The sequence below is a fragment of the Streptomyces sp. NPDC051677 genome (assembly GCF_044453465.1).
Classification (GTDB): domain Bacteria; phylum Actinomycetota; class Actinomycetes; order Streptomycetales; family Streptomycetaceae; genus Streptomyces.
Window position 1 is genome coordinate 167,911 of sequence record NZ_JBITCT010000010.1, and the last position, 55,668, is coordinate 223,578.

At 71.5% G+C, this 55,668-nt stretch carries 54 protein-coding genes (2 of these 54 cut by a window edge); 18 read left to right on the forward strand and 36 right to left on the reverse strand.

Annotated features, from left to right (window positions below; translation table 11 throughout):
- Positions 1-634: the 3' portion of an amidohydrolase family protein gene (locus tag ACIBAF_RS14520; protein ID WP_399463525.1), read on the forward strand. 548 nt of this gene lie to the left of the window's left edge; the window shows 634 of its 1,182 coding nt (coding positions 549-1,182); its start codon lies beyond the left edge, outside the window; the stop codon is at positions 632-634.
- Here the strand turns inward: ACIBAF_RS14520 and ACIBAF_RS14525 are convergent.
- Genes ACIBAF_RS14525 through ACIBAF_RS14550 form a run of 6 tightly spaced genes read right to left on the reverse strand, consistent with a single transcriptional unit; the run spans position 624 to position 5,513 of the window.
- Positions 624-1,766 carry a serine hydrolase domain-containing protein gene (locus tag ACIBAF_RS14525; RefSeq protein WP_399463526.1) on the reverse strand — a complete coding sequence of 381 codons (1,143 nt, stop codon included), beginning with the start codon at positions 1,764-1,766 and terminating at the stop codon, positions 624-626. The two genes, ACIBAF_RS14520 and ACIBAF_RS14525, sit on opposite strands and share 11 nt — an antisense overlap.
- A complete protein-coding gene (locus tag ACIBAF_RS14530) occupies positions 1,759-3,222 on the reverse strand; it encodes a class I adenylate-forming enzyme family protein (protein ID WP_399463527.1) in 1,464 nt (487 codons plus the stop codon). Before ACIBAF_RS14530 ends, ACIBAF_RS14525 begins: the two co-directional genes overlap by 8 nt.
- A 4-nt stretch (positions 3,223-3,226) precedes the next feature.
- Positions 3,227-3,649 carry a MaoC family dehydratase gene (locus tag ACIBAF_RS14535; RefSeq protein ID WP_399463528.1) on the reverse strand — a complete coding sequence of 141 codons (423 nt, stop codon included), beginning with the start codon at positions 3,647-3,649 and terminating at the stop codon, positions 3,227-3,229.
- Positions 3,646-4,098, reverse strand: a complete 453-nt coding sequence (locus ACIBAF_RS14540) for a MaoC family dehydratase N-terminal domain-containing protein (RefSeq protein ID WP_399463529.1) — start codon at positions 4,096-4,098, stop codon at positions 3,646-3,648. The genes ACIBAF_RS14535 and ACIBAF_RS14540 overlap by 4 nt, the downstream gene beginning before the upstream one ends.
- Before the next feature lie 18 nt (positions 4,099-4,116).
- Positions 4,117-4,965, reverse strand: a complete 849-nt coding sequence (locus ACIBAF_RS14545; RefSeq protein WP_399463531.1) for an enoyl-CoA hydratase-related protein — start codon at positions 4,963-4,965, stop codon at positions 4,117-4,119.
- Positions 4,966-4,970: 5 nt separating this feature from the next.
- The gene (locus ACIBAF_RS14550) at positions 4,971-5,513 is read right to left on the reverse strand and encodes a PaaI family thioesterase (RefSeq protein WP_399463532.1); all 543 of its coding nucleotides are present in this window, start codon (positions 5,511-5,513) and stop codon (positions 4,971-4,973) included.
- Between the two features lie 146 nt (positions 5,514-5,659).
- On the opposite strand from ACIBAF_RS14550, the gene ACIBAF_RS14555 reads away from it, so the two are divergent.
- Complete coding sequence (locus ACIBAF_RS14555; RefSeq protein ID WP_399463533.1) at positions 5,660-6,856, forward strand: CaiB/BaiF CoA transferase family protein; 1,197 nt, start codon at positions 5,660-5,662, stop codon at positions 6,854-6,856.
- A 12-nt stretch (positions 6,857-6,868) separates the two neighbouring features.
- On the opposite strand, the gene ACIBAF_RS14560 is transcribed toward ACIBAF_RS14555, so the two are convergent.
- From ACIBAF_RS14560 to ACIBAF_RS14575, 4 genes are read right to left on the reverse strand one after another with little or no spacing between them, the layout of a single operon-like run.
- On the reverse strand, positions 6,869-7,624 hold the full coding sequence (locus tag ACIBAF_RS14560; RefSeq protein ID WP_399463534.1) for an SDR family NAD(P)-dependent oxidoreductase: 756 nt from the start codon (positions 7,622-7,624) through the stop codon (positions 6,869-6,871).
- Positions 7,624-8,136 carry a nuclear transport factor 2 family protein gene (locus ACIBAF_RS14565; RefSeq protein WP_399463535.1) on the reverse strand — a complete coding sequence of 171 codons (513 nt, stop codon included), beginning with the start codon at positions 8,134-8,136 and terminating at the stop codon, positions 7,624-7,626. The genes ACIBAF_RS14560 and ACIBAF_RS14565 overlap by 1 nt, the downstream gene beginning before the upstream one ends.
- Positions 8,133-9,347 carry an acyl-CoA dehydrogenase family protein gene (locus ACIBAF_RS14570; RefSeq protein ID WP_399463536.1) on the reverse strand — a complete coding sequence of 405 codons (1,215 nt, stop codon included), beginning with the start codon at positions 9,345-9,347 and terminating at the stop codon, positions 8,133-8,135. The genes ACIBAF_RS14565 and ACIBAF_RS14570 overlap by 4 nt, the downstream gene beginning before the upstream one ends.
- Before the next feature lie 20 nt (positions 9,348-9,367).
- The gene (locus tag ACIBAF_RS14575; protein WP_399463537.1) at positions 9,368-10,486 is read right to left on the reverse strand and encodes an acyl-CoA dehydrogenase family protein; all 1,119 of its coding nucleotides are present in this window, start codon (positions 10,484-10,486) and stop codon (positions 9,368-9,370) included.
- A gap of 108 nt (positions 10,487-10,594) precedes the next feature.
- Between ACIBAF_RS14575 and ACIBAF_RS14580 the strand changes: the two genes are divergently transcribed.
- Together ACIBAF_RS14580 and ACIBAF_RS14585 are read left to right on the forward strand one after the other, a co-directional pair.
- Complete coding sequence (locus ACIBAF_RS14580; protein WP_399463538.1) at positions 10,595-11,416, forward strand: enoyl-CoA hydratase/isomerase family protein; 822 nt, start codon at positions 10,595-10,597, stop codon at positions 11,414-11,416.
- Positions 11,417-11,448: 32 nt separating this feature from the next.
- Positions 11,449-11,949 carry a MaoC family dehydratase gene (locus ACIBAF_RS14585; RefSeq protein WP_399463539.1) on the forward strand — a complete coding sequence of 167 codons (501 nt, stop codon included), beginning with the start codon at positions 11,449-11,451 and terminating at the stop codon, positions 11,947-11,949.
- Here ACIBAF_RS14585 and ACIBAF_RS14590 read toward each other — a convergent pair.
- Both ACIBAF_RS14590 and ACIBAF_RS14595 read right to left on the reverse strand, forming a co-directional pair.
- Positions 11,928-13,328 (reverse strand): family 1 glycosylhydrolase, encoded by a 1,401-nt coding sequence (locus ACIBAF_RS14590; protein ID WP_399463540.1) that lies wholly within the window; start codon positions 13,326-13,328, stop codon positions 11,928-11,930. The genes ACIBAF_RS14585 and ACIBAF_RS14590 overlap by 22 nt on opposite strands.
- A 131-nt stretch (positions 13,329-13,459) precedes the next feature.
- Positions 13,460-14,326, reverse strand: a complete 867-nt coding sequence (locus tag ACIBAF_RS14595; protein WP_399463541.1) for a crotonase/enoyl-CoA hydratase family protein — start codon at positions 14,324-14,326, stop codon at positions 13,460-13,462.
- Positions 14,327-14,421: 95 nt separating this feature from the next.
- On the opposite strand from ACIBAF_RS14595, the gene ACIBAF_RS14600 reads away from it, so the two are divergent.
- The 3 genes from ACIBAF_RS14600 to ACIBAF_RS14610 are packed head-to-tail and all read left to right on the forward strand — an operon-like array spanning position 14,422 to position 17,364.
- Positions 14,422-15,189: an enoyl-CoA hydratase/isomerase family protein gene (locus ACIBAF_RS14600; protein ID WP_399463542.1), complete on the forward strand. Its 768-nt coding sequence runs from the start codon at positions 14,422-14,424 to the stop codon at positions 15,187-15,189.
- Between the two features lie 19 nt (positions 15,190-15,208).
- The gene (locus tag ACIBAF_RS14605) at positions 15,209-16,345 is read left to right on the forward strand and encodes an acyl-CoA dehydrogenase family protein (RefSeq protein ID WP_399463543.1); all 1,137 of its coding nucleotides are present in this window, start codon (positions 15,209-15,211) and stop codon (positions 16,343-16,345) included.
- A complete protein-coding gene (locus ACIBAF_RS14610) occupies positions 16,342-17,364 on the forward strand; it encodes an LLM class F420-dependent oxidoreductase (protein ID WP_399463544.1) in 1,023 nt (340 codons plus the stop codon). The genes ACIBAF_RS14605 and ACIBAF_RS14610 overlap by 4 nt, the downstream gene beginning before the upstream one ends.
- Positions 17,365-17,368: 4 nt before the next feature.
- On the opposite strand, the gene ACIBAF_RS14615 is transcribed toward ACIBAF_RS14610, so the two are convergent.
- The 6 genes from ACIBAF_RS14615 to ACIBAF_RS14640 form a co-directional block, all read right to left on the reverse strand.
- Positions 17,369-18,118 (reverse strand): FadR/GntR family transcriptional regulator, encoded by a 750-nt coding sequence (locus ACIBAF_RS14615; RefSeq protein WP_399463545.1) that lies wholly within the window; start codon positions 18,116-18,118, stop codon positions 17,369-17,371.
- A 17-nt stretch (positions 18,119-18,135) separates the two neighbouring features.
- Positions 18,136-18,537, reverse strand: coding sequence for a Zn-ribbon domain-containing OB-fold protein (locus ACIBAF_RS14620; protein WP_399463546.1), 402 nt, complete (start codon positions 18,535-18,537; stop codon positions 18,136-18,138).
- Positions 18,534-19,685: a thiolase family protein gene (locus tag ACIBAF_RS14625; RefSeq protein WP_399463547.1), complete on the reverse strand. Its 1,152-nt coding sequence runs from the start codon at positions 19,683-19,685 to the stop codon at positions 18,534-18,536. The genes ACIBAF_RS14620 and ACIBAF_RS14625 overlap by 4 nt, the downstream gene beginning before the upstream one ends.
- A 7-nt stretch (positions 19,686-19,692) precedes the next feature.
- Positions 19,693-21,267, reverse strand: coding sequence for an AMP-binding protein (locus tag ACIBAF_RS14630; RefSeq protein ID WP_399463549.1), 1,575 nt, complete (start codon positions 21,265-21,267; stop codon positions 19,693-19,695).
- A 24-nt stretch (positions 21,268-21,291) separates the two neighbouring features.
- Positions 21,292-22,782, reverse strand: coding sequence for an aldehyde dehydrogenase family protein (locus ACIBAF_RS14635; RefSeq protein ID WP_399463550.1), 1,491 nt, complete (start codon positions 22,780-22,782; stop codon positions 21,292-21,294).
- Between the two features lie 100 nt (positions 22,783-22,882).
- On the reverse strand, positions 22,883-24,025 hold the full coding sequence (locus tag ACIBAF_RS14640) for an acyl-CoA dehydrogenase family protein (RefSeq protein ID WP_399463551.1): 1,143 nt from the start codon (positions 24,023-24,025) through the stop codon (positions 22,883-22,885).
- Positions 24,026-24,126: 101 nt separating this feature from the next.
- Between ACIBAF_RS14640 and ACIBAF_RS14645 the strand changes: the two genes are divergently transcribed.
- The 6 genes from ACIBAF_RS14645 to ACIBAF_RS14670 are packed head-to-tail and all read left to right on the forward strand — an operon-like array spanning position 24,127 to position 29,486.
- Positions 24,127-24,882 carry an SDR family NAD(P)-dependent oxidoreductase gene (locus ACIBAF_RS14645; RefSeq protein WP_399463552.1) on the forward strand — a complete coding sequence of 252 codons (756 nt, stop codon included), beginning with the start codon at positions 24,127-24,129 and terminating at the stop codon, positions 24,880-24,882.
- 10 nt (positions 24,883-24,892) lie between these two features.
- A complete protein-coding gene (locus ACIBAF_RS14650; RefSeq protein WP_399463553.1) occupies positions 24,893-25,663 on the forward strand; it encodes an enoyl-CoA hydratase/isomerase family protein in 771 nt (256 codons plus the stop codon).
- A gap of 32 nt (positions 25,664-25,695) precedes the next feature.
- A complete protein-coding gene (locus ACIBAF_RS14655) occupies positions 25,696-26,850 on the forward strand; it encodes a CaiB/BaiF CoA transferase family protein (RefSeq protein ID WP_399463554.1) in 1,155 nt (384 codons plus the stop codon).
- A gap of 31 nt (positions 26,851-26,881) precedes the next feature.
- Complete coding sequence (locus ACIBAF_RS14660) at positions 26,882-27,793, forward strand: SDR family NAD(P)-dependent oxidoreductase (protein ID WP_399463555.1); 912 nt, start codon at positions 26,882-26,884, stop codon at positions 27,791-27,793.
- Positions 27,790-28,314, forward strand: a complete 525-nt coding sequence (locus ACIBAF_RS14665) for a DoxX family protein (RefSeq protein WP_399463557.1) — start codon at positions 27,790-27,792, stop codon at positions 28,312-28,314. Before ACIBAF_RS14660 ends, ACIBAF_RS14665 begins: the two co-directional genes overlap by 4 nt.
- A 14-nt stretch (positions 28,315-28,328) precedes the next feature.
- Entirely contained in the window at positions 28,329-29,486 is a 1,158-nt protein-coding gene (locus ACIBAF_RS14670) for an acyl-CoA dehydrogenase family protein (RefSeq protein ID WP_399463558.1), read from the forward strand.
- 68 nt (positions 29,487-29,554) lie between these two features.
- On the opposite strand, the gene ACIBAF_RS14675 is transcribed toward ACIBAF_RS14670, so the two are convergent.
- From ACIBAF_RS14675 to ACIBAF_RS14705, 7 genes are read right to left on the reverse strand one after another with little or no spacing between them, the layout of a single operon-like run.
- A complete protein-coding gene (locus tag ACIBAF_RS14675; RefSeq protein WP_399463559.1) occupies positions 29,555-30,670 on the reverse strand; it encodes an acyl-CoA dehydrogenase family protein in 1,116 nt (371 codons plus the stop codon).
- Entirely contained in the window at positions 30,667-31,887 is a 1,221-nt protein-coding gene (locus ACIBAF_RS14680) for an acyl-CoA dehydrogenase family protein (protein WP_399463560.1), read from the reverse strand. The genes ACIBAF_RS14675 and ACIBAF_RS14680 overlap by 4 nt, the downstream gene beginning before the upstream one ends.
- A gap of 17 nt (positions 31,888-31,904) precedes the next feature.
- Complete coding sequence (locus tag ACIBAF_RS14685; protein ID WP_399463561.1) at positions 31,905-33,053, reverse strand: thiolase family protein; 1,149 nt, start codon at positions 33,051-33,053, stop codon at positions 31,905-31,907.
- Complete coding sequence (locus ACIBAF_RS14690) at positions 33,050-33,508, reverse strand: Zn-ribbon domain-containing OB-fold protein (RefSeq protein WP_399463562.1); 459 nt, start codon at positions 33,506-33,508, stop codon at positions 33,050-33,052. Before ACIBAF_RS14690 ends, ACIBAF_RS14685 begins: the two co-directional genes overlap by 4 nt.
- A gap of 19 nt (positions 33,509-33,527) precedes the next feature.
- Positions 33,528-34,439 carry an SDR family oxidoreductase gene (locus tag ACIBAF_RS14695; RefSeq protein ID WP_399463564.1) on the reverse strand — a complete coding sequence of 304 codons (912 nt, stop codon included), beginning with the start codon at positions 34,437-34,439 and terminating at the stop codon, positions 33,528-33,530.
- A gap of 2 nt (positions 34,440-34,441) precedes the next feature.
- The gene (locus ACIBAF_RS14700) at positions 34,442-35,173 is read right to left on the reverse strand and encodes a hypothetical protein (protein ID WP_399463565.1); all 732 of its coding nucleotides are present in this window, start codon (positions 35,171-35,173) and stop codon (positions 34,442-34,444) included.
- Entirely contained in the window at positions 35,173-36,495 is a 1,323-nt protein-coding gene (locus ACIBAF_RS14705; protein WP_399463566.1) for a phenylacetate--CoA ligase family protein, read from the reverse strand. Before ACIBAF_RS14705 ends, ACIBAF_RS14700 begins: the two co-directional genes overlap by 1 nt.
- 148 nt (positions 36,496-36,643) lie before the next feature.
- Here ACIBAF_RS14705 and ACIBAF_RS14710 point away from each other — a divergent pair, with 148 nt between their 5' ends.
- From ACIBAF_RS14710 to ACIBAF_RS14725, 4 genes are read left to right on the forward strand one after another with little or no spacing between them, the layout of a single operon-like run.
- On the forward strand, positions 36,644-37,723 hold the full coding sequence (locus ACIBAF_RS14710) for an amidohydrolase family protein (RefSeq protein WP_399463567.1): 1,080 nt from the start codon (positions 36,644-36,646) through the stop codon (positions 37,721-37,723).
- A 16-nt stretch (positions 37,724-37,739) separates the two neighbouring features.
- On the forward strand, positions 37,740-40,160 hold the full coding sequence (locus ACIBAF_RS14715; protein WP_399463568.1) for a GNAT family N-acetyltransferase: 2,421 nt from the start codon (positions 37,740-37,742) through the stop codon (positions 40,158-40,160).
- Positions 40,157-41,131 (forward strand): LLM class flavin-dependent oxidoreductase, encoded by a 975-nt coding sequence (locus ACIBAF_RS14720; protein ID WP_399463570.1) that lies wholly within the window; start codon positions 40,157-40,159, stop codon positions 41,129-41,131. The genes ACIBAF_RS14715 and ACIBAF_RS14720 overlap by 4 nt, the downstream gene beginning before the upstream one ends.
- Positions 41,132-41,164: 33 nt before the next feature.
- Positions 41,165-41,719 (forward strand): PaaI family thioesterase, encoded by a 555-nt coding sequence (locus ACIBAF_RS14725; protein ID WP_399463571.1) that lies wholly within the window; start codon positions 41,165-41,167, stop codon positions 41,717-41,719.
- Here ACIBAF_RS14725 and ACIBAF_RS14730 read toward each other — a convergent pair.
- The 5 genes from ACIBAF_RS14730 to ACIBAF_RS14750 form a co-directional block, all read right to left on the reverse strand.
- Positions 41,713-42,864 carry an acyl-CoA dehydrogenase family protein gene (locus ACIBAF_RS14730; RefSeq protein ID WP_399463572.1) on the reverse strand — a complete coding sequence of 384 codons (1,152 nt, stop codon included), beginning with the start codon at positions 42,862-42,864 and terminating at the stop codon, positions 41,713-41,715. The two genes, ACIBAF_RS14725 and ACIBAF_RS14730, sit on opposite strands and share 7 nt — an antisense overlap.
- A 231-nt stretch (positions 42,865-43,095) precedes the next feature.
- Complete coding sequence (infA, locus tag ACIBAF_RS14735) at positions 43,096-43,320, reverse strand: translation initiation factor IF-1 (RefSeq protein WP_399463573.1); 225 nt, start codon at positions 43,318-43,320, stop codon at positions 43,096-43,098.
- Positions 43,317-44,108 (reverse strand): GNAT family N-acetyltransferase, encoded by a 792-nt coding sequence (locus ACIBAF_RS14740; protein WP_399463574.1) that lies wholly within the window; start codon positions 44,106-44,108, stop codon positions 43,317-43,319. Before ACIBAF_RS14740 ends, infA begins: the two co-directional genes overlap by 4 nt.
- A 283-nt stretch (positions 44,109-44,391) precedes the next feature.
- Positions 44,392-45,225: a PIG-L family deacetylase gene (locus ACIBAF_RS14745; RefSeq protein WP_399463575.1), complete on the reverse strand. Its 834-nt coding sequence runs from the start codon at positions 45,223-45,225 to the stop codon at positions 44,392-44,394.
- 230 nt (positions 45,226-45,455) lie between these two features.
- A complete protein-coding gene (locus ACIBAF_RS14750; RefSeq protein ID WP_399463576.1) occupies positions 45,456-46,055 on the reverse strand; it encodes a YdcF family protein in 600 nt (199 codons plus the stop codon).
- A gap of 489 nt (positions 46,056-46,544) precedes the next feature.
- Between ACIBAF_RS14750 and ACIBAF_RS14755 the strand changes: the two genes are divergently transcribed.
- The gene (locus ACIBAF_RS14755; protein WP_399463577.1) at positions 46,545-49,298 is read left to right on the forward strand and encodes a BTAD domain-containing putative transcriptional regulator; all 2,754 of its coding nucleotides are present in this window, start codon (positions 46,545-46,547) and stop codon (positions 49,296-49,298) included.
- Between the two features lie 106 nt (positions 49,299-49,404).
- Here the strand turns inward: ACIBAF_RS14755 and ACIBAF_RS14760 are convergent, their stop codons facing one another.
- The 6 genes from ACIBAF_RS14760 to ACIBAF_RS14785 form a co-directional block, all read right to left on the reverse strand.
- Complete coding sequence (locus tag ACIBAF_RS14760; RefSeq protein WP_399463578.1) at positions 49,405-50,655, reverse strand: NADase-type glycan-binding domain-containing protein; 1,251 nt, start codon at positions 50,653-50,655, stop codon at positions 49,405-49,407.
- Complete coding sequence (locus tag ACIBAF_RS14765) at positions 50,652-51,209, reverse strand: phage tail protein (RefSeq protein ID WP_399463579.1); 558 nt, start codon at positions 51,207-51,209, stop codon at positions 50,652-50,654. Before ACIBAF_RS14765 ends, ACIBAF_RS14760 begins: the two co-directional genes overlap by 4 nt.
- Positions 51,210-53,156 carry a putative baseplate assembly protein gene (locus ACIBAF_RS14770; protein WP_399463580.1) on the reverse strand — a complete coding sequence of 649 codons (1,947 nt, stop codon included), beginning with the start codon at positions 53,154-53,156 and terminating at the stop codon, positions 51,210-51,212.
- Positions 53,153-53,566, reverse strand: coding sequence for a GPW/gp25 family protein (locus tag ACIBAF_RS14775; protein WP_079658064.1), 414 nt, complete (start codon positions 53,564-53,566; stop codon positions 53,153-53,155). Before ACIBAF_RS14775 ends, ACIBAF_RS14770 begins: the two co-directional genes overlap by 4 nt.
- Before the next feature lie 7 nt (positions 53,567-53,573).
- On the reverse strand, positions 53,574-53,855 hold the full coding sequence (locus ACIBAF_RS14780) for a PAAR domain-containing protein (RefSeq protein WP_399463581.1): 282 nt from the start codon (positions 53,853-53,855) through the stop codon (positions 53,574-53,576).
- Positions 53,856-53,922: 67 nt separating this feature from the next.
- Positions 53,923-55,668: the 3' portion of a VgrG-related protein gene (locus ACIBAF_RS14785; protein WP_399463582.1), read on the reverse strand. Its footprint extends 126 nt past the window's final position; 1,746 of the gene's 1,872 nt are visible here — the last part of the coding sequence; its start codon lies off the right edge, out of view; the stop codon is at positions 53,923-53,925.

Below are 55,668 nucleotides of genomic sequence, written 5' to 3' on the forward strand. Positions count from 1 at the left end.
CCGCTTCATCCTGCTGCCCACCGGGCCGGTGTACGGCCGCTCGCCCGGCGACCCGTACTTCGACCCGTTCTGGAAACTGGTCAACGAGGCCAAGGCGAGCGTCTGTTACCACATCAGCGAGTTCTACTACAACTCGCAGGTGGCGCCCTCCTGGGGCTTCGACCCCCACCCGATCCACTTCCGGATGTCGGCCTGGCAGTGGCAGAACACCTACGGCCGGCGCCCCATCGAGGAGACGCTGTCCGCACTGATCTTCGACAACCTCTTCGGGCGTTTTCCCGACATCAACGTGCTGGTCTCCGAGTTCGGTTCCGAGTGGGCGCCGCACTTCGTGCGCCACATGGACAAGAGCCGGGGCATGGGCCGCAACGGCCCCTGGATCGGTGGGCAGTTGGACGAGCGACCCAGCCAGGTCTTCCGCAAGCACATCCGCGTGGTGCCCTACCCGGAGGACGACATCGTGGACGTCGTCAGGCGGCTCGGCTACCACGAGTCCATCGTCATGGGCTCCGACTTCCCGCACGCGGAGGGCCTGGCCGAACCGGCCGACTTCCGCAAGCTCATCGCGGAGCTCGACGAGTCGGCCCAGGACGACATCATGTTCAACAACGCTCAGCAGCTGATCAGCCGCTGAGCGTCGTACGATCCCGCCTGGCGGCGGGCCCGGTCCGACCGACCAGGCCCGCCGCCAGGTTCGCGATGTCGGTGAGCAGTGCGGTGCCGTGCGGGGTCCGGTCGTAGCCGGCGAGCGGGTAGCCGTTGCTCAGACAGGCGAAGGACAGGCCCGACTCCGGGTCCATGAAACCCAGCTGGTACGCCGCTCCGGCACTGCCGAACAACGCGGGTGAGCCGGTCGACGGCAGGCTGCTGCCCGCGTCGGGGCCGGCCACGGTCACGAACAGCCCCATGCTGGTACGCCGACTGCCGCCGCCTCCGTAGATCTGCTCCCCGTACGGGTGGCCGGTGAGCCGGATCCGGGTGCCCTCCGCCACCGCCTCCGGCTTCCACAGGCCGGAGTGGACCAGCGCCTGGAAGTAGCGCGCGACGTCGGCGGCGGTGGCGACCAGGGCATGGCTGGGCTCTCCGGCCGCCAGGACCTTCGGGTCGGACAGGTACCAGGGGCCCCAGGGGTCGGGTTCCTGGTCGTCGTCGGTGCGGTCGGTGGGGAGCATCGGGGCGACGGTGCCGGGCTGCTGGTCGACGGGCACGCCGAGCTCGAGCGAGGACAGGCCGAGCGGGCGGGCGATCCGTTCGCGCAGGTAGTCGGCGAAGGCCAGGCCCGTGCGCCGCTCGACGATCTCGGCGATGAGCCAGGCCGCCGAGGTGAGGTGGAACTGGAAGCGGCTGCCCGGCGGGTAGTCGAGCCGCCAGCGCCCGAAGGCGGCGAGCCGCTGCTCACGGTCGAGCATCTTGGGATGACCGAGCGGGGCGAAGGGGAAACCGGCGGTGTGTGTGAGCACCTGCTCGACCGTCACCGCCTCCTTTCCGTTCGGCGCGAACTCCGGGATGATCGCGGCGATTCGCTCGCCCACTTCGAGCAACCCCTCGCCGATCAGCTTCCACACCACGCCCGCGACGATCGACCGTCCGACGGACTGGAGGACGTACCGGGTACCGGGGTGTGCGTCGCCGTAGGTCTCGAAGGCCACCAGCCGCCCGCCTCGGGCGACGGCGACCTGCGCGGACGGCAGGGGGCCGTGCTCGACCTCCCGGCGGATCCGGGTCAGCAGGGCGTCGAGGCGGAGCGGGTCGACAGAGTCAGGCACGTGTTCCTCCTTCGTGCGGCTCCCGCAGGCGGCGACGAACGACCTTGCCGTTGGCGTTGCGCGGCAGGTCGTTCACGAACCACCAGCGGACGGGGACCTTGAACCCGGACAGCCGGGCGCGAGTGTGGCTCCTGAGCTCCGCCGACGGCGGCGGGGCGTCCAGGTCGGCCGGTACGACAAAGGCGACGACGGTCTGTCCGAGCCTCTCGTCGGGCACACCGAGCACGGCCGCGTCCGCCACGCCGGGGTGCGTGGTCAGGACCGTCTCGACCTCCAGCGGGTGGACGTTCTCGCCGCCCCGGATGATCATGTCCGTGCTCCGGCCGACGAGGTAGAGGTAGCCGTCCTGCGCGATCCGGCCCAGGTCGCCGCTGTGCAGCCAGCCCTCGGTGTCGATCCGGAAGAAGTGGTCCGCGCGGGCGTGGATCTCGCCGATACCGTCCGGCCCGGCGTCGGCGACCCTGACCTCGACCCCGGGGGCGGCCCGTCCCACCGACCGCAGCAACTCCGTGCGTCCCGCGACCGCTTCCCGGTGGTCCTCGGGGGTGAGCACGCTGATCGGCGACCCCTCGGTCTGGCCGAACATGTTGAGCATGCGGACGCCCGGCATCGCCTCGTACGTCCGTCGCAGGGTGCCGGGCCGGACGGGCGCGCCCCCGTACTGCAGGGTCCGCAGGGTCTCGTGCCGTGCCTCACCCGCGGCCAGCAGGGTCTCCAGCATCGCCGGGACCATGCTGGTGTGCGTGGTGCCGAGGTCCCGCAGCAGGGTCCAGCCCTCGACGGTGAAGCGGGGCAGGCCGGTGATCAGCGCGCCGGCGGCGAGGGCGACGGCGATGTTGCCGAGGCCCGCGATGTGGTGGAAGGGGGCGCTGCCGCCGTAGAAGCTGTCGGGGTCGAGCCCGCAGAGGCTTCCGTTGACGCGGGCGCGGGCGGCCAGGCGTCGCTGGGTCATGGGAACGGGCTTGGGCAGCCCGGTCGTGCCGGAGGTGTGCAGGACGGCGGCGAGTTCGTCGGGGGAAGCTGTCAATGCCCGTGCGGAGAGGGGAAGTTCGGGCACGATGGCGACCCGTCGGCCGGAGAGATCGGCGACCTGTCCGGCGAGGTCCGTGAACTCAGCCTGTGCCAGCAGGACTTGGGCTGACATTTCGTTGACCACGGCGGCGATCTCGTACGTGGTCATGCGGACGCCGAGCGGTGCGAGCGGGTGGCCGGAACCGGCGCCGCCGATCACCAGCGCGAGGGCGTCGGCGGAGGTGGCGACCAGGGCCGGGACCGGGACGCCGGGTTCCAGACCGAGCGTGTCCAGCCAGTCGGCCGCGCCGGCCGCACGGTCGAGGAGTTCTCGTCCGGTCCAGATCAGGTCGCCGAACCGGACGGCGGGGCGGGAGTGGTCGTAGCCGCGACTCACCATGGCGGTCCAGGTGACCGCCTGCCCCGACTCCTGTGCTGCGGGCACCGGTTCAGGGCTCCAGGAGGGCCGCCGCGGTACCGGTGACCACCTCGATGCCGTCCTGGTTGACGGTGCACAGCGAGAAGTGGGCGACCGGGCCGTCCGGAGTGTCCTCGATCGACTCGACGGTGGCCGTGGCGGTCAGGGTGTCGCCGGGCCAGACCTGTGCCTTGAAGCGCACGCCGTAACGCAGCAGCGACTCGGGACCGACCCAGTCGGTCAGGACCCGGCCGGACATGCCCATCGTGAGCATTCCGTGGGCGAAGACGCCGGGGTATCCTGCGGCCTCGACGGCGAACCGCCCGTCGGTGTGCAACGGGTTGAAGTCGCCGGAGGCGCCCGCGTACTGCACGATCCGGGTGCGCTTGAGGTCGTCGACGAGGACGCGCGCGCGGCTCTCACCGACCTTGATGTCGTCCGTGCTCAGGCTCATCGGGCGTCCTTCGGGGTCGCGGGGCCCTCCGGGACGACGGCCACGGTGCGGGCGACGACGATGAGTTCGCCGTCGGCGTCCCGGTACTCGGTGAGGCGCTCGCCGAACAGCAGACGGCCGCTGCGGCCCTGCTTCTCCCAGCTGCGTCCGGGAACGGTGTGCGCGTAGAGCGTTTCGCCGGCGCGCACCGGGCGGTGGTACTCGAAGTGCTGCTCGGCGTGCAGCCCGCCGCCGCCCTCGGCCATCACCCCGGGGCCGCCACCGGACCCGAACCACTCCTCGTCCGGCTTGGGGCGCAGGTGGTAGTCGGGGTCGTAGTGGGCGCTTGCCATGGTGAAGGTCGGCGGCGCGAGGGCCGTCTCGCCCTGATAAGCGGGGTGTTCGTCGCCGATGGCGCGGGCGAACATCATGATGTGCCCGGCCTCGACGGGGAACGGCTGCCCTGTCATCGTCAAGAACCTCCTCGGTCAGTACGGCAGGAACGCGTCGCGGGTGGCCTCGTCCGGGTCGAAGTCCGGCGGCAGGCCCTCGAACTTCGGCTCCCGCTTCTCCACGAAGCTCGCCACGCCCTCACGGAAGTCGGGCGAGCCCGCGAAGAACTCCATGGCGGAGTAGGAGCGGGCGAGGGCGTCGGTGAAGGTGCGGTCCAGGTCGCCGTACACCTGATGCCGTACGACGGCCATGGCGCGCGGGGAACAGTTGCGGGCGACGTCCCGGGCGTAGGCGCGGGCGGCGTCCAGCAGGTCCTCGGGTTCGACGACGCGGCTGACGAGGCCGAGGTCCTTCGCCTCGTCGGCGTCGAAGACCCGGCCCGACAACAGCAGGTCGAGCGCGTTCTCCAGGCCGATGACGCGGGGCAGGACGTACGCAAGGTTGTACTCGCCGGCCAGGCCGCGCCGGGTGAAGGCGGTGGTGAAGCGGGCCCCGCGGGCGGCGAAGCGGACGTCGCAGATCAGCGCCTGGACCAGGCCGATGCCCGCGCAGGCGCCGTTGACGGCGGCGATCAGCGGCTTCGGCAGGTTCCGCCTGCTGTACATGGGGACGCGGGCCTGGAGGCTGAGGGACTGGCCCGGCTGGGCGTTCCGTTCCAGACGCTGTACGTCCATCCCCGGGCAGAAGGCCTTGCCCGCGCCCGTGACGATCACGACACGGACGGCCGGGTCCTGCGCGGCCTCGTCGAGGAGCGCGAAGAAGCGGCGCTCCATGGGGATGCTCCAGGCGTTCTTGCGCTCGGGCCGGTTGAGGGTGACGGTGGCGACGCCGTCCTCGTCGACCTCGTACAGCACCAGGTCGTCCTGGGCGGGCTCCTCGGTCATCGCGGTCACTCCTGCGTCAGAGGGTCGATCGGGTCGATGGGGTCGGTCGTCAGCGTGTCGATGCCGTCGGCGGGATCGATCGGGTCGCCGACGCCGGGCCGCTCCCCGGAGATGGTCACCACCACCTGCCCCCGGGCGCAGATGCGTCCGTCGGTCATCACGTCGACGTCGGCGAAGTGCAGCCTGCGGCCCCGCCGTACGCAGCGGGCGTACGCGACGGCCTCCCGGCCGCGGGCGGGCGCCAGGTACTGCACCGACATGGACACGGTGCTGAGCCGGCTCCCCTTGGTGAAGTCGTGCCCGGCGATCACGGCTCCGGAGCCGGCGGTGTCGATGAGCGCCGAGATCACCCCGCCGTGGAAGACGTCCTCGTGGGCGGAGAGGGACTCGGCGTAGGGCAGCACGATCTCCACGGCTTCCGGGTCCCAGCGGGTCACCCGGATGCGGCAGTGGCGGTTGAAGGCGACCCCGCGCTCCCAGCGGGCCCGGAACCATGCCCGTCGTTCGCGCTGCTCGTGTTCGGTGAGGGTCCTCGCCGCGACGGTCATCAGCACGCCCTCCGGTCTCGGCCTGTCGGCCGATCCATATAGTTACATGAATTGGATAGTTGGAGCAATCAAGCGGAGCGTGATCCCGGCTCCAGATGTATTATTTATATAACTCATTCGCCGCCTGTGAACAGAGGGAGACCTCGATGCCGTCGACCGCACTGGCCGGGATCCGTGTCCTCGACCTGTCCCGCATCCTCGCCGCGCCGCTGGCCACCCAACTGCTGGCCGACCTGGGCGCCGAGGTGATCAAGGTCGAGCGGCCCGGGGCGGGCGACGACTCACGGACGTACGGGCCGCCGTTCGCACGCGGCACGGACACCGCCGCCTTCTACCTCTCCTGCAACCGCAACAAGCGATCGGTCACCGTCAACCACGCCACCGCCGAGGGGCAGGAGTTGATCCGCGCACTCGCCGCCCGGTCGGACGTGCTCGTCGAGAACTTCCGGACGGGGACGCTCGCGAAGTACGGCCTGGACCACGAGAGCCTGCGGGAGCTCAACCCGCGGCTCGTCTACCTCTCGGTGACCGGCTTCGGCCAGACCGGGCCGTACGCCGAACGGCCCGGCTACGACGGCATCTTCCAGGCCATGTCCGGGATGATGAGCGTCTCCGGGCACCCCGAGGAGCCGATGAAGGTCGGGGTCAGCATGGTCGACATCCTCACCGGCCTGTACGCCTCGACGGCCGTGCTGGCGGCCCTGCGGCACCGGGACGCCACCGGCGAGGGCCAGTTCATCGACCTGTCCCTGCTGGACTGCGGCCTGGCCTCGTTGTCGCACTTCGCGATGAACTACCTGGTCTCCGGTGAGGTGCCGGCGCGGCGCGGCAACGGCGGATACGGCGGGATCCCCTCCCAGGCCTTCATGTGCAAGGACAAGCCGCTCTTCCTCGTCGCGGGCAACGACAAGCAGTTCGCCGCCTTCTGCGCGGCCGCCGACCGCACCGACCTCCGCCACGACCCCCGGTTCGCCACGACCTCGGCCCGGATCGCCCACCGCGAGGAGATCCTGCCGGTGCTGGCAGCGATCCTGCGCACCCGGACCCGGGACGAATGGCTGACGGTTCTCGACGAACACGACGTCCCGGCAGGCCCGTTCAACGAGATGCCCGAGGTCTTCACCGACCCGCAGATACGGCATCGGGGGATGCTGGTCGAGGTCGAGGACCCGGTGTCGGGGCGGCTGCCGTTGCTCGCCAATCCGATCCGGTTCACGGCGACGCCGGTCCAGGGGTACACACCACCGCCCGCACTGGGCGAGCACACCGATGAAGTACTCGCCGAATTGGCGGGGTTGACGGAGGATCAGGTGAGACAACTGCGGGCGCGGGGCATCGTATGACGCCCCCAACCCCTATCCGATCAGGGTCCGGCCGCCCTCCAGCATCAGCGTCGCACCGGTCAGATAGGCCATGTCGTCGCTGACCAGCGCGGCCACCGCCCGCCCGATGTCCGTCTCCGGGTCACCCATCCTGCCCAGCGGAATGCCGGCGATCACACTGTCGGCCCGCTCCGGATGAGCGGCGAAGTACGCCTCCGCCGCCGGGCTCAGTGCGGCCGGGCAGACGACGTTCACCCGGATCCCGTACGCGCCCCACTCCCGCGCGGCGACGCGCGTCAGCCCCCGGATGGCCTCCTTGGCCATCGCGTAGGCCGCGAAACCCGCCTCACCCTGCACCGCGGCCGACGACCCGAGGTTGACGACGCTGCCGCGACCTGCCTTCAGATGGGGCAGGGCTGCCTGCATCGCGTGAAAAGTCGCCAACGGGCCGCTGCGACAGGTGAGTTCCACATCCTCGTACGACGTCTGCTCCAGGCGGCGCTGCACGGAGCTCTGCGCGTTGTTGACGAGCACGTCGAGGCCGCCGAACTCCCGTACCGTCTCGGCCACCATGCGGTCGACGTCGGCCCGTTCGCCCACGTCCCCGACGACGGTGTGCACCCGTTCGCCGCGCTCGGCGATCACGTGCGCGGTGTCCTTGAGCTTGCTCTCGGTTCGGCCCGTGATCACCACCGCCGCCCCTTCGGCCGCAAGCGCGAGGGCGATTCCGCGGCCCACGCCCTGCCCGCCGCCGGTGACCAGGGCCGTCTTCCCCACCAGCCGCTGCATCAGGTCTCCTTCCAGAAGGGTCCCCAGGAGGGGAAGGCGTCCGGCAGCGCCGGTTGTCCGGCGCCCTCCCAGCCCTCGAAACCGACCTGTTGGGGACGCTCGGTCACGTCGGCCGCGTACCAGTGCTGTTCGCGGCGCCGGGAGAAGTACCACGCGCCGTCCACGCGCGCGTACTCGTCGAGGTAGCGGATGGCCATCACGATCCACCGCTCCCCCACCTCGTGCTCGGCTCGGCAGTAGACCGAGCCAATGGCCGTGTCGCGGCCGGCGAACTCGATCCGGTGGCCGCAGATCTGATGGACCGAACGGTGAAAGCCCCGGACGAGGGGGTCGATGTACGCCAGCAGCGCGTCCCGACCGCGACCGCCGCGGCCCATGTCCACGTCGGGCCGGAAACAGCCGGCCCAGGCGTCGAGGTCGCGGGCGTCCACGGCGAGTGCGTAGCGGACGGGCAGCTGCTGGATGGCCAGGTGCGACTCGATGCGGTCGAGGCGTTCCTCCGGCGACGTCATGGCCGGGGCTCCTTCGGCAGACCGAGAACCTGCTCGCCGATGATGTTGCGCTGGATCTCGCTGGATCCGCCGTAGATCGTCTCCGCCAGGGAGAGCAGGAAGGAGCGCTGCCGCGTGTCCAGGCCGTAGTCCTCACCGACGATCTGGCCGGCCGGACCGGCCAACTCCTGGGCGAGGTGGCCGAGTTGCTGGTGACGTGTCGAGGCGTACAGCTTGGCCGTGGTGGCCTGGGCGCCCGGGGTGCGGCCCGCGGTCAGTTCGGCGAGGGTGCGGAGGTTGGTGGTGCGCATGATGCGTACGGAGATCCAGGCGTCGATGATGCGGCGGCGCAGCATCGGATCGTCGAGCGCTCCCCGTCCCCGGGCCAGGCCGATCAGCGCCTCGGCCTCCCGTTCGAAGGTGAGTTGCTGGGGCAGGAGCGTGGTGCCGCGTTCGATGCCGAGCGTGGCCATCGCGGTGCGCCAGCCCTGACCGACCTCGCCGACGACCATGTCCGCGGCGGTGCGCGCGTCGGAGAGGAACACCTCGGCGAACTCGTCCTGACCGGCGAGGTTGCGGATGGGGCGGATCTCCACGCCCGCCTGGTCCGTGGGCACCAGCAGCATGGTGAGGCCCTTGTGCCGGACGGAGTCCGGTTCGGTGCGGGCGAGGACGTAGAGCCAGTCTGCGTGGATGCCGAAGGACGTCCACACCTTCTGTCCGTTCACCACCCACTCTCCCCCACTCTCGGCTCCGCTCGAGCGGGAGGTGCCCCCATCCTCGCGCTCGGCCCGGGTGCGGACCGAGGCCAGGTCGGAGCCGGCGCCGGGCTCGCTGAAGCCCTGGCCCCACAGTTCCTCGACGGCGAGGATCGGCGGCAGGAAGCGTTTCCTCTGTTCCTCGCCGCCCATCTTCAGGAGCATCGGGCCGAGCAGGTCGAGGGCGTTGCCGGTGGCCCGGTAGGGGGCGTCGGCGCGGGCGTACTCGTACTCGAAGACGATCTCCTCAAGGAGTCCGAGCCCCCTGCCCCCGTACTCCCGCGGCCAGCCCACGCCCAGCCAACGGCCCGTCGAGAGTTCACGGTCCCAGGCCAGGCGAATCTCCCAGGCCGCGCCGTCGGTGGGGCCGCCGACGCCGCGGTGTGCCGCGAACTCGCCGACGAGATGGTCCGCCAGCCAGTCCCGCAGCTCGTCGCGGAAGTCGCGTACGGCGGGTCCGAAGTCCAGCTCCATGCCGACTTCCCTTCTCAGGTTCAGATGCCGAGCCGGGTGGCCAGCAGCTCCCGGTGGTACGACGGTGTGCCGAGCAGCACCTCGGAGCTCTTGGCCCGCTTGAAGTACAGGTGCGCCGGGTGCTCCCAGGTGAAGCCGATCCCGCCGTGGACCTGGATGTTGTCGCCGGCGACCCTGGTGAACGCCTCCGAGCAGAAGGCCTGCGCCAGGGCCGCCGCGACGGCGATCTCCGTGTCGTCCCCGGCATCCAGCGCCCACAGTCCGGCGTACGCGGCCGAGCGGGCGGACTCGATCTCCACCAGCATGTCGGCGCACTTGTGCTTGATCCCCTGGAAGGAGCCGATGGGACGCCCGTACTGCACCCGGATCCTCGCGTAGTCCACGGCGGCGTCGAGAGCCGCGGCCGCTCCCCCGACCTGTTCGGCGGCCAGTAGGACCGCGGCCGTGGCGAGGGTGTGTGCGAGGCCGGGCCACGCAGCGCCCTCCGTGCCGAGCAGCCGGGCGGGGGTGTCGCCGAAGGCCAGCCGAGCCTGTTTGCGGGTCTGGTCGAGGGTCGGGAGCTGCCTGCGGGTGAGGCCCGGTGCGTCGGCGCCGACCGCGAAGAGGCTGATGCCGTCGGGGGTGCGGGCGGCGACCAGGAGCAGGTCGGCGAGGTGTCCGTCGGGGACGTAGGTCTTCGCGCCGGTCAGCCGCCACCCGTCGGCGGTGGGGTGCGCGGTGAGCCGGATGCCGGGCTCGTCCCAGCGGCCGCCGTCCTCGGTGAGCGCCAGCGTGGCGATCGTCTCGCCGGACGCGATGCCCGGCAGGAGGTCGTGCCGGGCCTGCTCGTCGTCACAGCGCAGGAGGGCCTCGGCGGCCAGGGCGACGGAGGCGAAGTACGGCCCGCACAGCAGCGCGCGGCCCGCCTCCTCGAAGACGATGCCGAGGTCGACGTAGCCGAAGCCCGAGCCGCCGTACTCCTCCGGTACGGCGAGTCCTTGCAGGCCCAGTTCGCCGGCCATCCGCCGCCAGACGACGAGGTCGTGACCCCGCGGATCGGCGGCCAGGCGGCGCACGGCCGCCTCGTCGGAGTGCTTGGCCAGGAACGACCGTACGACCTTGCGCAGTTCGTCCTGTTCCTGGCTGAAGGTGAGATCCATGCCGAGCTTCCCGTCCTCGGTGCGACGCGTCTGCCGATCGCTTGCCGCTCTCCGCTCGATACAGTTAGATAATTATAGTATCCACACTGAATGCACCAGGAGCGCGACGTGACCGATCTCTACGCCCCGTTCACGAGCCTGACCTTCGAGCGTCCCGCGCCCGGCGTGCTGCGCGTCCTGCTCGACGCCCCCAACCTCAACGCGGTCGATCCGCGGATGCACGGTGAACTGGCCGACATCTGGCCGGTGATCGACCGGGACGAACAGACCCGGGCGGTCCTGGTCCAGGGGGCGGGCCGGGCGTTCTCGGCGGGCGGAACCTTCGACTCCATCGAGGCCATGACCGAGGACTACGCGGTGCGAGCCCGGGTGATGCGCGAGGCTCGAGACATGGTCTACGGGGTGATCAACTGCTCGAAGCCGGTGGTCTCCGCGATCCATGGGCCGGCGGTCGGTGCGGGGCTGGTCATCGGCATGCTGGCGGACATCTCGATCGCCGCCCGCACCGCGAAGATCGTCGACGGGCACACGCGCCTCGGAGTCGCGGCGGGTGATCACGCGGCGATCTGCTGGCCGTTGCTGTGCGGCATGGCCAAGGCCAAGTACTACCTGCTGACCTGCGAGGCGCTCACCGGCGAGGAGGCCGAGCGGATCGGGCTGGTCTCGAAGTGCGTGGCCGACGAGGAGGTCCACACGGAGGCGCTGCGCGTGGCGACCGTCCTGGCCGCCGGTCCCGCCAGCGCCCTCAGCTGGACCAAGCGGTCCCTCAACCACTGGTACCGCACCGCCCAGCCGATCTTCGAGGCCTCGCTCGGCCTGGAGTTCCTCGGGTTCGCGGGACACGAGGTCGTCGAGGGCCTGGCCGCCCACCGTGACAAGCGCGCCCCGGACTTCGAGGGCGTGGCCGGCAAGCACCCGCTCGACCTGTGAACCCCCATGGCCCGTACGGAGAGGACCGCACCATGACCACGCAGCACACGACGACCGAAGTCCCCCCTCTGGTCAGGGGGTTGACGTACGAGGAGATGCCCGTCGGGCAGGTCTTCCGTACCGCCCGCCGGACCGTCACCGAGACCGACCTGGTCAACTTCGTCACCTGGGGCGGCTTCACCGAGCCGCTGTTCTGGGACGCCACACACGCGGCGGAGGGTGGGTACACGGGCCGGCTGGTCCCGGGCGGTCTGACGTACTGCCTCGCCGAAGGGCTCGTCCTGCAGACGAACGTCCTGCACGGCACCGGACTCGCCTTCCTGCACATGGAGCTGGACGTGCTGGGACCGGTGTACGTCGGTGACACGCTGTACGCGGTCGTGGAGACCACGGGCTGCCGCCCCTCCAGCAAACCCGGGCGGGGCGTGGTGACCAGCCGGATCACCGTGCGCAACCAGCGGGACGAGGACGTCCTGGTCTACTGCCCGGTGCGGCTGATCCGCGGCCGGGACTACGAGGCTCCGGCGCCCTGAGGCCGGGGTACGAGGGTCAGTCCGGTACCCGGACCGGCGGCGGGAGCGGCGGCGAACGCTCCCGCGTGCACCCAGTCGGACGGCATCGTGGGCCGCGGCGCGAGCTCGTGGTCCGGGATGGCCATCGCGTACAGACGGGTGTAGCGGAACTTGGCCTCCAGGTTGTCGAGGACCGACCAGTACTCGTAGCCGCACACGTCCACTCCGGCGGCGATGAGCCTCGCCAGCCAGGAGAGCCGGGCGCGGAGCAGGGCCCGGCGCCGGGTGTCGTCGCGGTGTCCCGTGTCGTCGACCAGGTCCAGGTCGCCCATGCCGTTGTCGACGATCGACAGCGGTGGCAGCAGGTCCCCGTACAGGTCGCAGAGACCGGCGACGGCGTCGGCGAGTCCCTCGGGGATGATGGGCCAGCCGTAGGCGGTCGTCTCCACCTCGTCGAAGGGGACGATCGCGAAGCCGAGGCCCACGAGCAGGCGGTTGACCTCGTTCAGGGCGCTCCGGCACTTCGCGGTCGGCAGGACGCGGGGCAGGTTCTCCGGTGCGGTGACACGGAACGGGGTGTGCCAGGACAGACCGAGCAGGTCCTGCGCGGTGGCGATGACCTCCAGGTCGCCGGGGCGTACACAGCCGGTGGCCGCCACGGGGGCGAGGTCGTCCTCGGTCACCATGTGCTCGCCGAGCAGCAGGGGATCGAGGAAGATGCGGTTGGTCCAGCTCTCCAGGCGCTCCAGGGCGAGCCGGTCGTAGGGATCGTCGGTGGCCGCGTAGCCGCCGACGAGGGTGACCGTCGTCCCGATCCGGCCCGTGACGCCGGCGGCCCTGAGGGCCTGGGTGGCGAGCCCGTTGGCGAGCAGGATGTGGTGGACCGCGGGCAGCCCGGCGCAGCCGGCACCCCGGCCCGGTGAGTACATTCCGGCCACATGGTCCGCGAGCGTGGGACCTGCGAGGTCGGTGGAGGTGATCCAGCATTCCACCCGGTCGCCGAAACGGCGGCCCAGTTCGGCGGCGTACGCGGCGAAGTGCTCGGCGGTGTCGCGGGCGAGCCAGCCGTCCGCGGCGTCGAGCCACGGCGGCAGCGTGCGGTCGAACAGGGTGACAGCCGGCCGCGTCCCCTGTTCGAGCAGGGCGTCGAGCGCGCGCTCGCACCGGTCCAGCGCAGCCCGGTCCCAGCTGCCGGGGCCGTCGGGCTGGAGCTCCGGCCATCCGGCGACCATGCGGTGCGTGTCCGCGGTGACGCCGAACAGGCGCCGGATGTCGTCGGTCCACTGCCGGAAGTGTCCGCCGCGCTCCGGCGGGGGTGGCGGCACGGCCGCGATGGTGTCCGCGGTGGCGACCCCCCAGTCGACACCGCGCAGGGATTCATGCAGGAAACCATCGCTCATGGTTACCGTCCAGGCGGTCAATGGTTTAGCGCATTCAACTGAATGTCCGCCGACCGGACGCTAACACTTCATGCAAACCACGACAATGTTTCGGCCAGATCTCTTCGCGCCGTGAAGCCCCGGCCGGCCGCCTACTCCCCGAAGGGCCGGAACTCCTCCTCCTGCCACCAGGGATAGACGGGCGGCATGTCCTTGCTGACCCGCCCGGGGAACCGGGGTGGCCGCTTGGCGAGGAACGACTCGATTCCCTCGACGGGATCCGGTCCGCCGCCGATCTGGCTCATGACGCGTGAGTCGAGCCGGTGCGCGGTCATCGGGTGGGGCTCGCCGAGCATCCGCCACATCATCTGGCGGGCGAGGGCCACCGAGATCTCCGAGGTGTTCTCGGCGATCTCCCGCGCGAGTTCGTACGCCGCGGGCAGCAGCTTCTCCGGCGGGTGGACGGAGCGGACCAGACCGGCCGCCAGCGCCTCGTCCGGACCGAAGACGCGGCCGGTCGCGACCCACTCCATGGCCCGCTGCATACCGACCGCCCGCGGCAGGAACCAGCTCGCCGCCGACTCCGGCACGATGCCGCGGCGCGCGAAGACGAAGCCGAACTTCGCCTTCGTCGACGCGAGCCGGATGTCCATGGGCAGGGTCATGCTGGCCCCGACGCCCGCCGCCGGGCCGTTGACCGCCGCGATGACCGGCTTGGTGCTGGAGAAGATCCGCAGGGCGACCCGGCCGCCGGTGTCCCGATGCCAGGCGCCCGCCCTGCGGTGATCGAAGGACGAGCCGCCGGAGCTGACGTCGGCGCCCGCGCAGAAGCCGCGTCCGGCGCCGGTCACCACGATCACCCGTACCCCGTCGTCGGCGTCGGCCGCGTCCAGGACGTCGAGGAGGTCCCGCATCATCTGCGGGTTGAAGGCGTTCAGCCTCTCCGGCCGGTCGAGGGTGACGGTGAGGATCCGGTCCGCCGTCTCGGCCCGCACCGTCTCGTACTCCTGCTGTGCCATGCGCGTCCTCCGTCACTCCACGAGCCGGTTCCCAGAAAGCTTAATTAGTTATAGCATTCAACTCAATGACGAACCCCTGAACGATGGCGGTGGAGATGACGGATCTGGTGGTGACGGCGGTCGGGCCGGTCCGGTTGGTCGAGTTGAACCGGCCGGAGCAGCTCAACGCGATGAGCGAGGAGCTGCACACCGGCCTCGCGTCGGTGTGGGACGAGGTCGCCGCGGATCCGGAGGCCCGGGTGATCGTCCTCACCGGGCGCGGCCGGGCGTTCAGCGCCGGCGGCAACTTCGACATCATGACCCGGGTCCAGCGCGACAGCGCCTTCCGCGAGCAGCAGGTCGACGAGGCCCGCAGGATCGTCACGGGCCTGGTCCGCTGCCCCCTCCCCGTGATCGCCGCGGTCAACGGCCCGGCCGTGGGCCTCGGTTGCAGCCTGGCCCTGCTGAGCGACCTCGTGCTGATCGCCGACGACGCCTATGTCGCCGACCCGCACGTCCAGGTCGGACTCGTCGCGGGCGACGGCGGCGCGTACGTCCTGCCCCTGCTCGTGGGCCTGACCCGGGCGAAGGAGCTGCTGTTCCTGGGGACCCGGGTGAGCGCCGAGGACGCGGTCCGGCTCGGCATCGCCAACCGCACCGTGCCCAAGGACAAGCTCATGGACGAGGCCATGGACCTGGCCGGACGGCTGGCGGCCCTGCCCGTGCAGGCACTGCGTGAGACCAAGAGCGCGGTCAACCGGCACCTGGAGCAGGCCCTCGACTCCGTGATGGAACCGGCCCTGCTCGCCGAGCGGGACTCCATGCACGCACCGGATCACATCGCCGCCGTCGAGCGGATCATGGCGTCACGCGGCCGCCGCTGAGCAGGAGAGGAGCACTCGGATGGACTTCGCGTTCAGCGAGGAGCAGGCGGAACTGGGGCGCACCGTACGGGCGTTTTTGGCGGCCACCTCGCCCGAGACGGAGGTGCGGCGCCTGATGGAGACCCCGGAGGGCTTCGACCGGGCGCTGTGGCGTCGTATGGGCACGGAGCTGGGGCTTCAGGGGCTCGCCGTGCCGGAGGAGTACGGCGGTGCCGGGTGCGGCCCGGTCGAAGTGGGCGTCGTCATGGAGGAGACGGGCCGCGCGCTGCTGTGCGCACCCTTCCTGTCCTCGGCCGTACTGGCGACGACCACGCTGCTGCGCTGTGCCGACGAGGAGGCCCGTAAACGGCTGCTCCCGGGCCTGGTCTCCGGCGAGCTGGTCGCGACGCTGGCCCTGACCGAGGACTCCGCCCGCTGGGACGCGCCGGGAGTGCAGCTCACCGCCCGTGAGTCCGCCGGGAGTTGGCTGCTCAGCGGACACAAGATGTTCGTCCTCGACGGCGCGGCCGCCGATGTCGTCCTGACCGTGGCCCGCACCGACGACGGGATCGGCGTCTTCCAGGTGGACGGCGACGCACCCGGGCTTGCCCGCGAGCCGCTGCCCACGATGGACCCGACCCGCCGGCAGGCGCGCCTCGACTACCACGACGTACCGGCGACCCGGTTGCGGACGCACGGCGACGGCTGGGATCTGGTCGCACAGGTGCTCGACCGGGCTGCCGTCGCGCTGGCCGCCGAGCAGGTCGGGGTCGCCTCCCGCGCGCTCGACACGGCGGTGGAATACGCCAAGGTCCGGCACCAGTTCGGGCGGCCCATCGGCTCCTTCCAAGCCGTCAAGCACCTCTTGGCCGACGTCCTCCTCGAAGTGGAGTCGGCGCGAGCCGCCGCGCACTACGCCCTGCTCGACGCCGAGAACGAGGCCCCGAACCTGCCCGCGGTGGCGAGCCTGGCCAAGGCGTTCTGCTCCGACGCCTGTCTGCAGGCGACGGAGCAGAACATCCAGGTCCACGGCGGCATCGGCTTCACCTGGGAGCACCCGGCCCACCTGTATCTGAAGCGGGCCAAGACATCGCAGCTGCTGTTCGGCGACCCCGCGTACCATCGCGAACTGCTCGCACAGCGCATCGGCATGGAAACGGTCGGAGGAGCGGCATGAAGGTCGACGGCAAGCTCAACGTGTGGAGCACCGCGGAGGTCGTGGAGGAGGCCCGGCATCACGAGAAGACCGGCTACGACGGCCTGTGGGCCTCGGAGTCCAAGCACGACCCCTTCCTGCCGCTGCTGCTGGCCGCCGAGCACACCGACCGGCTGGAGGTCGGTACGGCCATCGCCGTGGCCTTCGCCCGCTCCCCCATGCAACTCGCGTACACGGCGCACGACCTGCAGACGTATTCCGGCGGGCGGTTCTCGCTCGGCCTCGGCAGCCAGATCAAGCCGCACATCGAGCGGCGGTTCGCCATGCCGTGGAGCCGGCCCGCCGCCCGCATGCGGGAGTACGTGAGCGCGCTGCGTGCCATCTGGGCCGCCTGGAACGAGGGCGAACGGCTCAACTTCCGCGGCGACTTCTACTCGCACACGCTGATGTCCCCCTTCTTCTCTCCCCCGCCCGCGACCGGCGGGGCGCCCAAGGTCTTCGTGGCCGCCGTCGGGGAGGCGATGACGCGGGTCGCGGGCGAGGTGGCGGACGGGCTGCTCGCGCACGGCTTCACCACGGAGCGGTATCTGCGCGAGGTCACCCTGCCGACCGTCGAGGCCGGGCTGGCGACATCGGGACGCACCCGCGCCGAATTCTCCGTCTCGCACCTGCTGCTGACCGCGACCGGCCGGACCGAGGAGGAGATGACCCGCGCCGTGGACGGCACCCGGCGGCAGATCGCCTTCTACGGCAGCACGCCCGCCTACCGAGGTGTGCTGGAGCTGCACGGCTGGGGTGAACTCGGCGACGAGCTGCACGAGTTGTCGACGTCCCGGCGCGAGGACAAGTGGGACGCGATGAGCCGGCTCGTCGACGACGAGGTGCTGAACACCTTCGCGGTGGTGGCGGAGCCCGAGCGGGTGGCGGACGAGATCCGGCGCCGGTACGCGGCGCTGGTCGACCGGGTGTCCTTCTACACCGCGTACGAGATCGACGCAGAGGTGTGGGAGCCGATCGTGCGGGAACTGCGCGAGAGCTGACCGGTCAGCCGAGCAGGTCCAGGACGGTGGTCATGGACCTGCTCTGCAGCAGATAGTCCTCCGCCTCCTGGAGATGGACGCGCCACAGCTCCTGGGCTGCCTCGGCGTGGCGCGCGGCCACCAGGTCGACGAGCGCGCCGTGGGCGCGGAAGCCCCGGCGGTTGGCCCGGATGTTCTCGGGACTGCCGGCGTCGAGGTCGACGTGGGACCAGTTGGCCTGGTCGATGATGTGCCGGACCATGCCGTTGAGGACGCCGAGCGTCTCGTTGCCCGCCAGTTCGACGACGAGCGCGTGGAACTCCATATGGGCGCGGATGAAGGCCGACGGGTCGTCCATGAGCCCCTCGGCCTCGGCGACGGCAGCCCGGAGCCGCTCAAGGTCCTCGTCCGTGCGCCGCTCGGCCAGCAGACCGGCGCACGGCGCCTCGATCACCGTTCGGGCGTCGTACACGTCCTTGAGGGTCGTGCCCCGGTATTCGAGCACCACGCCGGCATAACGGGCGGCCACCGTGCCCTCCGGGACCTGTACCCGCGCTCCGCCCCGGGCGCCCCGGCGCACGTTGATCAGCGACTCCGACTCCAGCACCCGGAAGGCCTCGCGCAGCGTCGGCCGGGACACGGCGAACTCCTCCATGAGCGCCGTCTCGGACGGCAGCGCGTCGCCCTCGGCGAGTTCGCCGCGCACGATCATCCGGCGCAGTCGTGCCGCCACCAGCTCCGCCATCTTGGGGACGCGTACCGGCGTGTTCGCCACGGCGCCCACCTCCGCCCTCAGTGAGTGTTCTCGGGTACGAAGTACGGCAGCGCGATCTCGTCGGTGAGGGCGCGGAAGTCCACGCGGACGCGCAGACCGATGACGACGTCGTCGGGGTCGCCCACGTCCACGTGCGACAGCAGGGTCCCCCCGTCGTCGAGGTCGACGACTGCCAGCGCGTAGGGCGTGTCGAAGCCGGGGCCGGGTGCGCGATGCACGACGGTCACCGAGTAGACGGCGCCCCGGCCCGCACTGGGCACGTACCGCCAGTCCCGCGACATGCAGCCGGGGCAGGCGGGCTCGGGGACGAAGAAGCGCAGTCCGCAGGTCGGGCAGTGCGGGACGACCAGGTCACCGCGCCGGGCGGCGTCCCAGAACGGCCTGGACAGTTCGGTGGGGACGGGCACGGGCCGGCTCATCTCAGCCTCCCCAGCACGCTCATCTCGTAGTGCTGCGCTCCCGAGCCGGCGTTGCCGACGACCGCCAGCTCGGCGCTCTCGACCTGGTGCACGGCCGTGCCGCGCAACTGCCGTACGGCCTCGACGACTTTGAGCGTCATCTGCTGGGTTCCGTTCCACGCGTACGACAGGCAGCCGCCGTCCGGGTTGACGGGATGCTTGCCGCCGACGGCGATGGCTCCGCTCGCGGCCAGCGGTCCGCCCTCCCCCTCCCCGCACAGTCCGAGGATCTCCAACTGCCGGATGACTTCGAAGGAGTTGGGGTCGTAGAGCGAGAACACGTCCACGTCGTGCGGGCTCACTCCGGCCATCGTGTAGGCGCGGGTTGCGGCGTCCCGGCCGAGCCCGCCGACCTCGCGGTGCAGCGCCGGGTTGGCGTACGCGGCCTGGTGGTACTCCATGCCGCCGCCGAGTACGGCGACGGGCGGGTGTGGCAGGTCCCTGGCCCGCTCGGCGGTGGTCACCACGAGTGCCGCGCCGCCCTCTCCGACGATGCAGCAGTCCAGCAGATGGAAGGGGGTGGCCACCACGCGGGAGGCGAGCACGTCCTCTGCGGTGTAGGGGCCGCGCCCGTACATCATCGCCTCCGGGTTGGTGGCGCCGTTGTTGCGGATGGTGGCGGCGACCTCCGCGAGCTGGCGGGAGGTCGTGCCGTACTCGTGCATGTGCCGTGCGGCCACCAGCGCGAACTGGGCGACGACATAGCTGCCCCACACATCGGCGAACTCCAGCGGCACACCAGCCCCGACGGGGCCCGTCCCCCGCGAGACCAGCTTGCAGCCGCCGACCACGACGGTGTCGGCGAACCCGGCACGAAGCGCGGCCGCCGCCTTCAGCAGGCCCCGCGAGCCGGCGTTGTCGAGCATCGAGTCGCTGGTCCAGCGCAGGTCCCGGCCGAGCATGCGGGCCCAGGAGCTGCCCTCGCCGGGGACGCCGCCGGGGCCGGGCCAGTCGACCTGGGCGCCGTCGACGTCCGCCGGGGTCAGCCCGGCGTCCTCGATCGCGCCGCGCACGGCTTCGAGGGCGAGATCCATGGCGTCGCGGTGCGGGAGACTCAGGGCCTGCTCGGTGGCGTGCACACCCACGACGACGGGCTGTCGGCCGTCCATCACGGCCTCACCGTCCCGCGCCGAGCGTGTCGCCGCCGGGATAACCGCCGCCGCCGAAGCGTTCGTCGAGCGCCTCGTAGTCCTTCGCGTAGTCCTTCGTGCGCGGCAGCGCCTCGATGAACTCCACTGTCTTGGGCTTCTTGTACGAGGCGATCCGCGCCCGGCAGTGCTCGATGACGTCCGCCGCCGTGACCGGCTCGGCGTCCTGGTGCAGCACGACGACGGCCTTGACGTCCTGGGCCCAGCGCTCGTTGGGCACGCCGATCACGGCGGCCTCCTTGACCCCTGGGTGCGATTCGACGCAGTTCTCGACCTCGGCCGGGAAGATGTTCTCGGCGGCCGACTTGAGCATGCGGGTGGTCGTGCCGAGGAAGCTGATCGTGCCGTCGGACTCACGCCGGCCGAGGTCGGTGGTGTGCCACCAGCCGAAGCGGAAGCGCTCCTCGTTGGTCTCCGGCCGGTTCCAGTAGCCGAGGTGGACGAGGTCGCCGCGGACGCAGATCTCGCCGGCCACCCCGACCGCGCACTCCTCGCCGTTCGTGTCGAGGATGCGTACGCCGGTGAAGGGGCCGGGGCGTCCCGCGTTGCCGGCGCCCGTGTCCCCGTAGGCGCCCGTCACGGCGAAGCCGGTGACCTCGGTCTGGCCGTAGCCACGGCCCTCTCCGCCGCCGTTGCGGGTGAAGCGGCTGGTGTCGGTGGGCACGGTGCCCTGCCACAGGGGGGCGGCGACGCTCGCCCGCAGGTGTGAGAGGTCGTGCCCGGCCTCTCGGTTCAGCGTGACGAGTTGCGCGATGGTCGGCGGCATCAGATAGGCGTGGGTGCACTGCTCGGTCGCCAGGAGCGGGAGCAGTTCCTCGGCGACCACGCGGCGCACGATCACGTTCTTGCCGCCGTGGACGAAGGCCGGGACGCCCCAGAACTGGTAGTTGCCGATGTGGAACATCGGTCCGGCGCCGAGGAAGGCGGTCTCCGTGCCGATGTCCCCCATCCAGGCGGAACTCGCGCCCATGGAGAGGAGGTTGCGGTGCGAGAGCATCGAGCCGGACTGCCGTCCGGAGATCGCCGCGGTGTAGATGACCAGCAGTGCGGAGTCGGGGTCGACGTCGACGGCCGGGTCCTCGGGCGAGCCGGAGGCCAGGAAGGACTCGTACGAGTCGGATCCCTCGCTGTCGTGTCGCAGCCACAACGCCCGGTGATCGGCGCCCAGTTCGGCCCGGGCCTTGCTGACGGTGTCGCCGATCTCCTCGTCCTGCCAGACGACGGCCTTGGGGGCGAAGTCCTCGACGGCGAAGGCCATTTCGGGTGCCGCCCAGCGCCAGTAGCCCGGGCAGACCATGGCGCCGACCTTCGCTGCGGCGCCCAGCAACTCCCAGATCCGGAAGGAGTTCTGGCCCAGCCACAGGATCCGGTCACCGGGACCGACGCCCGCGTCGGTGAGGGCGTGGGCGAGTCGGTTGGTGCGCTCGTCGAGCTGCGGCCAGGTCAGCCGGGTGTCGCCGTCGACGAGGGCGACACCGGCGGGGTAGGACCTGCGGTGTTCTCGGATGACGTCGCCGAACGTCAGGCGGCGGGCGGGATTCACGGTGATGGCTCCTGTGGGATCTCGTCAGACGCGGCCGACGCCGACGCCCTTGACGTGGATGAACTCCTCCAGTCCGGCTCTGCCGCCTTCCCGTCCGAACCCGCTGATGCCGACGCCCCCGAAGGGCGTGGCAGGTGAAGTGATCGGGTTCGGGCCGGGATTGACGTAGACCGTCCCGGCCTTCAGGCGTGGCACCAGGCGGTTGACGCGGGCGATGTCGCGGGACTGGATGTAGGCGGACAGGCCGTACTCGGTGTCGTTGGCGAGGGCGACGGCCTCGTCCTCCGTGTCGAACGGGGTGAGGGCGAGGACCGGGCCGAAGATCTCCCGCTGGGCGAGGTCGCTGCGGTTGTCGACGTCGGCGAAGACGGTCGGGGAGATGAAGTAGCCGTCGGATTCGATGCGTTCACCGCCGAACACGAGGCGTCCCGCGCCGCCCTCGACCGCCTTGTCGATCACGTCCTGGACGCGGTCGCGGGCGACTTCGTTGATCAGGGGCCCGATGTAGGTCGTCGGGTCGAGCGGGTCGCCCACGGGCAGGTGGGCGACGACTCCGGTGACGCGCGCGACGACCTCGTCGTAGATCGGGCGCTCGACCAGCAGGCGGGTGGGCAGCGCACAGCCCTGGCCGGTGTTGCTCATGGCGAAGGCCGCGCAGTACGGCGCGACGGTGTCCAGGTCGGTGTCGGCGAAGAGCAGGTTGGCGGACTTGCCGCCCAGCTCGAACAGCACTGGCTTGAGGCTCCGGGCGGCGGTCGCCATGATGCGGCGCGCTGTGGCGGGACCGCCGGTGAAGGAGATCTTGTCGACACCGGGGTGCGCCACCAGTGCCTCGCCCGCGTCGCCGAGTCCGGTGACGACGTTGACCACGCCGTCGGGAATGCCCGCCTCGCGGGCCAGGTCGGCGAAGAGCAGGGCGGAGTACGGGGTGGACTCGGCCGGTTTGACGACCACGGTGTTCCCGGCGGCGAGCGAGGGCGGGACCTTCATCGCCAGGGACAGCGCGGGCGAGTTCCAGGTGATGATGTGGCCGATCACGCCGTACGGCTCGGCGAGGGTGTACTCGACGTTCTCGTGCGGGCTGTAGGCGGCGCCGACCATGCCCTCGATCTTGTCGGCCCAGCCGGCGTAGTACTCGGTCCACTCGGCGACGTGCGGTCCGACGTTCTGCGCCCAGCCGCCGATGCAGACGCCGTTCTCCAGGGGGCAGATCGCCGCGAAGTCCTCGATGTGGTCGCGGAGGAGCTGCGCGAAGCGGGTGAGCAGGCGGCGGCGCTCGGCGGGGCGCATGGCGCCCCACACCTCGAAGGCCTGCCGGGCGGCAGCGACGGCCCGGTCCACCTCGGTGGGTCCCGCGAGCGGAATGCGGGCCTGGACGAGTCCGGTGGCGGGGTTGATGTGCTCGTACAGGCCGCCGCTCGTCTCGTGGAGATCCTTGCCGCCGATGATGAGCCGGGGGCGCGGCAGGTCCCGCTCGGCCCGTTCCTGGTGCAGCTTCACGTCGACCGTGATCACGGTGCCTCCTGGAGCCCGCCGCTCTGACTTGCGTACAGCTTAAATAGATAACCTATTTAGCCGAACCAATCAATGCTCTGCACGTCCCCGCCGAGGTCACTCACAGCCCCAGCGAGCGTCCGACGATCTCCTGCATGATCTCCGAGGTGCCGCCGAACACCCGCTGCACCCGGCTGTCCCGCCAGATGCGGGCGATCTCGTACTCGTTGACGTAGCCGTAGCCGCCGAAGAGCTGCATGCAGCGGTCGATGACCTCCCAGCCGGTCTCCGTGGTCCAGTACTTGGCCGCGGCGGCCTCCTCGGCCGTCAACTCGCCCTGGAACAGGGCCATGATGCAGCCGTCCAGGTAGACCCGGGCGACTCCCAGCCTGGCCTTGATGTCGGCGAGTGCGAACCGGTTCGCCTGGAACTGGCCGATGGGCCGGCCGAAGGCGGTGCGGTCCTTGGCGTACTGCAGCGCGCACCCGAAGGCCCGCTCGGCGGAGGCGAGCGCGGCGACGGCTATGGCGAGCCGCTCGGTGGGGAGGTTGCCCATCATGTGATAGAAACCGCGCCCCTCCTGCCCGATCAGGTTCTCGGCGGGGACGCGCACCTCGCGGAAGAAGAGTTCGGCGGTGTCCTGGGCCTTCATCCCGACCTTGTCGAGCTTGCGTCCGCGCTCGAAGCCCTCGGCGCCGCGCTCGACGACGATCAGGCTGATGCCCTGGTGCCCGGCGTCCGGGTCGGTCTTGCAGGCGACGATGACCAGGTCGGCCAGGATGCCGTTGGTGATGAAGGTCTTGGAGCCGTCGATCACCCACTCGTCACCGTCCCTGCGGGCGGTGGTGCGGATGCCCTTGAGGTCGGACCCGGCGGCCGGCTCGGACAGCGCCAGCGCGCAGATCGTCTCGCCGCCGATCACTCCGGGGAGCCAGCGGGCCTTCTGCTCCTGGGTGGTGAGGTGCATCAGATAGGGCGGGATGACGTCGTTCTGCAGGCCGAGCCCGATGCCGACCGCACCCGTGGCCGCCATCTCCTCCGCCATGATCGCGTTGTAGCGGAAGTCCCGGATGCCCTGCCCGCCGTACTCCTCCGGGAACTGCCAGCCGATGAGTCCGGCGTTGCCCGCGGCGGCCCACGCGGCGCGGCTGACCTGCCCGTCGCGCTCCCACTCCTCGGTGTGCGGGACGCATTCCCGCAGGTAGTAGGAGCGGGCGGTCTCCCGGAACAGGTCGTGCTCCTCGGTGAAGATCGTACGGCGCATGCTCGACTCCACTCCTGCATCTCACGTGCTCTACATCTCGCTTATTTAGCTGAAGTAGTTATACGATAGCGCTGTTTCTGGACCTGGGCGAGGGAGGGCGCGTGAGCGTACGGGACAAGGTGGCGCTCGTCACCGGAGCGGGGCGCGGCATCGGCGAGGCGATCGCCGACGCGCTGGCCGTCGCCGGAGCCTCGGTCGCCGTCTGCGATCTCGACGCCGAGGCCGCGGGCAAGGTCGCGGCCCGGCTCACGGAGCGGTACGCGGTGCGCGCCACGGGAGTCGGCGCGGACGTCTCCGACAGCGCCTCCGTGCGCACGGCCGTGGAGCGGGTGGCGGCCGAACTCGGCCCGGTGGACGTCCTGGTGAACAACGCGGCCGTCGATGTCATCGGCCGGTTCGTCGACAGCGACGAGGAGACCTGGGACCGGATCATCGCCGTCAACCTGCGCGGGACGATCACGATGACCCGGGCGGTGCTCGACTCGATGATCGAGCGCGGCGGCGGCCGGATCGTCCACATCGCCTCGGACGCCGGCCGGGTCGGCTCCTCCGGCGAGGTCGTGTACTCCGCGACGAAGGGCGGCGTCATCGCCTTCGGCAAGGCCCTCGCCCGCGAGGTCGCCCGGCACGCCATCACCGTGAACACCGTCTGCCCCGGCCCGACCGACACCGCGCTGCTCGGCCAGGTCGCCGACTACAGCCAGAAGATGTACGACGCGACCGTGCGGGCGATCCCGCTGCGCCGCGTCGCCCAGCCCGCCGAGATCGCCGGTGTGGTGGCCTTCCTCGCGTCCGACGACGCCGCCTACATGACCGGGCAGACGCTCTCGGTCAGCGGTGGCCTGACGATGGTCTGAGGTGGGCGCCGTGCTGCGTGTCGAACTCCGCGACCGGATCGCCGTGTTGACCCTCGACCGGCCGGGACGGCTCAACGCCGTCGGCTCCGGGACCGTGGACCGGCTCAGCCGGGCACTGAACGCCCTACGCGACAACGACGACGTACGCGCCCTGGTCGTGGCCGGAGCGGGCCGTGCCTTCTCGGCCGGCGCCGACCTGGGCGAGATCGAGTCATTCACCTCACCCGGGCAGTTCCGGGCCTTCGTGGGACGGCTGACGGAGGCGTACGCACTGCTGGAGGAGTTCCCCAAGCCGTCGGTCGCGGCCGTGCACGGGTTCGCCTTCGGCGGTGGTCTGGAGCTGGCGCTCGCCTGTGACCTGCGGGTGGCGGAGCGGGGCGCGAGGCTCGGCCTGCCCGAGATGAAATTGGGCGTCCTGCCCGGCGCGGGCGGTACACAGCGGCTCCCGCGCCTGGTGCCGCCGGCCATCGCCAAGCAGATGATCCTCACCGGCGAACCGATCGACGCGGAGCGCGCCTGGCAGCTCGGACTGGTCAACGAGCTCGCCGAACCAGGCGGAGCACTCACCGCCGCGGAGAGACTGGCCGGCGCCCTCACGGCCGGGGCGCCGCTCGCGCTCGCCGCGGGCAAGCGGCTGATCGACCGCGGCCTCGGCATGGGCCTGGAAGCGGCGATCGCCTACGAGCGCGAGACCGTCTCGGTGCTGTTCTCCACCGAGGACCGGGCCGAGGGGCTCAAGGCCTTCCGGGAGCGCCGCCCGGGCGAGTTCCGCGGCGTGTAGCGAACCGTCCCCGACAGATCTGGAGGTGAGCCGTGCGGCCACTGGAAGGCATTTCAGTCGTCGAGCTGGGCATGTGGGTGGCCGCCCCGGCCGCGGCCACGATGCTCGCGGACTGGGGTGCGGACGTCGTGAAGGTGGAGGCGCCTGCCGGCGACCCCAACCGGTACACGCTCAAGCACGTCGGCCAGGACATCGACAGCGCGCCCCCGTTCGAGACCGACAACCGCGGCAAGCGCGGGATCGTCCTCGACCTGCGCTCACCGGACGGCAAGAACGTGCTGGAACGACTGCTGGAACGCTCCGACGTCTTCGTCACCAACCTCCGCCCGGGCGCTCTGGAGCGGCTGGGCCTGGCACCGGACGAGCTGCGGGAGCGCCATCCTCAGCTGGTCGTCGGCACGCTGACGGGCTACGGCTGGGCAGGAGCCGAGCGCGACCGGGCCGGATACGACGTCTCCGCCTTCTGGGCCCGGCCCGGCATCGCCGCCATGCTCAACCCGGGCGGCGAGCCACCGCCCGGCATCCGGCCCGGCCTCGGCGACCGTACGGCCGCCGCCAACCTGGTGGCAGGCGTGCTGGCCGCGCTGCTGCGCCGCGAGCGCACCGGCGAGGGCGGCGTGGTGGACGTCTCCCTGCTGCGGTCCGGGACGTACGCCAACGGCAACGACCTCGCCCTGCAGAACTTCTTCGGCAGACGCGGCCGCACCCGCCACCGCACCGAACACGAGTCCCCGCTCTACAACTGCTACCGGGCCGCCGACGAGCGCTGGTTCTGGCTGGTCGGCCTGGAGGGCAGCCGGCACTGGCCCGGCGTCGTCAAAGCGCTTGACCGCGAGGATCTGTCGGACGACGAACGGTTCGCGAGCGGCACGGCCCGGCGTGGTCATGTACGCGAGCTGATCGCCGTCTTCGACGAGGAGTTCGCGAAGCGGCCGCTGGCGGAGTGGGCGGAACGCTTCGACGCCGAGGGGGTGTGGTGGGCGCCCGTGCAGACCCTGGCGGAGGTGTCCGCCGATCCACAGGCGGAGGCCGTGGGGGCGTTCGTCGAGCAGCCCGGGATGGGCGACGCGCCGCCGCTGAGGACCGTGGCGACGCCGGTGAGCTTCTGGGGCGTGGACGACAAGCCGCGCACCGGCGCGCCGACGCTCGGCGAGCACACCGACGACGTACTCCGTGAACTGAACTGACCCGACACATCTGCTGCTTTGGAGGTAGGGCGTGGGAATCCTCGACGACAAGGTCGCCATCGTGACCGGCGGTGGCAGAGGCCTGGGCCGGGCGCACTGTCTGGCCCTCGCCGAGGCCGGTGCGACCGTGGTGGTGAACGACCTCGGCGCGGGCGTGCACGGCGAGCAGACCGGGGACTCACCCGCCGACGAGGTGGTCGCGGAGATCACCGAGCTGGGCGGTCGGGCGGTCGCCAACCACTCGTCGGTCACCGACTGGGCGGCCACGGAGGCGATGGTGGCGGACACGGTCGCGGAGTTCGGCCGACTGGACGTCATCGTCAACAACGCGGGCATCGTGCGCGACCGCATGCTGTTCTCGATGACCGAGGCCGAGTTCGACGCCGTGATCGCGGTGCATCTGAAGGGCGCCTTCGCCCTCACCCGGCACGCGTGCGCGTACTGGCGCGAGGCCGCCAAGCGCGGTGAGCCCGTCGCCGGCCGGGTCATCAACACGACGTCCGGGACCGGCCTGTTCGGCAACCAGGGCCAGTCCAACTACGGCGCCGCCAAGGCCGGGATAGCCGGGCTCACCGTCCTCACCGCCCTGGAGATGCGCCGCTACGGCGTCACCGCGAACGCCATCTCGCCGATCGCGGCCACCCGGATGACGGACGGACTGGACGTCGGCGCCTCCCTCCAGCCCACCGTCGACTTCGATCCGCGCGATCCCGCCAACGCCTCGGGCGTCGTCGTCTACCTGGCCTCCGACAGCGCGGCCTGGCTGACCGGCCAGGTCCTGCGCATCGAGGGCAACCGGCTCAACCGGCTGCAGGGCTGGACCGTCGCCGCGGTCCACCCCAGCCGGTCCGGCAAGGCCCTCACCTACGACGAACTCGTCGACGCCGTGCCGCAGTTGTACGGCGCGGTCCCCGCGGGACGGGCCACCGGAGCGGGTCAGTGAGGGCCCGGGGACACGACGTCGCCGCCCTCGTGCTGCGTGCCACGCTCGGCCCGATGCTCTTCGCCCACGGCTGGAACAAGGTCGCCGGGCCGGGCGGACTCAAGGGCGCCACGGGGTGGTTCGAGGCGCTCGGTCTCAAGCCGGCCGAGGTGCATGCCCGTATGGCGGCCGGGACCGAGATGGCGGCGGGCGTGGGCATTGCCCTGGGTGCGGCCAATCCCCTCCCGGCGGCGGCCGCCGTCGGTCTGATGACCGTGGCGGCGCGCACCGACCACCGGGGCAAGGGCTTCTTCGTCTTCAAGGGGGGCTGGGAGTACGTCGGCGTGGTGGGTGGTGCGGCCGTCGCCCTGGCGGGTCTGGGCAACGGCAGGTACTCCCTCGACGGGCTGCTCCGACGGCAACACGCCGGCGCGGGGCCCGCGTTGCTGGCGGCAGGACTCGGCACGGCGAGTGCGGCGGCGCTGCTGGCCGCCTGCTACCGGCCGGAGCGCAAGCCGGCCGAGACACAAGCGGATCACTAGGTAAGGGAGTCGACATGGACGCGGCTGACTTCAGCGACGTGCTGTCCGAGGTCCGGCGTTTCGTCCGGGACCGAGTCGTGCCGCTCGAGGCGGAGATCGACGAGAGGGACGAGATGCCCGCGGACATCCGCGAGGCGGCCAAGAAGATGGGCCTGTTCGGCTTCGCGCTGCCCGAGGAGTACGGCGGGCTCGGTCTGTCGATGTACGAAGAGGCCCGGTTGATGTTCGAACTCGGGTACACGACACCGTCGTTGCGATCCATGTTCGGGACGAACAACGGCATCGCCGGGCATGTGCTGATGGTCGGCGGCACGGCGGAACAGAAGGCCGAGTGGCTGCCGAGGATCGCCTCGGGGGACGTGCTGGCGTCTTTCGCGCTCACCGAGCCCGAGGCCGGATCCGACCCGTCGACGCTCACCACGCGCGCCCACCTGGACGGCGAGGAGTGGGTGATCAACGGTGCCAAGCGGTACATCACCAACGCCCCGCTCGCCGACGTCTTCATGGTCTTCGCCCGCACCGATCCCGACGCCCCACGCACCCGGGGCATCTCCACCTTCCTGGTCCCGGCCGGCACTCCGGGCCTGACCGTGGCCCCCAAGGACCACAAGATGGGTCAGTCGGGCGCCTGGACCGCGGACGTGTACTTCGACGACGTACGCGTCCCGGCCTGCGCCCTCGTCGGCGGTGCGGCCGGTCTGAACCGGGGCTTCTCCACCGCGATGGGCTGCATCGCGCACGGCCGGGTCCATATCTCCGCGCTGATGGTCGGCATGGCCGAGCGCCTGGTCGACGAGTCGGTCACGTACGCGAGCACCCGCAGGCAGTCCGGACGACTCATCGGCTCCTTCCAGCTCGTCCAGGGTCTCATCGCCGACTCGCAGACCGACTACTACGCCGGCCGGGCCACGGTCCTGGAGGCCGCGCGCGCCTTCGACGCCGGGACCGACACCAAGATCGGCCCGTCGTGCACGAAGTACTTCGCCGGCGAGATGGTCTGGCGGGTCGCCGACCGCGCGGTGCAGATCCACGGCGGGGCGGGCTACATGCGCGGGGTCGCCGTCGAGCGCTTCTACCGTGACGCCCGGTTGTTCCGCATCTACGAGGGCACCAGCCAGATCCAGCAGGTCATCATCGCCAAGGCGTTGCTGGGTGAGGCGGCGCGCGGCTGACGGCGCTCCATCCGGCCGGCACAACCAGGAAGGCCCCCGGTGCGGGGGCCTTCTTCGCCGTAAGGCTGTCAGATGCCGAGCCGGTCCAGCAGCCGCTCGTGGTACACCGCCGGGCCGCCGAACAGCAGCTGCGAGGACTTGGCCCGCCGGAAGTACAGGTGGGCCGGGTGCTCCCAGGTGAAGCCGATGCCGCCGTGGACCTGGATGTTCTCCATGGCGGCGAACAGGTAGGCCTTCGAGCAACTCGCGTGCGCGACCGCTGCGGCGACGGGGAAGTCCGCGGACTCCTCGGCAGCCAGCAGCGCGGCCTCCCGTGACGCGGCCTCGGCGAGCTCGACCTGGACCAGCATGTCCGCACACTTGTGCTTGACCGCCTGGAAGGAGCCGATCGCCCGGCCGAACTGGTGCCGGGTACGGGCGTATTCGGCGCTCGTCTCCAGGCACCGGCGGGCGCCGCCCGCCTGCTCGGCGGCCAGCCCGACCGAGGCCACGTCCAGGACCCGGGCCATGATGCGGCCGCCCGCCCCGTCCGCGCCCACGCGCTTCGCGGGCACGGCGTCGAGCGTCAACCGCGCCATCGCGCGCGTGGCGTCCAGAGTCTCCATGGGCTCGGCTGTCACGCCTGCCGCTTCCCCGTCCACGGCGAACAGCGACGGACCGGCGACGGTGCGGGCGACGACGAGGAGCAGGTCCGCGGTCGTACCGTCGATGACGAAGCACTTGCGGCCGGTCAGCCGCCACCCGCCGTCCCCGTCCGGCAGGGCGCGCACCGTGATCAGCGCGGGGTCCCACGAGCCGTTGTCCTCGGCGACGGCGAGGGTGGCCGTGGTGCGTCCGGCGGCGATGCCGGGGAGGTGGCGCGCGCAGGCCTCCTTGTCTCCCGAGGCCAGCAACGCCTGGGCGGCCAGAAGCACGGTGGCGAAGAAGGGGGCGCAGAACAGGGCACGGCCCATCTCCTCCAGGACCACGCCGAGTTCGACGAGGCCGAAGCCGTCGCCGCCGTACTCCTCGGGGATGGCCAGGCCCGGCAGCCGTAGCTGGCCGGCCGCCTGCTCCCACACGTCGAGGTCGAAGTGCGGTTCGCTCTCCATGAGCTTGCGCACGGCTTCCTCGGGCGACTTGGCTTGCATGAACTCCCGTACGGATGCCCGGAGTTCCTTAAGTTCACGCTCATCGGCGGTCACGACCGCACCTCCTTCGGCAGGCCGAGGACACGTTCCGCGAGGATGTTCTTCATGATCTCCTCGGTGCCGCCGAGGATGCGCAACGCCGGTGTGGCCAGCAGGAGTTCTGACCAGGAGTACATGCCCCAGCGGCCGGTGTCGGCGATGACGCGGGGGCCGAGGCACTCGGACACGAAGTGGGCGGCGCGGGTGAGGTTCTGACCGTACATCAGCTTGGCGATTGACCTCTCGGGGCCGGGGGCGATCCCCGCTCGCAGGGTGCGCTGGGCCCGGTCGTTGAGGTAGCCGGTGGCCGTCGCGTCCACGAGGAGTTCGGCGAGACGTCCGCGCAGGGTGCGGTCGTCCCAGGTCCAGGTGGCGCGCATGAGCGCCGAGAGGTGGACCGGGGACAGGGCGGCGGCCACCGGGCCCGCGCCCTCGCTGCCGACCGTGTTGCGCTCGTTCATCAGGGTGGTCAGGGCGACCGTCCAGCCGCCGTCGATCTCACCGAGGCGGTGGTCGTCGGGGATGCGGACGTCGGTGAGGAAGACCTCGTTGAAGTCCGCGCCGCCGGTCATCTGCCGCAGCGGCCGGACCTCGACGCCGGGGGCGTCCATGGGGACCAGAAAGGCCGTGATGCCGCGATGCTTGGGCGCGTCCGGGTTCGTCCGGGTCAGCGCGAGGCCTATGTCGCTGTGCTGGGCGACCGACGTCCACACCTTCTGTCCGTTGAGCACCCAGTCCTCGCCCTCGCGGACGGCCCGGGTCGCCACACTCGCCAGGTCGGATCCGGCGCCGGGCTCGCTGAACAGCTGGCAGGCGATGGCGTCTCCGCAGTACATCGCGGGCAACCAGCGTTCTTTGACGGGAGGTTGGGCATGGGCGAGGATCGTCGGCCCGATCATGCCGAGGCCGACCACGCCGAGCACACCGGTGTCCGGGACGTCGTACTCGGCCTCGATGCTGTCGTAGAGCAGATCGTGGACGGGGGTGAGGCCCCGGCCGCCGTACTCGGGCGGGCCGGTGATCCAGCCGAAGCCGTTCTCGTGGCGGATGCGCTGCCACGCGCGCGCCCGCCGCACGTGCTCCGTCTCCTCCTCGGGCGGAAGGCTGCTGAAGTACGCCATCGAGTCGTCGCCCTCACCCCAGGTGACGGCGGCGTGGTCGGGGGCCTTCGCCACGTGTGCGTCGAGGAAGCGGCGCACCTCGGCGGCGAAGTCCTGCATGTGCTGTTCCATCGCGGTCCCCTGTGCTTTCAGGTCGAGAGGATCGTCACCGCCGACGCGCCGGGCGCGCCGTACAGGTGGGTGTAGCCGACGCGGGGTGTGCCGGGGATCTGCCGGGTCCCCGCGGCACCGCGCAGCTGGAGGACGATCTCGTGGATCTGGCGCAGGCCGGACGCGCCGATGGGTTCGCCGTTGCCGAGCAGTCCGCCGTCGGTGTTGACCGGGAGCCGGCCGCCGATCTCGGTGGCGCCCTCGGCGACGAGACGCTCCTGCTCGCCGTCCTTGCAGAGGCCGTTCTCGGCCATGTGGATGATCTCCGACCCGGCGTCGGTGTCCTGGAGCTGTGCGACGTCGACGTCCTCCGGGCCGATGCCCGCCAGCTCGTACGCCGCCCGTGAGGCGTCCACGGTCGGGCTGGCGACCAGCTCTCCGACGGGGAACGACGGACTCTGCACCTCGAAGGCCCCGAGCCGGCGGCTGCGCAGAGCTGTGGAACGGACCCGTACCGGCTTTCCGGTGTACTTGTGCGCCTGGTCGGCACGGCACAGGACGATCGCGGCCGCGCCCTCGTCCGGGCCGCAGTACATGTACTGGCGGAGCGGGTAGTTGAGGACCGGGGAGGCGAGGATCTCCTCCGGTGTCAGGGGAGTTCGGCGCCAGGCCTTGTCGTTCCCGGCCGCGTTGCGGAAGTTCTTCGAGGCCACGCACGCGAGCGTCTCGTGGGAGATGCCGTGCTCGTGCATATAGCGGTTGATCTTCATACCGAAGAAGTGGGTGGTGAGGAAGAGGCCGGTCTGCCCGTACCAGGAGGGGATCCCCGCCACCGACGGGTCGGCCGCGAAGGCGCCGCGCGGGTGCTTGTCGAGGCCGATCGCGACGGTCAGGTCGTGTTCGCCGGTCTCGATGGCGCGGGCGGCCAGCGCGATGGCCGTGCCGGCCGTCGCACAGCCGTTGAACACTCCGCGCAGCGGGACTCCGGTCAGGCCGAGCCGTCCCACGATGGCGTCGGGGTTGGCGACCTCGTAGCTGCCGATGTAACCCCCCTGGATCTGCGGCCAGTTCACGCCCGCGTCGGCGAGCGCGAGCCGCACCGCGTCCGCGCCCATGTCCAGCGCGGGCTTCCCGGGGAACCGCCCGAAGGGGTGGAGCCCCACGCCGATGATGACGGCCTCGGTCACTGTGCCTCCTCCTCGGCTGTGCCCGCTTCTGCGGGGGCGAACGCGAACGTCATGACCTCGGTGCCGTCGTCCTGGACGGTGTAGGGCACGAGCGTCAGCCGCATGGGCCGGCCGATGCGCAGCCTGCGCGGGTCGGGCTCGGTGAGGCGGGCCTCGACCAGCAGTTCGCCGGGGAGTTCGACGTAGCCGACCGCGTAGGGCTCGAAGGCCTCGGGTCCGTCGTACGGCGGGGACGGCGGCCGGAAGTTCTGGGTGGTGTACGTCCACAGCGTCCCGCGGTCGGCGAGCAGCCGTTGCTTCGACTCCGAGCTCGCACACCGCACGCAGTCCGGGGCGGCCGGGAAGCTCACCAGGCCGCAGTCGGCACACTCGGAGCCGATGAGCCGGAGCGGATTCTCGGCGCCGGGCGGCCAGGTGAACAGGCCCTCGGCGACCGGGCGTCGGGGCGTCGTCATCTCGTGCTCCGTCGTCATCTCACGCCCCGTTCCGGTTGCCGAGGGCGTCGGCGTTCGGCGCCGCCTTGGCCACCAGGTTCGGGACGACGGAGGACAGCTCCTCCGGTGTCCAGCGGGTCTCGGCGCTCGCGCCGGGGCCGTTGACCCAGCCCTCCAGTACGGTGATCCGGTTGCCGACGACGCCGAAGACGCGGCCCGTGACCTCGCGCGAGGCCGCCGAGCCCAGCCACACCACGAGCGGTGAGATGGCCTCCGGGGTGAGGTCCTGGCTATGTGCGGCCTGTCGCATCATCTCGATGTCCTCGGTCAGCCGGGTGAGCGCGGTGGGCGCGATGGCGTTCACCGTCACGCCGTAGCGGGCGAGTTCGGCGGCGGCGATGATCGTGAGGCTCGCGATGCCGGCCTTGGCCGACCCGTAGTTGGACTGCCCCGGGTTGCCGAAAATGCCGGACGGGGAGGTCGTGTTGATCACGCGGGCGTCGTTGGCGTGACCGGCCTTGGCGCGCTCGCGCCAGTAGGCGGCCGCGTGGTGCAGGGTGGCGAAGCCGCCCTTGAGGTGGACGGCGAGCACACTGTCCCAGTCCTGCTCGGTCATCGACACGATCATCCGGTCGCGCAGGATGCCGGCGTTGTTGACCAGCACGTCCAGGTCGCCGTAGGTGTCCACGGCCTGCCGGACGAGGTGACCGGCGCCGTCCCAGGTGGAGATGTCGTCCGTGTTGGCCACCGCCTCGCCTCCGGCCGCGACGATCTCGTCCACCACGGTCTGCGCGGGTCCGGCCGAGGCGCCCCCGCCGTCACGCGCGCCGCCGAGGTCGTTGACCACGACCTTCGCGCCGTGCGCGGCGAAGGCCAGGGCGTGGGCCCGGCCGATGCCGTTGCCGGCTCCGGTGACGACCACGACACGGCCGTCGACCACTCCTTCGGACATCCTCAACTCCTCGATGACTGTGGTTGGCCGGCATCGGCGAACAGCACGCGCGGGTCCTCGCTGCCGCAGGCGCACCGGCCGGCGACGACCCGGCCCGGGATGCCGAGCGGGGTCTCTTGCAGGGGTGACGTGCGCCGCTCCCCCGCCGCCACGAACAACTCCCCGTCGCGGTCGCCGACCCGCCATTCGGCGGCGTTGACGTGCGCGCCGCTCCGCTCGGGGCACTCCAGGGCGAGGGCCGGACCGGCGGCCGAGAACAGACAGGCGGACACGCCCACCGCACGCAGCATCGGCACAGCCGCGGGCCGGGCCAGGACGACCGACGTCGGCCGGAACATCTCGCCGATGTCGGCGGCCCCGGAGAGCCCCTCCAGCGTCTCGGCGGACAGACCGATCACGGCGTGCGGCCGCAGTTCGCGATGGAAGACCGAGGTACGGCGGTGGTCCCAGCCCATCGCCTCGGCGATGCCGTACGTCACCTTCAGCGCCCGCAGTGCGTCGATCACCGCATGTCCCCAGAAGCCCTCGAACCCGGAAGCCGTCAGCAGGGCCCGCTGCCCGGGAGCGAGGCCGTGCTCCCGCAGCCGTGCGCCGGCCCAGTCGGTGTCCCTGGCGAGTTCGGCCCAGGTCAGTTCCGTCTCCCGCATGCCGTCGGCGGTGGGGAAGGGCACGAGGTAGGCGAGCTCGGGGCGGTCGAGTTCCCTGGCCCGGGCCAGGGTGTCGGCGCGGGCCATCAGCTCTTCACCACCCGGGGGAACTTGGCGACGCTGGTCATGGTCTTCAACAGGTCCTCCTCGGTGCGCATGTCGAGCACCGGCTTGACTCCGGTCCGGGTCCGTACCGCCTCGCCCAGCCGACCGGCCAGAGCGTCGACGTCTCCGGTGAGTGCGGGGTCGTAGCCGACGCGTAGCCGCAGTTCGTCTACCTCGCGGCGGTCCCGGACGATCTGGAACACTCCGGCCACCGTCTCCGGCTGGTCCTCCACGGCCTGCCAGACGTCCCGCAGCACCACGGAGCGTCCCTGGACGAGGGTCTCGTCACCGCGCCGTCCGGCCACCCACATCCGGGAGTGGGTACGCCCGCAGCCGCAGGTGTCGCCGGAGAGGCGGACGAGGTCCTCGCTGCGGTAACGGATGAGCGGTGCGGCCCGGTTGTCCAGGTCGGTGGCGACCAGTTCGCCGAGGTCGCCCTCGGGGACATCGCGCCAGCCGTCCTCCCCGACCTCCACGCACTCCGCGAAGACGGTGTCCTCCCAGAGGTGGAAGCCGTCGTGCTCGCGGCACTCCCACGCGGTGCCGGTGTCGGCGGCGCTGGTGTACTCGTAGACGTCGATGCCCCAGTCGTCGCGGATCCGCTCGCGCATCTTCCGGCTGAGGGGCTGCCCGGCGCACGAGGCGCCCTTGAGGGAGGAGAACGCCTCCTTCAGGTCCGTCTTCTCGGCCAGGTGCTCCAACTCCACCATCTGCGGATACATCATCTGCAGATAGGCCGGCCGGTAGGTGCGCAGCGCCTCGACGACCTGGTCCATCTTCCCGATCCAGGTGTCGACCTCGATCACCACGGCGCCCAGCGCCTGGTAGCCGCCGTCCATGAGGTTGCGGAAGGTGCCGGGCGGGCTGAGCACCCGGTCACCGGGCCGCAGGCCGAGTTCCCACAGGTCACGCACCTGCGCCGTGACCAGGGGCGGGGCGTCCTGCCAGATCTCGGCGAAGAACTCCGGGTCGCCGGTGGTGCCCGAGCTCGACGACACGGAGGTCAGCTCCTCGGTCGGCACACAGAGCAGGCCGCCGAAGGGATCGTCCGTGCGGGCCCGGTAGGCGCGCACCATGTCCTTGGTGATGAACGGCACGCGCTCGCGGAAGTCCTCCAGGGACCGGATGTCGCGCGGACGGACCCCGTGCTCGTCCCAGAGGTCGCGGTAGAAGGCCGAGTTGGCGTAGGCGTACTCGACGAGTTCCAGGATGCGTTCCTCCTGCCGCGCCCGCAGTTCCTCGCGGGGCATGGTCTCCACCTGGGGCTCGAAGTACCTGTCAGCGGTGTCCCTGTCACCGACCATGGCGCCTCCTCGCGGCTCAGTGCCCAGATCTTCCAGCTATCAGCGCAATCAGTCAACCAATTAGACGAGTTAAACCCCAGCCTTCCCTTACCGCATCCGCGCACCTAAAATAGCTAACTGATTACATCCATTGCCCCGAAGGAGCGTCATGTCGAAGATCTGGGTCAACTCGGGGGACTCCCATGTGATGGAACCCGCCGACGTGTGGACCGAGCGGCTGCCCGCCCGGCTCGGCGCCCGGGCTCCGCGCAGTGAGCGCGGCGAGAAGTACGAGATGCTCTACATCGACGGCGAGCGCATCGACCGCCAGCTGGGCGACTTCATGGACGCCATGCGCCCGCCGGGCGCCTGGGACCTGAACGTCCGGCTCAGGGACCTCGACCAGGAGGGCGTGTGGTCCCAACTGGCCTTCCCCTCCATGGGGTTCTGGCTCGTGTCGATCACCGACCGGGAGCTCGCCCGGGAGACCGTACGGGCCTGGAACGACTGGGCGCACGAGGAGATCCTCAGCAGGAACAAGCGCGTGATCACCACCGCCTGTGTCTCGACCGCCGACATCGACGACGCGGTCGCCGAGCTGGAGCGGGCGGCCGAGCTCGGCTTCAAAGCGGTCTTCCTGCCGTGCTCGACCCGGGAGGGCGAGGAGTACGCCCTCGACCGCTGGGAACCGCTGTGGACCGCGGCCGAGCGGGCCGGCATGGTGCTCGGCTTCCACATCGGCACGGGCGGCCAGAACGTCGTCTTCCGCGGACCCGGCGGCGCGGTCGTCAACTACATGGAGACGACCTATCCGGGCATGCGGGTGGTGTCCCACATGGTCGCGGGCGGCGCCCTCGACCGCCACCCGGACCTGAAGATCCTGATCGCGGAGGGCGGCGCGGGCTGGGTGCCGGCCATCGGCGACCGGATGGACGAGGCATACCGCCAGCACGGCATGTTCGTGCGGCCGAAGCTGAGCCGGCTGCCCAGCGAGATCATCCGGCAGCAGGTGTACGCGTCCTTCCAGCACGACAAGAGCTCGGTGGAGATCGTCGAGTCGACCGGCTACCGCAACGTGATGTGGGGCGACGACTATCCCCACCTGGAGGGCACCTACGGCCACACCCAGTCCACGCTGCGCGACCTGTTCGACGGCGTGCCGGACGACGTCCGCGAACGCGTCACACGCGGCACTTTCAACGAGCTGTTCGACATGCCCGAGCAGACTCCCCAGGGGGCGGCCGTCTGAGCGGCGGCCCGACACCGTGACCACTCCCCCGTATCCCGAGGACCTGGAGCGGCCCGGGCTCGTCAGGACCGGGCGGTCGACCTTCGTACGGCCGGTCCGGCCCGAGGACGCCGACCGCCTGGTCGCGTTCGTCGGCAGCCTGTCCCGGGCCACGCTGGCCTACCGCTCCCTGGGCCCCGTGGTCCGCGTCCGCGACGACGTCATCCGGCGCGGCGCGCACGTGGACTACCTCAACGAGCTGGCGCTCGTCGCCCTGGCCGGCGACGAGATCGCCGGCCTGGTCCGCTACGTCCGTGACCCCGGCGAACCGGAGCACGCCGAGGTCACGTTCACCATCCGGGACGACCACCAGAGCGAGGGCTTCGGCAGGCTGCTCCTCGAGCGCATCGCGGCTGCCGCCCGGGCCCGGGGCATCCGGGTGCTGGAGGCCGACGTCCTCGCCGACAACACCCGGATGATCAACGTGTTCCTCGGCTCCGGCTACCGGGTGGAGGCCGGGCCGCCCGGCCAGATCATCCACTTCGAGATCGCCGTCGACCCGCAGGCGCAGGCCGTGGCCCGGGCCGAGCGCCGCGAGCACACAGCCGTACGGCGCTCGCTCAGACCCCTGCTCGAACCTCGGTCGGTGGCCGTGATCGGCGCCAACCGCGACCCCCTGACGATCGGCCACGAGATCGTGGCCAACCTGCTGCGGGGCGGCTTCGACGGCAGCGTGTTCCCGGTGAACCCGCGGGCGGAGCGGATCGCCGGGGTGCCGGCGTACCCCAGCGTCCTCGCTCTTCCCGAGCCGCCGGATCTGGCACTGATCGCCGTGCGGGCCGAGGCCGTGCCCGATGCCGTACGAGAGTGTGCCGAGGCCGGGGCCAGGGCGGTGGTCGTCGTCTCCACGGGCTTCGGGGAGACCGGGGTCGAGGGGCGGTCGACCGAGCTGGAGCTGGCCCGGTTCGCACGGGCTTCGGGCATGCGCCTGGTGGGCCCGAACTGCATGGGCGTGGTCAACACGACACCCACGACGCGACTGGCCGCGACCTTCTCGCCCGCCCTGCCGACGCCCGGCCGGGTCGCCATGTCCAGCCAGTCGGGGCCGCTGGGACTCGCGGTCCTCGACTATGCCCGGCGGCTGCGGCTCGGGTTCTCCGGCTTCGTGTCGGTGGGCCACGCCGTGGACGTGTCCACCGACGAACTGCTCCAGTGGTGGGAGGAGGACCCGGCGACCTCGGTGATCCTGCTGCACGTCGAGACCTTCGGCGATCCGCGCCGGTTCGCCCGGGTCGCCCGCCGGATCGCGCCGCGCAAGCCGATCGTCGCGGTCCACCCGGGGCCGGCGGATTCGGCGGTGGGTTCACTGTTCGCCCAGTCCGGCGTGATCCGCACCAGCAGTCTCCAGGAGCTGTTCGACGTCGCCCTGCTGCTGGCCCATCAACCGCCCCCGCCCGGCAACCGGATCGCCGTGATCACCAACGCGGGCGGCCCGGCGGCGCTGACGGCGGAGGCGTGCGCGGCGAGCGGGCTGCTCGTGCCCGAGCTCGGTGAGCACACGCAACGGAGGCTCCGTTCAGCCCTCGCACCCCCTGCGGACGTCTCCAACCCGGTCGACCTGACCCCCATGGCCACCGCCGCGCACTACCGGCGGGCGCTCGACGCGGTCCTGGCCGACGGCGGCATCGACGCGGCCGTCGTCCTGTTCATGCCGCCACTGGCGGACAAGCCCGACGAGGTGGCGTCGGCGATCCTCGACGCGGCCGCGGGCCGGCCCGGCAAACCGGTGGTGACGAGCTTCCTGGGCGGCGCGGGCGTCGCCGATCTCCTGCACCGGGGCGAACTCGTCGTACCGACCTACACGTTCCCCGAAGCGGCGGCCGCCTCGCTCGGTCACGCGGCGGCCTACCAGGCGTGGCGCAGCACCCCCGCGGGCGTCATACCGGATCTCGCGGGAGTCGACGCCGAGCGCGCCCGCTCACTGGTCGCCGGATGTCCCCCTGGTCCGGTCCCGGCAGCAGTCGCCGCCGCGTTGCTGGCCTCGTACGGAATCGCCGTACGGGACGCCGAACCGGGCCCCGGCCCGCACGCGTTCCTCTCCGTCGGCGCGGACCCGGTCTTCGGCCCGGTGGTCTCCTTCGGCCTCACCGGGGACTACGCCGACCTCATGGCGGACGTCGCACACCGCGTCACCCCGCTCAGCGACCGCGACGCCCGCGAGATGGTCCGCTCTTTGCGGGCGGCCCCGCTGCTGGACGGCCGGGCCGGCCGACGGGGAGTGGATCTGGCGGCGCTGGAGGAGACCGTCCTGCGGATCTCGGCGATGGTCGAGGACCTCCCCGAGATCGAGGCATTGGAACTGCGCCCGGTACGGCTGCTGCCACCCGGGGAAGGGGTCGCCGTCGCACACGCGACGATCCGACTGACAGACGAGGCAACAGGAGGCGGTCCGGCGTGAAGGTGGGCATCTACTTCGACCTGCGCAACCCGCCGCCGTGGCGGCAGAGTTGGTCCCGGGTGTACGGATTCGCCCTGGAGATGTGCGAGGAGGCGGACCGGCTGGGCCTGGACTCGGTCTGGTTCTCCGAACACCACGCCTTCGAGGACGGGTACCTGCCCCAGCCGCTCACCATGGCGGCGGCGGCAGCGGCCCGCACCCGCCGGGTGCGCCTGGGCACCGCGGTCATCCCCGCACCGCTGCACGCGGCGCCCGAACTGGCCGAACAGGCGGCGATCGTCGACATCATCAGCAACGGCCGCCTGGACCTCGGCCTCGGCACCGGCTACCGGGTCCCCGAGTACCGCCTGTTCGGCGCCGACCTCGCGAAGCGCTACACCTCGACCGACCAGCGGGTGCGGGAGATCCGCGGTCTGTGGGCCGAATCCCTGGTCACCCCCGGACCCGTCCAGGATCCACTGCCGATCTGGCTCGGCTACCAGGGCCCGCAGGGCGCCCGGCGGGCCGGCCGGCTCGGCACGGGGTTGCTGTCGCTCAATCCGGCGCTGCTGACGCCGTACCGGGACGGGCTCGCCGAGAGCGGGTACGACGTGTCGACGGCACGGATGCAGGGCTCGTTCACCACGTTCGTCACCGAGGACCCGGACGGTGACTGGCCGGTGGTGCGCAAGCACCTCGCGTACCAGTGGGACAGCTATCGCCGGTACATGGTGGAGGGGACGGACCAGCCGGTCCCCCGCCCCATCGACCCCGAGAAGTGGCGGGAGACGGGGCTGAGCGCGACCGGCGTCGGCCAGTTCCTCTACGGCACCCCCCAGGAGACCGCCGAGGCCGTCAAGGCGTACGTGGCGGGGTTGCCGGTGGAAGGGGTGTTCCTGTGGGCCTCGCTGGCCGGGATGCCCGAGGAGATGGCGGCCCGCCAGGTCCAGCTCATCGCCGGGAAACTGCGCCCGCTGCTTGCGGACGCCTGACGTATGACGCCTTCGAGTGCGAGGAGTTGCAGCATGTCGACGAAAGCCGGTTCCTGCTCCGGTGAGCCGGGGGCCACGACACCGGCCGCGCACTGGGCGGGGGCGGACTTCCAGGAGCCGCCCCGAACCCCGGGCGGGGTGGCGCTGTGCGGCGCGTGCCGCAACGCCGGTTCCTGCCGGCTGGGTGTGGAACGCGAACGGCTCGACGAGGACGGCGTGGCATGGTTCGAGCTCGCCTGTCCCCGTGACCAGGAGGGCGGGCCCAATGTGGCGCACGGCGGCTGGACGGCGGCCGTGTTGGACGACTGCCTCGGTCATCTCCCGCTGCTGCACCGGGTGTTGAGCGTGACGGCGGAACTGACCGTGAGCTTCGTCAGGCCGGTGCCGGTGGAACGCCCGCTGGAAGTCCGGGCCTGGGTGGAGCGGCGGGAGGGCTCACGCTGGTACATCGCCGGCGAGATGGTGCTGCTGCCGACCCGGGCCGTGGTGGCCCGGGCCTCCGGGATCTGGGTGACCCGGGACCCGGGCCACTTCGCGCGGCACGAGGAATGGCTGGCCGAGCAGGGCGGCGACACCCGGGATCAGTAGGAGCGCAGTCCCATACTGCGGGCTATCCCGTTGCGCTGGATCTGGCTCGTCCCCCCGGAGATCGTGGCCACGATCGACTCCCGGTAGCGGAAGCTCATCACACTCTCCGTCGAGAAGCCGTGCCCCGCGCAGACCTGCATCCCGAGCCGGGCGGCCGCCACGTAGGTCTCCGAGCCCTTCAGTTTCGCCATCGAGCCCTCGCGGGTGCACGGCTTGCCCTGGGCGAGCAGCCAGGCGGCGCGGTACGCGAGCAGCCGGGCGGAGTCGATCTCGGTCTGCAGGTCGGCCATGGCGTGGGCGAGCGCCTGGAAGGTGCCGATCGGACGGCCGAAGGCCTGCCGGGTGCGCGCGTACTCCAGCATCTCGTCCAGGGTGGCCTGGGCCGCCCCCAGATAACCGCCGGTGATGATCACCTTCTCCAGTTCGATGTTGGAGAGCATGACCTTCCAGCCCTCGTCGCGCGGGCCGACGAGGTTCTCCTTCGGCACCGCGGCGTCGTTGAAGAAGACCTCGTTGGTGCCCAGGATGTGCCGGGCCAGCGTCGGGGTCCGACGCACCTCGACGCCCTCGGTCGCGGGGTCGACGAGCAGCAGGCTGATGCCGCCGTGCTTCGGCTCACGGGGCCCCGTGCGCACATAGGTCGCGATGGTCGTGTCGGGCAGCCCGGCGCCCGTGCACCACGCTTTCTGGCCGCGTACGAGGAAGTGCTCCCCGTGGTCCTCGGCGGTGGCGCGCAACGCCGCCGCGTCGGATCCGCTGTCCGGCTCGCTGAGGCCGACGGCGAGCCGGTGGCGCCCCGTCATCACCTGCTCGCGGATGAAGTCGCGCTGCGCCTCGCTGCCCCACCGGAACACCGTGATCCCGGGGATCAGCACGCCGATGTAGCACATGGCGACGTCGAAACTGGCCCGCCCCAGCTCCTCGGCGATCAGGATGAGCTCCAGCGGCCCGCCGCCGTCGCCGCCCTCCTCCTCACTGAACGGAAGAGAAAACCACCCCAGGTCGGCCATACCGCGGAACAGCTCGGGCGGTACGACGCCCTCCTCGTCCCACTGTTTGGCCTTCTCGGCCGGGCACACGTCGGCGACGAACTGCCGTGCCGTCGCGCGCAACAGGTCCTGCTCGTCGGTCAGCCCGAAGTCCACGGCCGCTCCTCGCCATCACTCGCCTATTTATCTATCTAATTATTCTATGTTAGCTGATACGGAGCGGGATGGAACGTGGCACACGCCGACCACGACCTCGCCGGGCGGACGGACGGACGCTTCAACTCCCTTGGTTCTCCTGACGCCGCAGGCCCGGACACGCACAGGATCCGGCAACCGGGACACCGGTTGCCGGATCCTGTCGTCAGCCGCGCAAGGCGCCGGCCGCCGCTAGTTCCGGTACCGGAACACGATCCGGCCACGCGTCAGGTCGTACGGCGGAAGTTCCACCAGTACCCGGTCCTCCAGCATGATCTTGATGTAGTTCTTGCGGATCTTGCCGCTGATGTGCGCGAGCACCTTGTGGCCGTTCTCGAGCTCCACCGTGAACATGGCGCTGCGCAGGCACTCGACGACCTTGCCCTCGACTTCGACGACGTTCTTGTTCCTCGTCATCGCACCAGCTCCAGGTTGCTGCTCATCGGCCGGGCGCCGATGCGCTCGAACAGCGCCGAGGCCGCTTGGTTGGACTCCTGGACCTCGGTCCAGGCCTCGGCGAACCCGGAGCGGTGCAGCGTCCCCAGCGCGTTCGCCAGCAGCGCCCGCGCGATGCCGCGGCGCTGCTCGCCGGCCCGTACCGCGACCAGCTCGATGCGCGGCCGGTTCACCGTCACCACCCGGATCAGACCCAGGTAACGGTCCGGCGCCGCGGCCACCGCGTACTTCGACGGGTCGACGACGGTGTCGCCTTCGGGGCGGGGAATCACCTCCGCGGGCATCGACTGCCACCCGGCGGTCGCCTCGACTTCGTCACGGATCGCACGGTCCACCGCCCGCAGCAGACCCTCGTCCGCGTGCCCGGCGGGCACGATCGTCACGCCGGAAGGCGGCAGGACCGCTTCGAGCCCTGTGACCCGCGGGTCGGTCGGCACGACGTACTCCCACTCGCGGCGCCGGATCGTGAAACCGGCCCGCCGCCAGCCGGCCGTCAGCTCGACGTCGGCTTCGTCGACCACCGTGTACAGCGGCGCCGGGAGTTCCGCCAGCATCGCCTCGGCGAGCCGGTCGAAGACGACGTCGTGCCAGGCGTCGACGCTGACGAACAGGCGTCCGTCGGGCCGGTGCGCCGCGTGTCCGCGGCCGACCACCAGGTCGTCATCCAGTGCATGCCATTGCCGGTCCGCGACGCGCGTGATCATCACCGCGTTCCCGCTCGGGCGAGAGGTGAAAGGCTTTGTGTTCATCGGAGTCTCCTCCTAGGAGTGCCTCGATCTCAGGCGCTCCTGGCGACACCGAACGTCAGCCGCCGGACCGTGACGGATTGAGGGAGCACCCACGGGTAACTGTGTTCACGGGGCTCACCTCCCTACGACGACTTCACGGTCCAGCGCGAAAGTAACAGCGGGGCGCCGCCTCACTCAAACCCTTTTCGGAGGCGTACGCCGACGACGGACCGGTCGCGGGTCCGGTCGAGCTCGCCGGCCGCGTCGGGCGCGGCGAGCAGGATCCGGTGTCCGCGCGGGCGGATCAGCGCAGTCCGGCGAAGAGATCGTTCTCGGGCACGGCCGCGCCGGTGGCGTCCTGGACGCGTACGAAGGTCTCGACGCCCATCAACTCGGTGAACTTCTCCTGGCCCATCCTGAGGAAGAAGATGTTCTCGCCCTGGCTGGCGTGCGCGGCCAGCGCATCGAACTTCTGGTCGCCGAACTCGGAGGTGTCCACCCAGGTGGTGATCTCCTCGTCCGGGAGTCCGATCTCGGCCAGCGCGGCGGCCTGAGCGGGATCCGGCTCCGGCACTTCCCCGCCGAACTCGCGCATGACCTCCCCGAACCGCTGCATCATCGAGCGGGGCGCCGTCGTCCAGTACACCTTCGGTGTCGTCGCGGTCATCGCCAGCGCCGCCATCGTGATGCGGTTGGCCTGGATGTGGTCGGGGTGGCCGTAGAAGCCGTTCTCGTCGTACGTGACGACCACGTCGGGCTGGTAGCGCCGCAGGAGTTCCGCGAGTCGGGCGGCGCCTTCCTCCACGGGCGTCTGCCAGAAGGATCCGGCCGCGTCATTGGTCGGCCAGCCCATCATCCCGGAGTCACCGTAGTCCAGCATCTCCAGATGACTGACTTTCAGGACTGCGCAGCTTGCTTCGAGTTCCTGACGTCGCATCAAGGCGACGGCCGCCGGATCATGACCGGGATCGCCCGGTTTGACACCTCCCGGTCCGTCACCGCAACCGCCGTCGGTACACGTCACGAGGACCGTGCGCATGCCCTCCGCCGCGTACCGCGCGAGGACGCCCCCTGTTCCGGTGGCCTCGTCGTCGGGGTGGGCGTGTACGGCCATGAGCGTCAGGGGCCGGTCGTTCATGTAACTGGTCCTCCTACAGGTAAAGGTCTGCGTCCGAGTCCGCGGCGGGCGTACCAGCGGTCGCCCCTCACTATCAGATGCCGGACGACCGGGCGTACGCCGGAACGGCACCGGCCTGTCAGCCGGTGCAACAGCGCCGACCGGACCGGCTGTTCCCGCCGCCTACCGGTCATCATGCCCGGCCGTGTGCCGGCGGATCGTCCGTGTGACGCCGACGCGACAGCGGCTGTCTACTGCGAGACCTTCCGCTCGTCGGCCTTGAGACCGCGCAGTGTCCACAGTCCGTACAGAGCAAGCAGTGGTTTGACGAGCGTCCACTCGCCGGGGCGGTAGTCATCCGCGTGCACGAGCCTCTCGGCGAGATCAGGGCGCTGCCGCCGCAAGTACGCGCGGGCCTTGAGTGCGTGAGCCGGCTGGGAGGCGATCTTGATGCGGTCGACGTCCTCGAGCAGCGGGATCACGTTCGTGATGTTCTCCCATGTCGTCGCGCTCTTGTCCTCGAGGAGCACCGGGCCGTCGAACGCGAGCACGGACCTTGCGTAGTCAGCCATCAACCGGGCCTCCGCGGCGCCACCGCTGGGCGCACCCCCACTGAAGATCACGCGAGTGCCCCGCGCACCGTCAGCGGCGATGGAGCGAATTCCGGCACGGACCCGCCAGCGGTTGATGAAGTTCGCCGTGGCCTGGGGGTTTTGGTAGCCCAGTACGACGACGGCCTCGGAATCGCCCCCGCCGTCTCCCACGAGAGCCCGAGACCAGCGCCAGTTCAACCACTCGCCCCAGGCCAGGGTCACAGCCCCGGCGATCGCCAGTGCGGTCCTTCGTCGCATGCGGCGACCCTAGAACACCTCGGCATCTCTTTGTCGACAAGGTGCTCCTCACTCTCTGACCCGCCGGGGCCGCACCGCGTTCGAGGCCCTCGGGATCACTCGCCGGTCACCCGGCACATGAGCCGTTCGAGCACCCACACGGAGTGGACCCTCTCCTCCGCGCACTCCGACGAGAAGACGAATCGGACGATCCTTCACCAGCCCGACTCCAGCGCGGCCGACTGGGCGCTCACATCTCGGGGTGAGCCTGCGCACGCCGCGGCGGCCTCCGGCCCCCCCCGTCCGTCCTGAAACGGCACTCTCTTTGGCATCGGCCGTTTCCGGGCGCGCTGGATGAGGGAAAAGCACGAAAATGACACACCACGGCCACGCAAGTCCTACGCCCCATAACCTGCCGGACTTTGTGGCACTAAAGACCAGCACAAAAGAAGAAAAAGCCGAAACGGGACATCCCTGTCAGAGCGTCCGGGAACAGCGGAGATGAGACATATGACGAGTCTTTTACCGGCTCAGCAGTGGACCGCATTCCGGATACCGGTCTCCGAGACCATGTCCCGGGGCCGTCTGACCGAGCAGTTCGCCCACTGCTCGTCGGGCCTGGTGATCGCCCCGCCCGGCTTCGGCAAGACCGCGCTGTTGGCGCAGGCGGCCAAGGCGCATCCGGGCCCGGTGACGTGGTATCAGGCCCGACCCGACGCCGACGAGCGGGAGTTGCTGACCACGCTCGGGTACCCGGCAGACGCGCTGGCGGGCTCCGCCGGGCCGCCCGGCGCGGGCCGGCCGGCACGGCGCCGGGATGCCGGGGACGGCGGAGCCGTCGGACGACTGGTCGTCATTGATGACATGCACCTGTTCTCGGCGGCCGCGCGGGCGCTCGTGATCCGGCTCGGCCAGCTGGCGCCGCCCCACCCACGGGTGCTGATCGGGACGCGCCCCGCCGCCGGGCTGTCGGCGGCCGCGCTGGAGGCGGCGGGCGCGACGGTGGTGAACGCCGACGCTCTGCGGTTCCGCTCCTGGGAGGTCGAGCACCTGTTCCCGCACCTGTACGACACGGCGCTGCGCCCCGGAATCGCGCTGCCCCTGGTCCGGGCCACGGGCGGCAGGGCCGCGACGCTGAGGCTGTTCGCCAGAGCCGTGGCGGCCCGCCCCGACACGGGTCAGGAGCGGATTCTGGCCGACGGGATGTTCGGCCGCGAATACCTGGAGCGGGAGGTGCTCGCCCCGCTCCCCGACCGTCTCGGACGGTTCCTGACGGAGACCTGCCTGCTGGGCCGGCTCACCGCCGACGCCTGCCGCGCGCTGACCGGCCGAACCGACAGCGCCGAGATGCTGTGGTCCCTGGCCCACGAACACGGAGTCCTGCGCGCCGATCCGGACGGACGGACATACGTCGCCGAGCCCCTGCTCCGCGAGTGTCTACGCGCGCGGCTCACCGGCACACTGACCGACGTCGAACTGACGCGGCTGCGCGTCCGGGCCGCTGCCTGCGCCGCCGCGGGCGATCATGACGATCGTCCGGACCCGCAGCCTTCGGCGGTACGCCGTCGCCTCGGGTCCGCCGACTGGCCCGACCCGCTGCGCATCGTCGTCGCAGGCGGCCCGGACATCTACCTCGGCCGCTCCGTCGGGCGCGTCGCCCAGGAGGGTTCCGGCAGCTCCGCCGCCCTCCTCGTCCAGGGCATCGCCGCTGCCCTGACCGGCGACAGCACGGCCGGCGCCACCGTGCGCCGGGCCTTGGCGGAGGCGACGGACGATGCCCTGGTCGCGCTGTCCGGGCAACTGGTCCGGGTGGCGCTGGCCGTGCTGGCCGGGGGGCCGGCCAGACCGGTCCCCTACCCGGAACTCCAGCGGATCGCGTACGACGCCGAACGGCTGGACCTGCTGTGGCTGAGCCGGGCCGCCCGGTGCCTGCTGGGCCTGGGACCGCACCCCGAGGACGCCGGGCAGCCGGTCGTCGTGCTGGAGGAGTGCACCCGGCTCGGCGACGCCGAAGGGGCCGCGCTCGCCGCATCGGCCGTGTGCCTGCGCTCGGTGCGCACGGGACGCCCCGGCATCGGCGAGTTGGAGGACGCCGTACGGCGGTTCCGGGCGCTGGGCTGGGGCACGCTGGAGGCGTGGGGCCGGGCCGCCCTCGCCGTGGTGGAGGTCGCGCACGATCTGCCGGACGCGGGGCAGCGCGCCGCCCAGGCGGAGGCGTTCGCCCGGTCGGCGGGTGTACCGGGCGCACGTGCGCTGGCCATGGGCGCGATGGCTCTGGCGGCGCCTGATGCGGGGCACCGGACCGAGTTGCAGGAGGCCGCCTGGTCGACGGCCCGGTCCGCGCGGCTGCCGGTGGCCGGGCTGCGTTCCTGGCTCACCGCGCTCGCGGCCCCCGCCGGGCAGGCCCCCTCCGCGCAGGCCCCCACCGGCCCGGTCGGGGACTACGGAGCGGCAGCGGGCAGAGCCAAAGCCGGCGGGCAGCACGCCGCCGCGTCCGGACGCGTCCTCGCGGCACGGTCGGCGCCGGGCCTGACGGTACGTTGCCTCGGCGGCTTCGAGTTCATCCTGGCCGGGCGCGAGCACGACTGGGCGAAGCTGCGCCCCAGGGCACAGGCGGTGCTGCGGCTCCTCGCGGTACGCGCCGGCCAGGCCGTCCACCGTGACCATCTGCTGCTCGCGTTCTGGGACGGCGTGACGACGCCGTCCACGCTGCACAACCTCCAGGTGACGGTCTCCAGTCTGCGTTCCTTCCTGGAACCGGAACGTCCCAGGGGCGGTTCCCGGCTCATCGCGCGGCAGGGCGATTCCTACCGGCTGGTGCTGGCGCCTGGTGATGTGAGCGACGTCGCGGAGTTCGAGCGTGCGGTGCGCGAGGGCCGACGAGCCCGGGCGCAGAAGCGGTCGGAGGAGGCGGCGGACGCGTTCCGCATCGCTCTGGACCACTACGCCGGTGAACTGCTGCCCGAGGACGGGTACGCCGAGTGGGTGGCCGGCGACCGGGAACGGCTGCGCCGGGAAGCGGCCAACTCGGCCGTGGCTCTGGCCGAGATACGTCTCGCCCAGAGCCGGCCCGTGGACGCCGTGGAGGCGGCCGAACGCTGCCTCGAGATCGACGGGCACCGCGACGCCGCGTGGCGGGCCCTGATTCGGGCCTGCGACGCCGCAGGGCTCGCGGCCGACAGCGCGCGGGCCCGGAACGGCTACTCGGCGATGCTGGCCTCCCTGGGAATCCCGCCGTCCGGCGGGCTCTCCCATCCGATGTAGCGGCGGCCGCCGGGGCGCGCGGCCGCCGGGTCCCCTGCTCCGGGGCGCGTCGCAGGGCGGGACGCCACCACCGGGGGGCCCTGGCGCCGGGCGTCCAGAGCCGACGTCATCGCCGGCCGAAGAACTCGACCTCCAGGATCGCCGTGCGCCGGTTCTTCCCCTCGGCTCCGTAACTGGACCGGACGATGAACCGCACGGTACTGACGTTCTTCCCTTCGAGGTCCAGTGTCTGCGGCCCCGGCTTGTCCTCCAGCTGGAGCCGCTTCTTGTGGACCTCGCCGCCCGGTCCGCCCAGCTCGACGTCGAGGACCGAAGGCCTGGCCTGCTTGAGGAACTCGTCCTTGTTGATCGAGACCCCGGTCTGGATGATGATCGTCTTGAGCGTGACGGGCTGTTCGAAGCGCGCCTGGACCTCCTCACCCGTGCCCGCGCCGGCCGGCGTCGGCGCCCAGTAGGTGTTGTTCGCCCCGTCGAAGGCCAGGTTCGGCCCATGGTCCTTGAGATGGCTGGACCCCTCCGCGAACTTCGGGTTGACGGGGGTGGGTTTGGCCGTCCGGTCGCGGAGGTTGTCGATGAGGCTGCTCAGGTGGGGCCGGGCGAGGTAGCCGCCGCCGAGCAGGACGACCAGCGTGACCGGGATCGCGAGGCTCGGCCGTCGCCATGCCCGCACCGCAGGACGCTGCCCGGCCGCGAGCCGACGCGGCGGGCGGCGGCGGAGCCGCCGCAGCAGTCGCGCCCACCACGAGAGCCGCTCCTCCGCCGCCACCGGCGCGGTGAGAACGGCGCCGCAGCGCAGACACAGGGTGCGGGTACGGGGGTTGGCCTGTGCGCATGCCGGACAGACCAGGTCATGGACCGGGGGGCGGGGCGCGGTCGCGGGGGTGTCCTGCGTGCCCGGCGACGCGGGCAGGTCGTCCGGGTCCGCCGGCCGCTCACCGGGCCGCCGCACGGTGCCGGCGGCCGCGGGTTCCGTCGGCGGCTGCGCCTGGGGCTGGGTGGGAGCGGGCGCCGAAGTCTGCGGCCGGGGCAGGACGGAAGCGGTCCGGGCGGTCGCCGGATCCGGCGCGGGAGCGGCGGCCACAGCTCCCTGGACGGACGGCCCGGCGCCGGACCCGTCCGGCGCCACGGGGCTCTGCGTCACGGAACCCTGCGTCACGGAACCCTGCGCCGCCGGGCCGGAGACGGCGGGCTCCGCGACGGCTGCACGGGGCGCCGTTCCCGTGCCCTGGCCGCCGTCCGCGGAGTCGGCGCCGCTCTGCTCCCAGTCCAGGAAGGCGTTGCAGGACGCGCAGAACGCCGCGCCCCGCGCGTTGTGGTGGCCGCAGTCCGGGCAGATCAGCCCGCCGGGGCCGCTCATGACGCGTCCGCGAGGGGCAGCAGTTCCGTGGCGTACCCGACGTGCGCCGGCACCTCACCGGCCACCAGCCGCCGTAGCCGCTCCGCGCCTGCCGCGTCCGGGTCGGCCACCCGCACCCGTACGGTCACCCGGGGCGGAGCACCGGCCGGCCCTGGCAGGGGGCTGTGCGCCGTCTCGGACCACGACGTCGCGCCCGTCTCCTCGATCTCCGCCTCCGTGCCGAACTCCAGCCGTACGGCCTCGGCGAGTCCGCCTCTCGTGCCCCGTCCGCGGTGCCGTTCCACCGCCCCGAGGACCGCGGCCCGGCGCTGTCCGGCCGGCCGGCCGCCGACCGGGCCCACGGCCACCCACTCGCCCATCCACGCCAGGAAGTCCTCCGGGGCGGTCCGCGGGTCGAGATGCGCGGGGAGGTTGTCGATGGTCAGCAGCACCGGCGCCAGTACGTCGTCCAGCGCCGCGAGGAACCGCTGGATGAAGTCCTCTCCCAGGTAGACGGCGGGGAGTTGGTAGATGAGTGGATGAGGCGTGGGCAGTCCCTCGACCGCTGCGCGCATTCAGGCCTCCCGCATTCGGAGTTGGTGCTCGTAGGAAAAGACGAGGGCGTGCGGGTCGAGCACGATCCTGGTGACCGGCTCGGCGCGCTGCCCGGTCACCGGGTCGGCCGGGAAGAGCCTGACGTCCTCGACGAGGTCGACGCCCGGCACCCGTTGCAGGACGGCGTACACCTCTCCCGCGTGGATCGGCCGCCCGAACGGCCAGCCCTGCCCGCTCGGTCCGCCGGTGATCGGGTTGAAGTACCCGTACAGGGCCGCCAGTGCCGCGGTGCGGACCGGGTCGGCGGCCGCACCGGGGGCCGCCAGGACGGACGCCACGACGGTGACGCCCTGGTAGTAGGGCGGCTCGACCACCAGCCGGGTGCCGATGGGACGGCGCTGGTCCAGGTAGTCGGCGAGGGCCCGCAGCGTCTCCCGGGGCGGCACCAGGTCGTCGAAGTGCAGCCGTCCCTGGTCGTCGCTCCGCACGGCCGGCACCAGAAGCAGCCGCACGCCGCCCTCCTCGCCCTCCCCCGCGGGTACGCAGGCGACCCGCGCCGCGTCCGGGGCGACCTCCCGCGCCAGCACCTCGTAGTCGTGCGGCACGACCGCCCGGTACAGGGTGCTCAGCGTCATGGGGCCGCGGACCTTGGCGCTCTCCACGCTCTCCCCGTCGACCCCGCCGACGGCGGCCCGCCGGTTCTCGGCCCGGGCTACGAAGGGCAGCGAGGTGCGCAGCATCCGCAGCGTGCCCGTGGCGACGTTGCCGGGGCTGCCGCCGCCGGTCCGGTAGGCGCGGATCCGCACCGGGGCGCCCTTGGCCGGCACGGCGCCGTAGTAGCGGATCGTCCCGTCCGGCTCGCGGACGGCCGGACCGAAGTCGATCCGGCCGGAGTTCGGATCCAGCGTCAGATGCCGGTCGCCGGGTCCCGAGTGGGCGAAGTCGTCGACGCGGTGCCACTGCGACCAGTCCGAACCGTCCGCCACCTCTACGACGAACGGCTCGTCGCCCGGCACGACGGGGGGCCGGGCGACGTGGAAGGACTGGCCGGGCACGCCCTCGGACAGCCCCAGGACCTCGTCCGTCACCGTTTCCGCGTGCACGGCCTCGACCGTCGCGCCGATGGTGAAGGCCTCGGCCTCGCGGATGGTCGGCGACTGCAGATAGGTGGGCTGGTCCGGCTCGGCGGAGACCAGCCGGCAGCGCACCCACCCCGCGGTCTGGCGCGCGATCGTGGATTCCGCGTGACCGCCCGGCAGGTGCAGAACCACCTGGCCGGGGCGGTTGAAGCCGCCGGTCGTGTCCTCCTCGACGTCGCAGCGCGCCCAGGCCGTGCCGTCCCAGGCCTCCCAGCGCAGCGGCGGGCGCCGCGGGTCGACGCCGACGCCGTCCACCCGGCAGTCCAGACGCAGCACGACGACCCCGGCCCGGACGGGGTTGGTCAGGCCGACGTACAGGGCGTCGCCGGGGGCGGGCTCCGTGTCGAAGCAGGGCACGTCGCGGCCGAGGGCGAGTTCCTGCGTACGGTCGGTGGCTCCGCCCCCGGCGGGGCAGGTCGCCAGCCGGGCCAGTCCGCACGGCACGATCGCCAGGTCGCGGACGGTGGTGAACACCACCGCCTCCTCGGTCTCGGTGCGCACGGTGGCGACCTCGGTGCCGGCCTTGACCCGGACGTTCTCGGGCTGCGGCGCGGAGAGCCAGAACGTGACGTCGGTGCGGGCGGCGGTGGGCGGGTGCAGTCGGACGCCGATCAGGTCGAGGAAGGCCAGGTAGTTCTTCTCCGGCACGCGGTTGACGCGGTAGAGGAGCTGGTCGACCATCGTGGCGAACGCCTCGATCAGGGTCACGCCCGGGTCGGAGACGTTGTGGTCGCTCCACTCGGGGCAGCGCTGCTGGACGAATCTCTTGGCCTCGTCGACGAGTCCCTGGAACTTCCGGTCGTCGAGATGGGGGGCGGGCAGCGTCACGGACCCGTTCCTTCCTCGTGCGCGGGGATCACATAGAACGGGAACACGAGGTTGCGGGGGTCGTTCGTGCCACGCACGGTGTAGCTGATGTCGATGTACAGCACGCCGTCCTCCACCGCGTCGAACCGGACGTCGATGCCCACGACCTCGATCCGCGGCTCCCAGCGGTCCAGGGCGAGCCGGATCTCGTAGGCGACCTGGCCCGCGGTGCTCGCGTCGGCGGGGGCGAACACGTAGTCGTGGATGGCGCAGCCGAACTCCGGCCGCATGGGGCGCTCCCCCGGGGAGGTGGCGAGCACGAGCCGGATCGATTCCTCGATCTCCCGTTCGCCGCGCACCAGGGCGATGCTCCCGGTGGCGTCGGTGCGCGGCGGAAACGCCCAGCCCGCGCCGACGAACTGCTGTCCCATCAGCCGGTCACCCGCCGATCAGGACGGTCGGGCAGCCCGCGATGATCGGCGCCCCGCAGGCGGCGGTGTCACCGAGTCGGGCGGCGGGCTTGCCGTTGATCAGGACGGTGGGGCACCCCGGCGGAATGATCACGGACGGCGGATGCACCGCGGGCGGCGGGAAGGCGCACGTGTGGGTGGTCCCGACGGTGGCGGCGGGCATGCCGCCGATGAGGACGGTGGGCGCGCCAGGCGGGCCGACCGTCCCGGGGTGGCCGGTGGGGTCGCCGACGCGAGCGGCGGGTGGCATGGAGGAGGCTCCTTTTCGTCGGCTTGTCGCTTGTGGTCGTCTCTCGGTGGTGTCGTGTGGCGACCCGTCAGTTGATCCGGACCAGGCCCGCGTTGATGGTGCAGGTCGCGCCGCCCTTGATCTCCGTGCGCGAGGTGCCGTTGACCGCGACCTGGCTGCCCTTCACCTCCACTCCCGCGCTCGTCGTGAGCCCGACCTGGCCGCTGCCGCCGTCCACCTGGACGCCTGTCTGCGCGGTCACCTTCACCGACTTGCCGGTCAGTTCGAGGGTGCCGTTGCCCGCGTCCATCAGCGCGCCGTTGCCCGCCTTGACGGTGACCTTGTCCTTGGCGTCGATCTCCACCGTGCCGTCGCTGTGCACGATGATCCTGGTGCCCTTGCGGTCGAGGTCGATGGTGAGCTTGCCGTCGCCGGTGACCATCCGCACGCCCTGCGGGCCGGAGGCGTTGTCGAGCAGTTCGAGCTGGTTGCCGCTGCGGGAGGAGAACGACCGCCGGTTGACGGCGCCGCTGGTCCCGTCGATCAGCTCGCCGCTCGCCGTGGACGGCTTGTCCTGCCCGTTGAAGAGACAGCCGAGCACGTACGGCCGGTCGAGCCGGCCCTGCTCGAACCCGACCAGCACCTCGTCGCCCACCTCCGGGACGAACGCGGAGGTCCCCTTGCCGTCCTTGCCCCCTCCTCCGGAGGTCTGCGCGCACCGGGCCCAGTCGCTGACGTACTCGTCGGACAGCCAGGGGAACTTGACCTTGACGCGGCTGAGTTTGTCCGGGTCCTTGGTGTCGGAGACGAGACCGATGACGACGCCGTCCACTTCGGGGAGCCGGCCCGCCCGGCCCGCGGCGGCGCCGGCCAGCGCCGACAGGGAGCGTTCCTGCTGGCCCGAGACGGTCACCCAGGTCTCGTAGCCGCGCTGTGCGTCGAAGACGTGCCGGGAGGCGGTGACGGTGTACCGGCCGTCGAACGGGGCGCCGACCCCGGACAGCGCGACCGCGCCGCCGGCCCGGACCTCGGGATTGCCCTGGACGACCGCCTCCATCTCGGCGAACGATCCGGCGATCCGCTGCGCCAGCGCCTTGGCGACCTGCTCGACGCGGGCCTGCGCGCCGTAGGAGTTGTCGGTGACGAGGTAGTCGGCCTTCCCGAAGGGGCGCGCCGCGTCCGCCGGGCTGATGCCCAACTGGACGGTGTCCGCCTTGCCCGCCTCCGCCGTGCCGACCAGCGCCTGCTTGGTCTTGGTGTCCCAGCCGCGCACCTGGACCTGGGAGACCTGCTCGGCGGCGGTCACCCCGGCGCGGCAGCGCACCAGGTTCTTCCCGAGTTCCAGCACCAGCGGGTCCCGGTCGGCGCGGGCCGAGGAGCCGGGCGCGCCGGATGCCGCGGTCGGCCCGGTGACATGCAGGGCGCCGTCGATCACATAGACCTGTGCGCCGGCGTCCTCGGCCAGGTCGCGGAGGAACTCCCAGTCGGAGACGTTCGCCTGGGCGACGTGTTCGAGGACCGGCCCGGATACGTCGATCGTGCCCGTCCGGAGCCCGGCGCGCTGGGCGACGCGGCGGCAGACGTCCGCGACGGTCATGTTCTGGTAGGCGGCGACCCTACGACCCCGGAAGAGCCGGTGCGCCTTGTCCATGCCGCGGACCACGGTGAACGTCCCGGTCTCGTCGAAGTCCAGCTCCAGAGCGGTCACCTCGCCCTTGAGCAGCGGTTTCGGCGAGCCGCCCGCGCCGGAGGAGACCAGCAGCCGGGCCTCGGAGCCGATCTTGATACCGGCCTTGTCGAGCAGCACCCGGCTGGGGTCGCGGAACCGCAGGAC

Coding starts and splice junctions, on each gene's coding strand:
- ACIBAF_RS14620 (WP_399463546.1), bottom strand. CDS start 18,537: ATGAGCCGGCCCGTGCCCGTCCCCACCGAACTGTCCAGGCCGTTCTGG.
- ACIBAF_RS14705 (WP_399463566.1), bottom strand. CDS start 36,495: ATGGTCGGTGACAGGGACACCGCTGACAGGTACTTCGAGCCCCAGGTG.
- ACIBAF_RS14560 (WP_399463534.1), bottom strand. CDS start 7,624: ATGCAGCGGCTGGTGGGGAAGACGGCCCTGGTCACCGGCGGCGGGCAG.
- ACIBAF_RS14750 (WP_399463576.1), bottom strand. CDS start 46,055: ATGCGACGAAGGACCGCACTGGCGATCGCCGGGGCTGTGACCCTGGCC.
- ACIBAF_RS14700 (WP_399463565.1), bottom strand. CDS start 35,173: ATGGCCCGCGCCGACACCCTGGCCCGGGCCAGGGAACTCGACCGCCCC.
- ACIBAF_RS14725 (WP_399463571.1), top strand. CDS start 41,165: ATGTCGACGAAAGCCGGTTCCTGCTCCGGTGAGCCGGGGGCCACGACA.
- ACIBAF_RS14680 (WP_399463560.1), bottom strand. CDS start 31,887: ATGGAACAGCACATGCAGGACTTCGCCGCCGAGGTGCGCCGCTTCCTC.
- ACIBAF_RS14555 (WP_399463533.1), top strand. CDS start 5,660: ATGCCGTCGACCGCACTGGCCGGGATCCGTGTCCTCGACCTGTCCCGC.
- infA (WP_399463573.1), bottom strand. CDS start 43,320: ATGACGAGGAACAAGAACGTCGTCGAAGTCGAGGGCAAGGTCGTCGAG.
- ACIBAF_RS14625 (WP_399463547.1), bottom strand. CDS start 19,685: ATGGACGGCCGACAGCCCGTCGTCGTGGGTGTGCACGCCACCGAGCAG.
- ACIBAF_RS14535 (WP_399463528.1), bottom strand. CDS start 3,649: ATGAGCCTGAGCACGGACGACATCAAGGTCGGTGAGAGCCGCGCGCGC.
- ACIBAF_RS14575 (WP_399463537.1), bottom strand. CDS start 10,486: ATGGATCTCACCTTCAGCCAGGAACAGGACGAACTGCGCAAGGTCGTA.
- ACIBAF_RS14565 (WP_399463535.1), bottom strand. CDS start 8,136: ATGACGTCGCCGGAGGAACGCCTCGACCGCATCGAGTCGCACCTGGCC.
- ACIBAF_RS14695 (WP_399463564.1), bottom strand. CDS start 34,439: ATGTCCGAAGGAGTGGTCGACGGCCGTGTCGTGGTCGTCACCGGAGCC.
- ACIBAF_RS14610 (WP_399463544.1), top strand. CDS start 16,342: ATGAAGGTCGACGGCAAGCTCAACGTGTGGAGCACCGCGGAGGTCGTG.
- ACIBAF_RS14670 (WP_399463558.1), top strand. CDS start 28,329: ATGGACGCGGCTGACTTCAGCGACGTGCTGTCCGAGGTCCGGCGTTTC.
- ACIBAF_RS14760 (WP_399463578.1), bottom strand. CDS start 50,655: ATGAGCGGCCCCGGCGGGCTGATCTGCCCGGACTGCGGCCACCACAAC.
- ACIBAF_RS14545 (WP_399463531.1), bottom strand. CDS start 4,965: ATGACCGAGGAGCCCGCCCAGGACGACCTGGTGCTGTACGAGGTCGAC.
- ACIBAF_RS14595 (WP_399463541.1), bottom strand. CDS start 14,326: ATGGCACAGCAGGAGTACGAGACGGTGCGGGCCGAGACGGCGGACCGG.
- ACIBAF_RS14570 (WP_399463536.1), bottom strand. CDS start 9,347: ATGGAGCTGGACTTCGGACCCGCCGTACGCGACTTCCGCGACGAGCTG.
- ACIBAF_RS14775 (WP_079658064.1), bottom strand. CDS start 53,566: ATGGGACAGCAGTTCGTCGGCGCGGGCTGGGCGTTTCCGCCGCGCACC.
- ACIBAF_RS14745 (WP_399463575.1), bottom strand. CDS start 45,225: ATGAACGACCGGCCCCTGACGCTCATGGCCGTACACGCCCACCCCGAC.
- ACIBAF_RS14755 (WP_399463577.1), top strand. CDS start 46,545: ATGACGAGTCTTTTACCGGCTCAGCAGTGGACCGCATTCCGGATACCG.
- ACIBAF_RS14600 (WP_399463542.1), top strand. CDS start 14,422: ATGACGGATCTGGTGGTGACGGCGGTCGGGCCGGTCCGGTTGGTCGAG.
- ACIBAF_RS14710 (WP_399463567.1), top strand. CDS start 36,644: ATGTCGAAGATCTGGGTCAACTCGGGGGACTCCCATGTGATGGAACCC.
- ACIBAF_RS14605 (WP_399463543.1), top strand. CDS start 15,209: ATGGACTTCGCGTTCAGCGAGGAGCAGGCGGAACTGGGGCGCACCGTA.
- ACIBAF_RS14640 (WP_399463551.1), bottom strand. CDS start 24,025: ATGCGCCGTACGATCTTCACCGAGGAGCACGACCTGTTCCGGGAGACC.
- ACIBAF_RS14765 (WP_399463579.1), bottom strand. CDS start 51,209: ATGCGCGCAGCGGTCGAGGGACTGCCCACGCCTCATCCACTCATCTAC.
- ACIBAF_RS14540 (WP_399463529.1), bottom strand. CDS start 4,098: ATGACAGGGCAGCCGTTCCCCGTCGAGGCCGGGCACATCATGATGTTC.
- ACIBAF_RS14740 (WP_399463574.1), bottom strand. CDS start 44,108: ATGAACACAAAGCCTTTCACCTCTCGCCCGAGCGGGAACGCGGTGATG.
- ACIBAF_RS14690 (WP_399463562.1), bottom strand. CDS start 33,508: ATGACGACGCCCCGACGCCCGGTCGCCGAGGGCCTGTTCACCTGGCCG.
- ACIBAF_RS14780 (WP_399463581.1), bottom strand. CDS start 53,855: ATGCCACCCGCCGCTCGCGTCGGCGACCCCACCGGCCACCCCGGGACG.
- ACIBAF_RS14585 (WP_399463539.1), top strand. CDS start 11,449: ATGACCACGCAGCACACGACGACCGAAGTCCCCCCTCTGGTCAGGGGG.
- ACIBAF_RS14590 (WP_399463540.1), bottom strand. CDS start 13,328: ATGAGCGATGGTTTCCTGCATGAATCCCTGCGCGGTGTCGACTGGGGG.
- ACIBAF_RS14550 (WP_399463532.1), bottom strand. CDS start 5,513: ATGACCGTCGCGGCGAGGACCCTCACCGAACACGAGCAGCGCGAACGA.